This is a genomic window from Lysobacter concretionis Ko07 = DSM 16239 (assembly GCF_000768345.1).
Classification (GTDB): Bacteria; Pseudomonadota; Gammaproteobacteria; order Xanthomonadales; family Xanthomonadaceae; genus Novilysobacter; species Novilysobacter concretionis.
In genome coordinates this window covers 1-57671 of record NZ_AVPS01000005.1, presented here as the reverse complement: position 1 = coordinate 57671, position 57671 = coordinate 1, and the positions used below count along the sequence as shown (strand labels likewise).

The window sequence follows — 57671 nt, the reverse complement described above, 5'->3', positions numbered from 1 at the left end:
CCGCCGGCCTGCGCGCCAGGAAGATCGACGTGCAGGTCGTCGGTCTCGGTAACACCTTGATGGAGAAGGTTATGGGCGCGGCGGTCGGAAATTTCCTGCAGAAGCTGCACGAGGATCACGGCGTGATCTTCCACCTGGGCACCACCGCCAGCACGATCGACGAGCGCGAAGTCGTGCTGACCAACGAGGAAACCCTGCCCGCCGATCTCGTCGTCATCGGCATCGGCGTGCGTCCGGTGACCAGCCTGGCCGAACAGGCGGGGCTGGCGATGGATCACGGCATCAGCGTGGACGAATACCTGGAAACGAGCGTGCCCGGTATTTTCGCGGCCGGCGACATCGCCCGCTGGCCCGACCTGTTGACCGGCGACCGGCTGCGCATCGAGCACTGGGTCGTGGCCGAGCGGCAGGGGCAGACCGCAGCCCGCAACATGATCGGCCTGCGCGAACGTTTCGACGCCGTACCGTTTTTCTGGACCGAGCAGTACGACTTCGGCCTCGCCTATGTCGGCCATGCCGAGCGCTTCGACGAAGTGGTCATCGAGGGAGATCTCAACCAGCGCGATTGCACCATCAGCTACCGGCGCGAGGGCAGGGAGCTGGCAGCGGCGTTCATCCACCGCGACCTGGAAGGGCTGCACAAGGAAGTGGAATTCGAACGGGCCATCGCCGCCATGCCTGCGGCCGCTTCCGGGAAGCGCCCGTGAGCACGACCATTCCGGCGGACAACATCCGCTTGAAGCGGGCCTACGAAAAACCCGCCGATACCGATGGCGTCCGCATCCTGGTCGACCGGCTGTGGCCGCGGGGCGTCAGCAAAGAAGCGGCCGCGCTGGATCAGTGGATGAAGGACATCGCACCCAGCAGCGCATTGCGGAAATGGTTCGGCCACGACCCGGCGCGCTGGCCCGAGTTCCAGCAACGCTATGAAGTCGAACTCCGCGACCACTCGGAACAGCTCGCCGAGCTGCGCGCCGCCGCGAGGAAAGGCCCGATCACCCTCGTATATTCGGCGCATGACGAGCAGCACAACGACGCGGTGGTGTTGAGGCGGCTTCTGCTGGGCAGGAAACCGGCCGCGTAGTTGGCGGGCACACCATGCGAGCGGACGGCTCGCCGGCTCCCAATGAGCAGGAGGAGCTGCGGCATCGCCTTGTCGATGGGAGATACGAACAGCAAAACGCCCGCTTTTTGCGGGCGCTTGCCGGATATCAAGCTCGATATCGATAAAACGCTAATGATTCTTGCCGGGGTTCTTTCCCATCATCTTGTCGGGGTTGGAACCGGGGCTGGACGCCGATTTGGTGTGCTTTTCATCCGAACCCGATGCGTGCTTTCCGGGGGTGTCCTTGTGCGGGCTGGACGGCTTCTTGCTCTTTTCGGTAGGCATATTCGTCTCCTGGGCGAGGGACCTCTTCGAGGTCACGCCAAAGCTAGTCGCCGGGTCGTTAGTCCCGCGCGCCTGGAACGTGTGCAAACCGATAAAGCGCTGAATGGTTCAGAAGCGAGCGCCGACGGGCAATACGGCCGATAGCCGCCGGGGAGGGCACTCGACAATTTCCAGATCCGGATATCTCAGGCCGCGAACACCATCCGCCCACATCCGTCGCCGATGATCGCGTGCGGCAGGAACCGTGAGGTGTCGCGGGTGATCGGCGTGTCGTCCTCGCGCACCCCCATGCCGCAGGCACGGTCACCGACCACCCAACTGCCGATCAACGGATAGCGGCCCTCGAAATCGGGCAGCGGGTGCAATGCCTGCCGGATCGCCGGACCGTCGTATGGCCCGTCCGCACGCAGCAGGCGCCCGTCGGCATAGCGCATCTCGATGTTGGCGCCCTCGCGGGAGAACAGCGGCTTGCGGACCCAGCCGCGCGGCAACTCATCACCGTCGTCGAACGCCGCCGGCAGGAGGTTGGGGTGGCCCTGGTGACGTTCCCACAGCAGCGGCAGCACGCCCTTGTTGCTCAGGATGAGCTTCCACGCCGGCTCGACCAGTTGCACGCCGGCGCGCGGCAACGCCGCACCGAAACTGTCGGCGAACAGGTCTTCGAGCGGGTAGAGCTTGAACAGGCTCCCGATCACGACATCGTCCAGGTCCGTGAGGCGCCCGTCTTCCGACAGGCCGATGTCTTCCAGGGCGATCAGGCCGGCCGGCAATCCACCCTGGGCCGCGCAATCGTGCAGGTATTCGACGGTGCCCTGGTCCTCGACGCTGTCGCGCACGGCAGCGAAATGGAAAGGCGGCCTCAGCTGCGCGGCCAGCTCGCTGAAACGGTCCACCAGTGCTTCGTGGATCGCGTTGAACTGGTCGGCATCGGTTGGCAGAACGCCACGCTCGCGCTGGTTCTCCAGCCATTCCCACTGGAAGAACGCGGCCTCGTACAACGAGGTCGGGGTGTCGTAGTTGAACTCGTAAAGCTTGGCCGGGCCGTGACCGTCATAGGCCAGGTCGATACGGCCGTACAGATGCGGATCGCGCTGGCGCCAGCTTTCGGCCACGTAATCGCGGAACGCATCCGGGATTGCCAGGCGCTCCATCAGCGTTTCACTGCCCACGACCTCGTCGACCAGATCCAGCGCCATCCGGTGGATTTCGGCGGTCGGGTTCTCGATGTCCTGCTCGATCTGGCGCAGGGTGAACGCGTAATACGCGGACTCGTCCCAGTACTGGGCACCGTCGATCGTGTGGAACTGGAAGCCACAGGCCTCCGCGCGCCGACGCCAGTCCCGGCGCGGCTCGATCGCGACCCGACGCATCAGCCGCCCGTGCTGCCGCCGGTCCGGCGCGCGCTGGTGGCACCGAAGCCGCCACGACGCACCGTCATCGCGCGGTCGGGCTGGGCACTCACCTTGGCAAGACCGGACGACCCGGGAACCCCGGTCGAAGACGGCCCCGGCTTGAGCCAGCCTTGCTGATTGGAGCGAAACGCCGGCTCGGCCCTGGTCGCACCGGCCGCGGTCTGATTGCCCATCTGATTGGGCAGCGCAGCGCCACGGCCGTTGAGCATCTGCGACAGGAAGAAACCGGTCATCAATGGCCCGATGAACGAATGCCCGGTCGACGTCTTCTGGGTAGCGCATTGACCCGCGCCGAACTCGGCCTCGCAATCTTCCCGGGACGCGTATTTGGGCGAGGCCTCGGCAACCTGGGCCTGCGCCTGCTCGAAGGCTTCCCGGCACATGATCGGATTCGCCGTCTTCTCGGCGCAGGCCTCGACCGACGTGAACAGACCTTCCCGGGTCTGTACCTCGGGTTGGGTGGAGCAGGCAACCAGCAGCAGCGGAGCGGTGCCCATCAGCACCAGGGCAGTCTTGCGGGAACGTTTCATGCGGTCATGCGGAAATCGAGGATGGCCAAGGATAGAGGAATGTGTGGCCTGGTGGCCGAGGGTGCTTGGTTCTGGACAAGTCCTCCCACCGTATAATTACATAATATGCATTATGCGAAGTGGTGGATGGCGGTTCATGCGGTCACCTCAACGGTTTGAGTATCGTTTGGAGCCGGGATCACTGTTTACGTAACATCCCGATCAGTAAACGTGAAACATTCGCTGATTTTCCGAGGAAGCAGAGAAAGTTACAGAAACAGTGCCGGCCAAATTACAGTTCGTTTTCGCCATTGCCGTAACTTACAGGAATCGAAACCTTCCACCATACGTCCGCTAACTGGTGGACTTCACAGGCTTTTTTGGTTCAGCAGACGTCATGGATTTGGGTGGGCGCTTACCGGGTCTCGTTGGCTTGGCCTTCGTCAACGCGGACTCCAATCTTGCCATATGGTTTCGGAGATGGGCGAGCTGAGCCTCAAGCGTCTCCGAACGGACTCGCTGGCTGGAAGCGTCGCTTTGCGCATCGATGACAAGCCAGCGCAGGGCATCCAGCTCCGCGCTGTGGGAGGTTTCGGCGGCACGAAGGGCTCGAGCTATCGACTCCGCCCGCCGGTTCAGATCCCGCGCCTCCTGCCGCGCCCGGTCGACTTCAGCGTGGGCACGATCCTCAGCGGCACGGAGATGTTGCGCCATGTGCTCAGCGCACTCAAGTGGGTCAGGACTCTGCACATCTCGGGTACAGAACGACCACTCAAGTGGGTACAACGACGGCGCTCTGCACTCCGGTGGGTACACCTGTACGCCTCTGACGAGCTCTTTCCCCGGAAAATTCGACTTGCCACGCGTAGAAACTGTGCTCTTAGGAGGTAGGCAGGCCTGGCCAAGACGAGCGGGTGAGTTTGTCGGCTGGAATCACGCGCGTGGGTACCGTCTGATTAGGAAACCCTAGGTTACCCGGATGGCTTGCGCTTGGTAGCGCGCTTGCCGGTGGCCCCGGCCGCCTTCCCGGCGCCCGGCGTCCGTGATCCAGGCTGGGGCTTTCGTTGGCTGCGGATCCAGGACGCTTCCAGCGCAGCCGGCAAATCCTGCAGCTTGCCCAGTTGCTGTTCCAGAGCGTCGGCCCGTGCGCGTTGGACGCCGGCGTCTTGCAGGGCCTGTGCGGCCTCCGCCTGGGCCCGGTCGCGCGCGGCGCGAAGCTGGCCCTCGCTGGATGCGCGTTCCCGGGCCGCCGCGACGACCTGTGCCTGAGCTTCCTTGGCCTCCTGCCGCGCCCGGTCGACTTCGGCGTGGGTGCGGTCCTCGACCGCGCGGACGTGCTGAGCCAAGTTATCGCGCTCAGCGCGAGCGTTCTCCTCCCACAGGCGGAGCCGGGTCTCCAGCTCCTGGCGCGTCGACTCCAGTTCCGTCACCCGCGCCAGCGCGGTATCGCGCTGGGCGCCAAGGTCCTGGCCTTGGGTCTGGAGCTGGTTCACCAGCCGCTGCAGCTCAGTGGTCTGGGCTACGGCGACGCGCTCCGCTTGAGAGGCGGTTTCAGCGGCGTGGCGCAACGTTGCGGCCTCGGTTTGTAGCGCTTCGCGATCCTGATTGAGCTCTTCGCGCAGCGCCCCGATGGTGGCCCGATCGACCGACAGGGACTCATGGAGACTCCTTCGTGCGGCATCGATGGCGAGCTCCCACCATTGCCCTGCCAGCGCGGCGACCGCTTCCGGCGCTTCAGGCACGGCCAGGCGCGCTTGATGCCCCTGCAGCCGAGCACCCAACGCCTGCCACCAGGTTTCCAACCACCGGGTCACGGTGTTGGGCGAGCCGGTGCCGAGATGCGCTCGGATCCGTTCGATCGTCGGCCGTTCGCCAGCGGCGACCAGTGCGTCGGCCGCTGCGTGGACGTCAGATTCGGTGATGCCACGTGCCATCGAGGTGCCTCCTACGCGGGCGCCCTACTCGGTTGATTCCGTACTGGTGATAAGTGATGATTATCGTAAGTACGAACCCTACTTCATAGCGTACATTACATACTATGAAAAGAAATAACACACTCCCCGCCACCGCCACCGCCGCGACCGCCACCCACCTTGTGCTGCCCGATCAGCTCGCCCAGCAAGCCGCCGACGCGGTCCGCGAACTGCTGGCCGAAGCGGCCGCCGCCAACACCACGCGCAGCTATGCGACCGCCCTGCGCTACTGGGCCGGCTGGCATCAGGGCCGCTACGGCGTCGAGTTGACTTTGCCCGTCAACGAAGCGGTGGTGATCCAGTTCCTGGTCGACCACATCCAGCGCAAGAACAAGACCGATCTGGTCAGCGAGCTGCCGCCAGCACTGGATGAGGCCCTAGTGGCGGCTGGCCTCAAAGCCAAGGCGGGGCCGTGGAAGCTTTCGACTGTCGTCCAGCGCGTGGCCGTGCTGTCGACGGCGCACAAGCTCAAGCGCCAGGCCAACCCCTGCGAGCTGCCCAGTGTCCGCACGCTGCTGAGCCGGGCCCGGCGTGCCGCGGTCAAGCGCGGCGAGCGCCCGACCAAGAAGACGGCCATCACCCGCCCCGAGCTGGAGGCCATGCTGGCCACCTGCGACAACAGCCTGGAAGGCCTGCGTGACCGTGCCCTGCTCTGCTTCGGGTTCGCCAGCGGGGGACGCCGCCGCAGTGAGATCGCTGCGGCCGACATGCGGGACCTGCGTAAGGTGCGCGAGGACGGCTACATCTACCGGCTGGAGTACTCCAAGACCCAGCAGGCGGGGGTGAAAGCGGATTCGACGCCGGACAAGCCGATCCTGGGACGCAGCGCCGAGGCGCTCACGGCTTGGCTTGAAGCCGCGGGCATCGACGAGGGGGCGATCTTTCGGCGTATCTGGAAAGATCGGGTCGGCCCTGCCCTGCTCCCGGGCTCAGTGGCCGCGGTCGTGAAGCGCCGGGCCCGGTTGGCCGGGTTGGTGGGAGATTTTGGGGCACACAGTCTTCGGTCGGGGTTCGTCACTGAGGCCGGTAAGCAAGGCATTCCGCTGCCGGCCGTCATGGCGATGACTGAGCATCGCTCGGTAGCTAGTGTGATTGGGTATTTTCAAGCGGGCGCGGCGGAGGACAACCCGGCCGCTCGCTTGTTGAAGTAGTTTGGTTGCCTGATCAATGACGAATGTTACGGGAACAGGAATTCCTTCTCTGGCGGCTTCTCTCCGAAGAGCTTTTTCTTCCGCTTCGAGCAGCCGCACTGGTAGCGGTTCTTCAGCTGGCTCTCAACGCTAGGCCAGAACAGACGATAGGAAACGGAAGCCGCCCCGTCGTCCCTGCCAAAGACATCAAACCGTCCATCGACAACCTTGATGAACAAGACCGAGAAGCGCCAGAATTCCTCAGGAGTCGGCGCTTCGAGCATTTTTGCGTGCCAGTGCATCGCCCATGCATGGCGCTCGTACGCGTATGCAGCCGTGGACTGCGCGACTCCAATAAAGCCCGGCGTTCCTTTGTACCGTGCCAACACGACCTCGTTGGCCTGTCCCTGGCCCGACAGTCCCGTCACCATCAGTGCCCGAGCCATTCTGGACGGCTCTCCGCTCTCCAGATTCTCCCCGACGTACCGCTCCAAGATCGCCTGTTTCCCGCTCCAAAGCGCGGTCAGCACTTCCAGGGCGAGTTCGTCGTCGTTGAGGGCGCCGTCCAAGCGACGGGAACGGATGGCGTCAAGCAGAGCGTGATCCTCGGCCGACCACAGGGCCAGTCCAGCTAGTGGCAGTCCAATACGACCGAAACTGTTTTTGACATATGGTTCGCTTCCGTGCAGCGTTTCGAACAGGCGAGCCGCCAGATCGGGATTCCAACCGGCGATCGCATGCGCCAGCAGCAGCCCTAGGTTGTGGACGCCGCCATGACGAGCCTTCGGCAACTCCAGAAACAGGTCCGCCCAGTCCTCCGCGAGCCCTCTATCCGCTTCGGCAACCTTCTTGAACTCGCTAAAGCGCAACCTGTCCAGGACGATCGCCGCGTCCGCCGCTGTGAGCTTCGCCTTGAAGACGTCGAAAGCCGCATGGGAAAGCCGTTGCTGCTCCTCGAATCTGTCGTTCTCGCCCTCGTCATCGCGCATCAGTTCCGTCAGGTCGTTGCGTTCTTCTGGCCGCGCCGAGACGTGGTAGCGCGCAGGCTCGAGATTGTCTTCGCACCGCTGGTTTATCTCGATGACGGGCACGGCAACATCCAGTTCGAAGCCGGCCGCTTTCCTGATCGAGGCATCGATACATCGCGCAACCGTGGCGCCCGCATCGCCGCCGAGCCTCTCCACAGCCTGGCCATAGAGCTCGGGAGCTATGCGGTCAACCGCATCGCCACAGGTCAGCATTCCAAGACTGGCCGCCTCCAGGACCACATGGGACCCGTACCACGCTTCGTAACCGCCCCTCCCGTCGAGGTTCTTGGCGGACCACCCGCTCTTCACCACCGACTCGATCGCGCGTTGGTCGCCAGCGTTCAAGGCCATGTACAACGTGAGCGCACGGACCGTCTCCACCTCGCTCCCCATGAGCTCGGGGAAGCGATCGAGAACGCGATCGGACAGGAGAGTGTCGGAATGGGCGCCGAACGCGAGGACGACTACCAATGCGCGCTCGTCTCCGCTATGAATTGCATCCAGCAGCAACGCTTCATATGTTGACTGCTCAAGCGACTTGGCGAGGTATAGAACGGAAAGCAACGGGTTGCCTTCCGTGTGCGGCGACAACAGGGCCTTGACCTGCTCATCGGCGCTTAGCAGCGGAAACGCGGCCAGCAGGAAATACTGCGCGATGAAATGGGGCTCGTTTCCCTTGAGCGCTGCCGCAGCGCTGGCGATAGCTCCAACCTCTACGCTAGAAGCTATTTTCTTGGCCTGTGCCGCAGTCAGAAGCGCATTGTGGTGACCCATCTCAAAAGTTCCCTGGCGCAACGCCAGCCCTTTGCGAGAGATGACATGGCGGATGAACTCCCGGTGCTTTGCGATTGCCACCGACGGTTCGAATCGCGCCAACCCTGTCCTTGCATCCGCAAAATGCAAATCGTCGCTGGATGGCCCCATGAACAAGCGGATCTTCGCGACATCGATGTCGGCGTAGCCCTTCGCCGTTTCCGTGATGTTGTCCGGCCTCTGGCTCTCCGGGTCGCAAGGATCGCTCGCACAGTACCTCTCGACGCGACGCCACCCCTCGAATGCTGGCCGATCGGCAGTCAGTTCGAGCAGCAGAGCCTGCTCCTGGAGTGCCGCGGCAGGATCTCCTGTCGCTCGCAGGAGATTCACGTGCGCCCACTTGCCCGTTCGCGACACACCGGCATCGGCGAACATACTGCCCGCCGCCACTATGGCATCGCGCGCTTCCGGCCAGTCGACGCGATTAAACCGGATCAGATGGATGAACTGGTCGTAGGGACAGGAGAACCCCATGTTCAGCGCACCGGCGAAGCTCCAGTGGAGCAGCGCCCTCGAGAACGGCGCGACCGGCTTTCCCGCGATCAGCGCCAGGGCGAGGTGCGCGAGGGCATCGACATCGCCGTCGTTCCTCGTGAGCTCGTCCAGCAGCGAATTCTCGGTCGGTGAAAGCGCAACGATCTTGGCCTCAATCTCCGCCTGCCGCTTGCGCCGTTCCTCCTCCACCTTGCCCGCATCGCCACCGGAGCGGATGGAATACATCCTTGCCTCGGGAGCCAGGGAATAGTGTCCCAACCATGATTGTAGGATCGGAATCATCGCCGTCCATGCAGAATCCCTCTGCTTCGCGGCATGCAGCGCAAACCGCACCCAGTCGAAGTTGGATGGATTGTCGGGGGCCAGACACAGTTGGCGGGCCGCCTGCATGAAAACGTCCGGCCGGCCTTCGGCCAGCAGGCAGAACGCCTGAAATTCGTCGGCATTAGGGTTCTGCAATCCGGCGAAGGCGCACGTGATGGCCGTACCGATCTCCACCGGGCACTCGCCGTCAAGGCAGGAAATGGTAAGCGCGGCGAGCACCGCGTCGAACGTCCGATCGAGGGAGGCGATTGGTTCGATCATCGCCTCGATTGCGGCCGTCAGGTCGCGCCCATTGCGCCTGGCCGTGCGCAGTTCATCGACGATCGCGAAGCCCAATGCGAGCGTGAGACCGCTTTCATCCAGCCGGTATCGCGTCGGATCATCTTCGAGCTGGATGAAGAACCGTCCGTCCGATACCGCTTCCAGACCGCCGTCGAAGACTTTGAGGTCGTCAATCTGCTGCCTGTCGATCCTCTTCAGAATCGCATATGCATGCTCCCTGAGTGCGCGTGCGAAATCGTGTGCCGGACGCGGAACCGGGTTGTCGCGTTCACCGTAGATGCGCATGTGCTCGAAAAGCAGCCGGCTGATGTTGAGTTGTTCGAGCTGCCTGATGTGCGATCCCTGCAGCAGTTCCAATGCGATCGCAAGTAGTCGGGGATTGCGCAGCGACGTGGCCACCGTCTCGGGCAGTTCGTCTGCGCGTATGCCGTGCCCGTCGAGAATCAAGTCGCGCTCGGTCTCTGTCCACTCCGGCACGGTAATCACTACGGTGGATGCAATCAGGCGTCTCTTCACGTGCGCCGAGTAGTGCGCGGTGCGCGTGGTGAGCACCAGCTGTCCGCCCATCCTGCCCAACTCGTGGCTCATGTCGTTGGCGATTCGGGCCCAGTCGAGTTGCGGCCGCTGGTTCATCCCGTCGATCACGACCACCAGGCGAGGCGAGGCGGGCGTTTCTGTCTTGCGCCACCTGTTGAAGGTCCGGAGCCATCGTGTAACAGCAGACTCCGATTTCCTGCCGCCAGTCTGCGCCACAAGCTTGTCGATCAGCAGGCCGACGACATCGCCGACCGCTGCAGCATCGCTGAACTCATCAGCCGTGAACACCACCATCAACGGCCGGTCCGTCTGCGACAACCAGCTTTGTGCGAACAACCACGACTTGCCGTTTCCTTCGTCCCCGACGATGACGGCAATTTTTCCGGCTGGCCGGGATGCAAGGAACGAATCCATTTCGGAGACCAGCGACTCCCTCGGCAACGGGTTGCCCAATGCCACATCGCCGGGGGCCAAGGGTTGCCGGAGATGGCGTTTGGCGCGTTGCTGGCTGCCGAAAACGTCCTCGAGCCAGTGGCGATTGTTGCGCACGGCCAGCGAGGTGCCGATTGTCGGCTCCCGAAGCAACCCACGGATGCGCGCGGCATGTCTCGCAAACCGCTCGTCGTCTTCCACTGCCTTGAGTGATGCCAATGCGTTGGCATGCGCTCCGCACTCGTCTCCCGCGTTGCGGCGGATGAACTCCGCAGTCGCCTCTGTGGCCATTGCCAAGGCGACCGCGAGTGCCGGCAAATCCGCCCTGCTCCAGTCCAACACAAGTGTGCTGATCCCGTTTCTTTCGCCAATTTCCAGAACGTTGTCCGCAAGTTGGGTACTGACGGACGTCGTCGCGCCAAGTACCCACAGATCGATATCGCTACCGCCCTCGACCGTTAGTTCAGCAATCTTGGCAATGACTTCGTTTCTCGGGATTTTGCGATCGTAGCGTTTCGCCTCGAAGCAGATGGCGTCGTCCTCGTAAACCGACTTGCCATCCATGCCGAACTGCGATCCGCTGCCGGACAGGCGGAACGGCACTCCCGAAATTTCGGCAAGAACAGCTGCCAGCAGCCCCTCAAACCCACCTACCCCGGTGGCGGGAAGCTTGAGCAGCATGGCTCGTAGATCCGCGATTGCCTTCTTGTCCACTTCAAAGTCCTGAACTGCGTTGTATGTGATTAGCTCAATGTCGCCGTCGTTGCCATGAGTTGTGGGTCGGAGGAGGCCGCCATTCGGCCTGGGAACGAGCGAGCCATGCGCTGCTACTGCCTCAGGCGATTGGCGGCCCATTGGATAACCGCTGGTGCGTCGAGTGGGGCTCGGCGTCCCATGACGTGTTGCTCCAGAAGCAGCTTTCGCGCTCCAGGATTGTCGTTGTCGGCAACAATGTCGCATACCACCTGGCTAATCGGGACCTGCTGCGTTTTCGCTAGCGCCACGATGGACTCAAACTCGAAGGCACTTGGAAAGAGCATGCGTGCCGGCGTAAGAACATTCGAATCCCAACGGGGATGAGCCCATTCCGTTGTACCAACTGTTAGCTCCCTCAGTGCAAGTCCGTCGGTGACCACGACTTGCTTGAAAGTCACGCACAGGAAGTAGATCGCGTTTCTTCGAAGATCGGCCGGAAGTCGAGCCACGGTGGCAATGGCTTGGTCAACCGCACGCAACAAGGACGTTCTGAGTCTAGCCGCCAGTTCCTCGGGCAGATTGTGGTAAAGCTCGTCGTAGTGCCCTTCGATGCCCTTCGCATCAATCAGGACCAATGCATCATCAGAGGCTACTGCGAAATCGACCACTTGCCCGACGCCGATAAGGCGCCGGCTGAGTTCGTCCTCCCGAATCACCTGTACGTTCAGGTCTTCCAGAACTTCTGCTAGGTAGTTCTCGAATGCCGGCCCGAACTCGTTCATGAAGGGGCGAGAATCGATTCCACGAGCTAGGTCGAACAACACCGTCTCCAGCAACCGGAACAGCAAGATCGGATGGATGCACACAGGACCTAGATTGCGACTTGCAATGAAGGGGGTACGAACCAAGGGGGACTGCTCGCATACCTCAACTTCGGCAGGTGTGTTCCTGGCTTCCATGTCGGAGAATTCCCGCTGAAGCTGTGGCACCGTCCGGTCGAGGATCTCTCTCACGGCCACCCAATGCTCACGGGTCCGAGGCGTGCCCGGCCGTAGTTCCGACAACGCGGGCCGATCCAACAGATCTCCCGCGTCGGCCACCATGTGCATCATGACCACGGAAAACTCTGCAGGTGTGAGGCCGTATCGCTGCCGAAAGCGCTCTGTGGCCGCCGAGCCGACCATGAGCTCCCCGAGGATTCGGAACTGCCGTGGGATAGCGCTGGTATCAAATTTACGTTGCAACCAGATCTGCTGAAGCGCCATTCGACGCATGAAGATCGTCGGCTGCCCTTCGACGCGAAGCAGATGCCCCATCGCATCCCAGGTTGTTTGCACTATGGAGTTGATGTCTTCGTCCGAGGGATCAGGGCGATCATCTTCTGGGCGCCATCCTGCCAAAGCCCACTTAACGATCAGCAACCAAACATAGGGGAGCCGCTCGAGCCACGGCATCCCATCACTGGGCTCTCGATTCAATTCCCTGTGCGCCACATCGATAAAAGCCAGTGTGTGACGTGCGCCGATGCGATCCTTGACCTGCCGCAATAGTGCCCGTCCCTGTTCGATCGTCATCAAGTAGCTCTTTTGGGTTCCAGCATCAACTATCGAGCAAGCTCGGACTGCGCCATCACGTGGCGGCAGAAGGTTTGAGTGAGGCAAAGGTAGCAGGAACAATTTGGAGTTCAGGGCGGAGCTTGGACTGTGCGATTAGGGCCACAAGCCTGAATATCCGACTCGGGTCGAAATCAGCCCCCCCCTACCCTCGATAAATTTTCCTTATCCCGTTCCGGCGACGCCCGATTCGTTTTTCGGCCTATTCCGCTGCAAAGCTCAGTTCTGGAGCCGGAGCGCCGCTTTACCGCGCAGCCGGAACTAGGATTGTTAGATCCGGGATGAAGCAAATGCGGCCGCGTAAGCGCCACAATGTCTTAGATGGACACAGCAATTTCCGCTTCAGGTCCTTTTGGCATCAACCACGCCGCCATCCTTCGCAGATTCTGCGCAGTTGCCGTCACTAGAAGCTTGTCGCGGGCGCCTTTCAGACGACACAAGTCATCACGGGGACGACGTGGCATCACTCGCCATCGTCTCTGTGCATTTGCAAACCGGTTGCTACTTCAACATAGTGACCCCCACCCAAGTCCACCTCGTAGGTCTCTTGGTTGCCAGTAAAGTAGTTCTCTCTCCCTAGAGTGCGGGGTTCCGGCCTGGGAAGCTGGCGGGGTGATTGGCCGTGATTCTCAAAGTATCGAATAATGTCGCTATCACATTGGTAGCGGCTCATGCCTCCGTGGAGCGTGGTCTCATAGGTCACACAGGAGCTGAAGTATCTTCCAATGAAATCCTCAACCAAGTCAGCCATATGACATGGGCTTACTTCAAAGCACTCACTGGTGCCGCTTGTACTAAAGTGCGGTAGCGGCTGGAATCCAAGGCCCCACTTAAGGTGATTGAGTAGACTGGCTTCGATCTCATGGACGCTGCCGCGAACGATCTGGAAGGCGGCGTAGATGAAAAACCCCGGATTCTGCGGGGACCTATGGCGATCGATCAAATTTCGAGTTGTTTTTCCAACTTTCGACTGACAAATGATGTTGATATCGCCGCCGACGTATATCCAGTTCTCATCGCCATATCCGCTCTCCATGTCGATGTCAAAACTCATGCGATGTGTCCTTATCTTGGTTCGGATAGCAGCTAAGTAGGCAGTCTGCAGCAAGGCGTCAGTCTGAACACAATTTGACACCACTTTACCTCGTACAGTCCCCGACTTTAATCCGGCGATGTACGGTGATCGATGTCAACTTTGGGTATGGAGCTGCCCTTCCCCACCCCGATAAACATCCCTAATCCACCACCCAGCGGGCATCCACCGGACCACCAATCGCGCGGTACGTGAATCAGTCTCGGCTCTTCTCCATGAATGAGCGCCTAGTCGAAATGCTTTGGTGACGCATCTGTCCTGCCGAGCATCGGACGTGCATCTAGCTCCATGAGTGCCGCGATCCAACACACAGTCAGGCCGACGCCCTCTCTTACACGGGGTTCTACCCCGTTTCCACGGACGGTTTGATTAAGGCCTGGAACTCCCGATCACGCCGGGCATCTCTACGACGCATTCGCGGGTTGTGGAACCGCTCCAGATAGTCGAACAGATCCGCCCGCGCCTCGTCCCGGGTCCGGTAATGAGTGCGGTGCACGCGCTCCCGTTTGAGCACCCCAAAGAATCCTTCGCACGCCGCGTTGTCGCCGCAATGGCCGACCGCGCTCATGCTGCAGACCAGGGCGTTGCCGCCCAGAAACGTCTGGTACGTGCCGCTGATGAACTGCCCGCCGCGATCCGAGTGCAGGATCACGTCGTTCTCGCCTTCCCGCTGCCACACCGCCATCTGGACGGCCAGCACGACCATGTGCCGGTCCTGGCGATGGTGCATCGACCAGCCCATCACCCGCTTGCAGTACAGATCCAGCACGACGCACAAGAACAGCTTGCCCTCGATCGTCAGGATCTCGGTGATGTCCGTCACCCACTTGGTCTCGGGCTCGACGGCGTCGAAATCGCGTTCCAGCAGATTCTCGACCCCAACCGGTCGACTGCCCGGCTTCTGGCCAAAGCGACGCTTCTTGCGCTGCGGCCAGCCCTGAAGCCCATTCGCCGCCATCAGTCGCGCCACCCGGTTGAGGCTGGCGCTTTCGCCCTCGTCGCCCAGATCTTCGTGCATGCGCGGCGCGCCGAGCACGCCTTTGCTGTCCTCATGCATCTCCCGGATACGCACCAGCAAACGCGCATTGTCCTGCGCCCGCGGTCCGGGCTTGCGCCCGGACCAGGCGTAGAAGCCGCTGGTCGACACTTCAAGGCAACGGCACATCATCCCGACGGGATAGTCGCTGCGGCAGTACTCAATCACCGCGTACCGTTCGGTGACTGCTTCGCGAAGTACGCCGCCGCGTCTTTTAAAAAATCACGCTCCTTGGTCACCCGCGTCAGCTCGCGCTTGAGGCGGGCGAGTTCCTCGTCGCGCGGGGTTCCACCGCCAGGAAAGGCTTTGGTTCCGCCGGCATCGGCCTCCCGCACCCAGCGGGTCAGCAGCGCCGGCCCGACCCCGACCTCCAGGGCGATCTTGCGGCAGCTCGAATTTGACCGCCGGACCAGCTCGACGAGCTCGTGCTTGTACTCAGGGCTGTAACGCTTGCGCTTGGACATGGACACTCCTCTGATCCAGTATGGATCTTAGTGAAAGTGTCCGCAGAATCGGGGTAGAACCCGATCGTCGACCGCGTATCCAATCCGTGAGAAGGGACACCTAGCGGCCAGGAGCGGACGCTTTGTGTGTCTACGAATGACCGATCGATCCACACTCCCATGCCCGCCCTGACGGTGATGGCCGACCATAGATCGGTGGCGAGTATTGGCGGCAACTCGAAGCCGGTGGTGCAGTCGATATCCGGCTGCAGTTGCTAGGGCCGCGGTACCAGGGGCCCCGCGGATACTACTATCTACGGAAACTCTTTGACCGGTTGACCCATGGCGACGACAGCTCCAGATCTGGAACGCACCTTTTTCGATCTACCAACCGATGAAAATACCCACATGGAGACAGCCGAGTTCTTGGCTGATCTCGCCATTGGGGGAAGGACGGACTGGTCCATCCTGCTGGAATCCGAGCGCGTCCTGATCGTCTCAGAAGCCGGCATGGGAAAAACCTACGAATGTCAACGCCAGCAGAAAAAGCTGTGGGAGGAAGGGCGATCGGCGTTCTTTGTGGAGCTGGCTGTGCTGGCGACGGATCCGCTGGAAAGACAGTTCTCCACCGAGGAGAAGCAGCGCTTTGACAATTGGAAAGCGGCGCAAACCGAACGCGCATTCTTCTTTCTGGACTCGGTCGACGAGTTGAAGCTCACCCAGCGCTCTTTCGAAACAACGCTCAAGCAGTTCGCCGTAGCCCTAGGCGACAATCTTGGTCGAGCATGCATCGTGCTGACGACACGCCCGACCGCACTCGACTTGAACGTCGTTCGAAACCAGCTTCCGACCTCACCATTACCGGATGTGTTTGTGCCGGAGGATTACTTCGCCAACGTGGCGATGAGCGTGGACAAAAAGAAATCGGCCGAGCGATCAACTCCGGAATGGCGATTTGTTGCCCTCTCGGCGCTAGACGAGAAGCAGATGCGTGCGCTCGCAGCCACCCAAGGCGTGAATAATCCGGATGTACTGCTAGCCGCGGTCAATGCCCACCATGCCCACGACTTCGCGAAGCGTCCGTTGGATTTTCTGGAGCTTTGTGGCGACTGGAAGGTGCACGGGCGCATTCGCGCCCATCACGAGCAGGTGAACAGCAGCATAGATATCAAGCTGCGGGCTCGTGGCGATCGGCCGGAACGAACGCAGTTGCCGCCACAGCGTGCACGCGACGGGGCAGCCCGTTTGGCCCTAGCCGCCATGCTCTCCCGAAAATTGACGCTCTGGCACAGCAGCGACAATGACCGTGGTCGTGGGGACGCGCCCCTGGATCCGGCCAAGATCTTGGGTGACTGGTCAGACGATGAAGTGAAAACGCTGCTCGAACGTCCCTTGTTCGGCTTCGCGACCTACGGACGCGTTCGATTCCACAACCGATCCATCATTGAGTTCTTGGCGGCAGAGCGGCTCAGGTTGCTCGTGGATCGTGGATTCCCCATCCGGGCGTTGATACGCCTGCTGTTCGCCACAACACCGGAAGGCCAGCGGATCGTCAAGCCTTCCCTGCAGCCCGTTGCAGCCTGGCTTGCGCCCCACATCTCGCCCGTTTGCTCCGAATTGCTCGAGCATGAGCCGAGTGTCCTTCTGCGATATGGCGATCCCTGTTCATTGAACCTGACACTGCGGACTCAGGCGCTGGAGCGATACGTTCACATGTACGGTGCCGGCGGCTGGAGAGGTCAAGGGATTCCGAATCTGCAGGTGCACCGCCTGGCGACGAACGATCTCGGCGAGGTCATCGCGCGCCTTTGGGCGGGTGGCGTCAACAACCCTGAGGTTCGGGAGACGCTGCTTGAACTGATCGGCGCTGGGCAGATAATTGGCTGTGCGGACATCGCCAATGGCGTTGCAACCGCTCCGGGCAAGGATGCGCACGATCGTTTGAATGGACTGCTGGCGCTCGCGCAACTTGAGGATTCGCGTCTGCCTGCGTTGCTGGATCTGATCGCCTCGTCGTCGCCGGATTGGCCTGAGGACCTGGCGCGGTCAGTCATCTTCCACCTGTTCCCTCAGCAATTATCGGTTCCACAACTCGTCAAGACGCTTGCACGTCTGACTCCGAAATCACGTGAGATCGGAGGTATTTCAACCATGTTGCCGTTGGCAATCGCCAAGGCGAATTTGGAGCCAAGTGCATTGGCGGAGTTGCAGTACGGACTGGCAGAACTGGTGTCCAACAGTTGCCGCTGGCACGACCAGCACTATCGAGTCACATCCGGCCGCAAGGATTTGGTCCCGGCGCTGCTGGTTGCCAGTCGGCGCCGACTGGAGATGGGGGAGACCGACTCCGATCTATTCGACTCCATCGCCTTGGCCGGATTACTGGCGAGGCCTGATCATGATGCGACCGCAGACATCAAGACCCTGAGAGCTGCCCTCACTGACGCGCCAAGCGAAGTACGGGCTGCCGTGTTCTGGGCCAATGACCGCCTGGTCAGAGCGCACTATCCGAAAGGTGACTGCGAGCCATTCTTTTGCCTTCACCAGTTCCAGTCGCATGGCGCATACCAAATCGAACTGCAAAAGGATGCCGATTGGGTGCTGGGCACGCTGTCTGATGCATCCAGGTCACTTGCTGATCGCGGAGTCACTCTGGAGATCGCCCTTCGCTACTCAGGTGACCATGCAGATCGCTTGGCATGGTTGAAGCAGCTCGTTGCGATATCCAGCGACAGTGAAGTGTTGGAGAGCCGGGTCAAGGGGTTCCTGAATGCGGTAGAGCATCCCGGCCCTCCCCCGGCATGGCAAATAGAGGACGAAAAGCGAAGGGAGAAGTCGCACCGGAAGCACGCCAAGGATCTGGCCAGCTGGAAGCTATTCTGGCGAGAACTGGACAATAATCCGGAGGCCGCCTTTTCGGAGAGTCGCATCGGTAACACCAGTTGGAACCTTTGGCGTGCGATGGAGAAGGACTCTCGAGATCATTCGTTCTCCGGATGGAACCGTGGATTCATCGAGCGTGTCTTCGGCAAAGACATGGCGGATCGCTTCAAAGCCGCCCTCGCGGTGGCGTGGCGCAAGGATCAGCCCACCCTGAAGTCGGAGCGGCCGGCCGATCAGCGAAACAGCTATCAGATGGGATGGAGCATGGGGCTTGCTGGTCTCTATGCGGAGTCAGAAGACGCCACATGGGCATCCAGGCTCACGGCGGAAGAAGCAAGCCTTGCATGCCGTTACGCGTTGCTGGACCTGAATCGATTGCCTCCCTGGCTCGAAGCTGTTGCTCAGGTGCATCCAGCCGTTGTGGATGCAACGATCGGGAACGAGCTCTGGGATGAGCTGGAGAATGCGGACGCGAAGCACTCGATGCTCCTGCAGGAAGTCTCCCATGCATCCCCTTCAGTCATCTCCCTGTTTCTCGGCCGCATTAGGTCTTGGCTGAAGGATTCCCTTGCCAAAGGAGACGCTTCAACGTTGGAGGCCGACAAGGTCGGGCGCGCGGCGACCCTTCTGCTCGACCATGGAAGTGATGAAGACGCCGTCTACATGCGGGCAACAGGGGTATCGAAGTTGCAAGGAACCCCGGAGCCATCGGAAATCTTGTTCTGGCTTCCGATCCTCACGCGCTTGGATCCTACGGTATGCGTCAATGAGATGGGGCGGCTGGCCGAGACAATTCTGCCTTCGCAGCAGTCGCCGGTGGTTGACTGGCTCTCATCACTCTTCGGGCACAGATCCGATCTGGATCTATCGAAATTCGAGGCACAGCCTGAATTGCTATTGCGGCTTGTCAGGCTGGCCAATCGGCACGTCAGGCTCGAAGACGATCTGAATCATGACGGCGTCTATTCACCTGGCCCTCGAGACCATGCGCAACACGCCCGGAGTGTCCTGGGCAGCGCGCTATTGAGCATCAAAGGGCCCGGTGCATGGGACATCAAGATGCAATTTGCCGATGACCCAGAAGTCGCGCATTACCGCGACCGCATCCGGGCGATTGCCCTGGAGAGGTTGGCGGAGGACTGGGATGGCGTCGTATTGAACGAGGCCGACGTCGTGCGGTTGGAGCGGGAGCATGATTACTCGCCAACCAGCCGCATTGAGATGGCGGCATTGCTCGACACAAGACTCGCCGACATGGAAGATCTTCTGCTCCAAGATACGTCACCACGTGAGCTCTGGGCAACGATTAAGGTCGAACGATTGCTGCGTCGTGCGCTGGCGGCGGAACTGCAGAAGATGGCCCGGAGCGCCTACCTAGTGAATCAGGAAGCCGTGACGGGCGACGAGAAAGAGTCCGATATTCGCCTGGCCTCTACCGCGGCACCTCTCGAAGCAGTGATTGAACTCAAGATCGGCGAAAACGGCTACTCTTTTTCCGATCTGCGGGAAGCGCTCCATACACAGTTGGTTGGAAAGTACATGGCACCGGAACACCGACGGGTGGGTTGCCTGTTGATCTCGATCGCGACCGATAAATTCTGGAAGGATCCGGATACCAGAGACCGAATCGAATTCGAAGAGGTAATAGCGCGCTTGGACGCCGAAGCGAAGACATTGGCGGCCAACTTGGGATACGGAGCGTTTCTGGCCGTCAGGGGCCTCGACCTGCGCCCAAGGAAGACGACATAATCCTGCTTTAACACCCGTGCCAAATGTCCGCCTCGGGTCGGGAGCTGCCACTTAAACGAACGTCGGCTCCCGGCCAGAAGCGAACATTCAAGTGGTGGGTCAAGGATTTGCGTGTCGAGTACCTGGCGACGGCGCCAATGATGTTTGACGAGACATCGCCTTCGTGCGATGACATCATTGCGAATGATTGCGATGCTTTAAGAGACAATCGACAGCTTCTCAAGGCTGCATGCAAGGGGGGATTCATCAATTCGGTTCGATCCATTGACCTACGCTTAATTGACGACCTCGTCGACTTCGTCCGAGGCCCGGGCTTCGTGTTGGATTTTTCCGACAGAAGCTTCTCGGACTTCTTCGCCTCCGAACTCAAGGTCAACATCGACGATCCGGAACACGCGGTCAATGGGGGATCGAAGGGCAAGCGACTCCGCCATTTCCTTCGGACCTGCGATGACGGGACCGCCGTTCGCACCCTCGAAGCACTCTGGGAGCATCGCAGCGAGTATCTGACCCGTTCCGGCAGCGCCGACCCCGTCGCTAATGCCCAGACCCGCTATCAAGGCCTGATCAGCCGCCTAACGGGCGGCTCCAAACCGTCGCGGTCGTCAGTAAGCCCCCAGTCTGTTCCCGTTGACCGCGCGGCCATTGCCAAGATCAAAGCGGACCTATTGCAGGTAGCGGCGTTGGCGCCGCATGCGCGCGGCTATGCGTTTGAGGGCTTCCTCAAAGGTCTGTTCGACGCCTTCGGTCTGGCCGCCCAAGAGCCGTTCCGGCTGCGCGGCGAACAGATCGACGGCAGCTTTCAGCTCGCGAGCGAGACCTATCTGCTCGAGACCAAATGGCACGGGCCGCGGATCGGCGTCGCCGAGCTGCATACCTTCCATGGCAAGATCGAGCAAAAGGCGGCTTGGACCCGCGGCCTCTTCGTCAGCAACAGCGGCTTCACCGAAGACGGCCTCGCCGCTTTTGGACGCGGCAAGCGGGTCATCTGCATGGACGGTTTCGACCTCTACGAGATGCTCAACCGTGAAATCCCACTCACTGAGGTCCTCGAGCGCAAAGTCCGCCGCGCCGCAGAAACCGGCGCGCCCTTCATGCGCGTACGCGACCTTTTTCCTTACTAACAGGAAGGAACGAGGATGGCGCAGTTCGATGATTGGTGCATTTCGGTCGACGCGCCGATGGGGAACCACTTTCGGCGTGTGATGACCGGACAGGCCGCTAACCTGGGGGTCGGCATCCAGGCGACGGCAGCTATCGTGCCTTCGCATTACGCCTCGGAGGAGCAGGTGGCGCGCGCACTCGCGCGGCTCGGCAAGCCCGCCGCTGCCGCCCTGATCGAGAGCAAGCTGCCGACCACTAAGCAGATCCGGTCCGGCGACCTCGGCGAGATCTACGCGACGGAATGGATAGATGCTCACAGCGGCGGCTACCGCGCACCGATCAAGCGCCTGCGTTGGAAAGACCACCGCAACATGGCAATGCGTGGTGAGGACGTGATCGGCATCCTGCAAGACCCCCAATCTCAACGTCTTCAGTTCCTGAAGACGGAGGCGAAGAGCCGTGCCACATTGTCCGCACAGGTCCTGACGGAAGCCCGCGCCGGGCTGGACAAGGATGGAGGATTGCCCTCGGCACACGCACTGCACTTTATTTCCGCGCGTCTCCTCGAGCTCGGCAATCTGCCGCTGGCTGATGCAATCGATGACGCGCTGCTCAAGCATGGCGTCCCGCCGCAGAGTGTCCGGCATCTGCTTTTCACATTCTCAGGCAATGCCCCCGACGCACTGCTAGCCGCCTCCCTACAAGCGTATCCCGGTCTTATCAATCAATGGGGTATCGGACTTCGCGTGGAAGGCCATGGCGCCTTTGTCGGCGCGGTCTACGATCGAGTGATGGCCGATGCCTGCAACCCCTGAGGCCATCACCGCAGATATCGCCGAGGCGACGGCCGCCGGCTTTCGGGGCCGACTGATCGCTCGCGGGCAGGCCCGCGCGATCATTTGGCGTGACGGCACCCTTCCGCCCGACGCGCCGGACTTCGCGCCGCAGCTTAGCTACGACCTGCACAGCTATGCCTATGCCCTGCTCGGCCTCGGCCTGCGCCTTCGGGAGGTCGGCGGCGACCCGGCTGAGGCTCGCACGGCATTCGAACAGGCTGCAACGGCTCTTGAAGCGGTGATGGCAAAGGGCAACAGCCAAGAGGCCGATCGCGATTTCCACTTTGTCATGGCCGCGGCCGCCTATCATCTCGCCCACCTGTCCGCACGAGCCTATTCGCTCCTCGCAATCGTCGAGGCGGATGAAAATTTCTCACCGATCGAGCGGGCGCTGGCTCAGTTGATGCGGCGGAATTTCGATGCCTTGCGCAGCAGCGTTCTCGACTACCGGACCTCCGGTCAAGGCAGCGATGAGCGGATCGCCACCGACATGCAGTCCCACCTCGAGCAAGCAGAGGGCGCTGCCGTACCTCCGGATGCCGATGGTGACGACTTCCTATTCGACGGTCTGAATACCGCGGTCACCGACACCTTCATGGCCGCCATGTCTCTTTATCTGCTCGCGCTCGAACGCGGCGAGCGAGAGCTTGTCGATCACGCGCTCGAGCGGCTGCGTGTGAGTCTGGCGATCTGCGGCGAAATGAACATGCTGCCGCAATGGTGGGCGCATCGTGTCGCCATCCATCTTCTGTCGGACCTTTGGTCGAGCACGTTCCATAAAAGAGTGCCGCTGCAGTCCGCGGGAGGACTGGCGGCGGACTGGCCGCGTTTGCGCGAACTGTTCATCGCGCTGTTGCAGCGCCGCGCTAGGGCAGAGGTCGACCTTTGGCCATCGCAGATCGAAGCGGCCGCCCGTGCCGTCGATCAGTCCGACGACTTAGTGGTGTCGCTGCCGACGAGCGCCGGCAAGACGCGCATTGCAGAACTGTGCATCCTGCGCTGCCTCGCCGGCGGCAAGAGGGTCGTGTTCGTTACGCCGCTGCGCGCGCTCTCGGCGCAGACCGAAGCTACACTCCAGCGGACCTTCAGCCCGCTCGGTAAGACCATCTCCGCCCTCTACGGCAGCATCGGCGTCACCGGCTTTGATGAGGACGCTATTCGCGAGCGCGACATCGTGGTGGCGACGCCGGAGAAGCTCGACTTCGCGCTCCGCAACGATCCCTCTCTGCTCGACGACGTTGATCTTCTGGTCTTCGACGAAGGGCACATGATCGGCCTCAATGAACGTGAGGTCCGCTACGAGGTGCAGATTCAGCGGCTTCTGCGCCGTGCCGACGCTCTGGAGCGCCGGATCGTCTGCTTATCGGCCATCCTGCCCAATGGGGACCAACTCGATGACTTCGCCGCGTGGCTGCGCCGTGATCATCCGGGCGGGCTGATCAAGAATGATTGGCGCCCAACCCGCCTGCGCTTCGGTGAGGTGGTGTGGACGTCGCCAACCGCCCGGCTCAACCTCAGAGTCGGCGACGAGCGGCCTTGGGTTCAACGGTTTCTCACCGGCGTCGCACCTCCCAACTGGATTCCACCGAAGCGCCGTCGCACCCAGCTGTTTCCCAAAAACCAGCGCGAACTCTGCCTCGCTACCGCGTGGCGGCTTGTCGATGACGGTCAGACCGTCCTCGTCTTCTGCCCAGAGCGGCGCAGCGTCGAACCGTTTGCTGCCGTCATCGTTGATTTGCATGAGCGCGGCGCGCTGCGCTCGCTGCTCGAGGCCGATCCGAATGCACTGAACACCGCGATCGCGCTGGGCGAGGAATGGCTGGGCGCCGACAATGCGATTCTTAAATGCCTGCGCCTCGGCGTCGCCCTTCACCATGGCGCCCTGCCTACGTCTTACCGCAAGGAGGTCGAGCGTCTGCTTCGCGAGAATGTCCTCAAAGTGACAATCTCCTCTCCGACCTTGGCGCAGGGCCTCAATCTGTCGGCTACCGCCGTCGTGATGCACTCCCTGCACCGCGCCGGCGAGCGGATCGAGATCAGCGAATTCAAGAACGTCATCGGACGTGCCGGACGCGCCTTCGTCGACGTCGAGGGCGTCGTCCTCTTTCCAATGTTCGAGGATATCCCCAGGAAGAGGCGCAATTGGGAAACGCTCATCACCGATCTTGGCGCGCGCAATATGGAAAGCGGTCTTGTGCTTCTGGTCGTGGAGCTACTAAAGCGGATGCAAGCGCGTATCGGCGGAGACATCAACCAGCTCGTTGACTATGTCATCAACAACGCCGCAGCCTGGACTTTTCCCGAGATCGGCAATGAAGAGCCGGAAGACCGTAATCGCGCCCTGGCCGATTGGGAACGGCACGTTGCGACGCTCGATACAGCCATCCTCAGCCTCATCGGGGAGAACGAAATTCCCGATGAGGGGATCGAGGCTGCTTTGGACGATATCCTCCAATCTTCTCTGTGGCAGCGACGTCTGGAGCGTCTGGACGCTCAATTCCAGCATTTGTTAAAAGCAGGTCTTTCCTCCCGCAGCCGACTGATCTGGAATCAGTCGACCGCCGCTCAACGCCGCGGCTATTTTCTGGCAGGCGTCGGTCTGACGACGGGTCATGCCCTCGACGCCATAGCCTCCGAAGTCAACCTACTTCTCATCCAAGCCAATGGCGCGATCCTTGAGGGTGACGCCGAAGCCGCAATCACCTCTATCACCGGTCTCGCTGAGCGCGTATTCGCATTTTATCCCTTCATACCCGATCCGCTGCCTGCGAACTGGCGCGACATCCTGCGGGTTTGGCTGCAGGGCCAGCCTTTGGCCGCGCTGGGCGGGGATCAGCCATCGGAAGTACTGCAGTTTGTTGAAGGAGGCCTTATCTACCGGCTGCCTTGGGCAATGGAGGCGATCAGGGTCCGCGCCAGCGCAAATGGCGATGAGGTGGATGATGGCCTAGGCCTAGAAGACCATGAACTTGGCCTTGCGGTGCCGGCAGTCGTGACCGGCACGCTCAACCGCTCTGCATCGATCCTGATCCAGGCCGGCTTCAATTCGCGGCTGGCTGCAATCAAAGCAGTCACCGACACCGGCGCGACCTTCACCTCGGGCAAGGAGCTGCGGCAATGGCTGAATGCAGATGTGGTCGCCGCTTGGAGCGCTCAGGCCGACTGGCCAACTAGGGAAACGAGACCAATTTGGATGGAGTTCGTCCAAAGCTTCACACCGAACGAGGAGCACACATGGGCCGATCGGCACTATTGGTCGCGTATCACGTGGTTGGCTGCGCCCCCGCCGCCCGGCACAGTCGTCCAGATACACCAGTGGTCAGGTCGGCCGTGGGTACTTTCGCCAGACGGTACTCCGCTAGGCACAGTTCAGGCAGCACTCAATTCCCATCGAAGCGGCCTGCTTCGCGCACAGGTGGCGCAGGATGTCAGCAAGATCGACGTCGTATATCTTGGTCCCGACGATCTGGCGGGCACATAGCCGTCAAGTCCACGTCGGCGCTGGCCACTGTGAAATACATTGTCCGATGTCCGCTTTGGGCGGCGGTTTCATATGATCGATGCAACACACAGCTAGCTGCTTTTGCAGCAGGAGTGTTGCGTATGAAGCGAAGGACCCGGATCCGGTACACCGACAGCCAGAAGGCCCTGATGTGGGATCGGTGGCAGAAGGGCGAGTCGTTGCACCAAATCGCACGGCTGTTTGATCGGCATCATTCGTCGGTTCGTGGGATCCTCGCCGAGACGGGCGGCATTCGCCCGCCGGCTCGTCGTCGATCGCTACGGGCATTGAGCCTGGCAGAGCGGGAAGACGTCTCGCGGGCGCTGGTCGCCGGACACTCGATCCGCTTGATCGCGGCAACGCTGGGCCGGTCGCCATCGACGATCAGCCGCGAGATCCGGCGTAACGGTGGCGCCGCACTGTATCGCGCAAGCCATGCGGATCAGGCGGCTTGGGACCGGGCGCATCGCCCCAAGGCTTGTAAGCTGGCGCTGCATCCCACGCTGGCGGCACGGGTGGCGGACAAGCTGCAACAACAGTGGTCGCCACAGCAGATCGCCGGCTGGCTGATGCGTACCTACCCAGACGATGCGACCTGCCAGGTGTCCCACGAGACGATCTACCGCACCCTCTTCATCCAGTCGCGGGGCGCGCTGAAGAAGGAGTTGCTGGAGCACCTTCGGCGCACGCGGGGGATGCGTCGATCGCGCCACCACACGCAGAAGACGGCCGACCACGGCCGGATCAGTGACACCGTGTCGATCCGGGAGCGCCCGGCCGACATCGAGGATCGGGCCGTTCCGGGGCACTGGGAAGGTGACCTGCTGTGCGGCAGCGGCAACAGCCAGATCGCGACACTCGTCGAGCGCAGCACACGCTACGTCATGCTGGTGAAGGTCGATCGCAAGGACACGAAGACGGTCGTGGACGCACTGATCCGCACGGCGCATCAGCTGCCGAACGAGCTCTACGATTCGGCAGGACGTGGTCGGGTGAGTCGAAAGAGACCACCGCTCCGCCAATCACGCCCACCCGGACATGAGCTGTTTCAGTGGGGGTGTTTCTTAAGTAGCGACCGACAAGCACCATTTTAACTGTCCACTTTCGGCCGGACCCCTGCGGTGAGAGTACCCGCGCGTGGCGGCGGAGATTACCAGCTTGGGATGTCGGCAAGAAGTCTTGGTCCGATGGTTCTGCGGGACGGTGCTGGAGATGACGAGCACGTAGGGCGCGGGCATTAAAGGCAAAGACACGGCGCCTTTTCTGCCCACCCAAGTATGCAAAAACGGCGGAATTTTCATAATTATGGAAATCCCGCTCGGAAGGCATAATCGTTGGGTGAGCTGCCCGAAGGGGCCCCTCCTACTTCCTCACGCCCGTTTTGACGCTGCTGTGCTAGCCCCGATAGCCTGCCCTAACCGTCACGGCGGCCGACTTCCCAACTCTCTGACGCCACCGCGGTAATAGCGTCAGCGCGACCAGAACCAGTAAGACTAGCAACGCATTTACGACCACCATGGTTCCTATGCCGATTCCCAACGTTTGCATAAGCAAGCCAAGTTTTCCTCGGGCCATCTCAGGACGCGGTACTTCCAGTTCCGCATTGCTCACTCGTCGCCCTGCAAGAAAATCGGCGATGTGTACAGCTATCTTCGGGTTGCCCAACCACAGTTCGTCGTCATGGCTGGCGCCGCGCACGCGCAAGTGAACGGCGTCGCTGAAGCCGGGCAACAGCGCCTCCGCATTTGCCGGCGGTGTGCGGCCATCGAGCGTACCGCTGACGAACAGCGCCGGAACGTCGCTCTGCAGAGGCGCACGGAACGCCTCACCGAGATCCATCAGCCCCAGGCCATCGCCGACCATCGGGAAAGGAAAGTTCAGCGCATCGCCGAACAGGCTGTCGTTTGCCTGCGTCTCGGCCATGGCGCGCCGATCTGGACTGTGCCCGGACGCCAGCTCCATCGCTAACGGCATGGCCCGGAACTCGCCGAGCTGCTCGCGCACCGCGAGCACCAGGGTTGCCAGCAGGTCGTAGTCCCCCTCTTCGGCGTCGCGTAACGCCAATGGCAACATCTGCTGGGTGGATCGCCGGCCCAGCGAGGCGGCGATCGCCAGCTGCGCATCGTAAGCGCCCAAGGTCACTTGCCTGCCCCGGTGCATGAGGCTGCGGCCTTGGGCGGGCTCCTGCCGTAGCTTGGCCAGCACGCGGCGGGTCATGCCGGTCAGGTCCTCGAAGCCCTGCTCCCGGGCGATATCGGCCAGGTCCGCGAGCAGCGCGTCTGCCGCCAGCGGAAGCTTCAGGGTGTCGTCCGGCCCTTCGACGCCGATCAACACCACGCGCTCGACGCCCGCCCCGTGCAGGCGGAGGGTCGCCAGGGCCAGGTGGGTACCATAGCTCATGCCCCACAGGCTGAGCCGCGGCACGCCAAGCGCACGCCGCAGGTCCTCGAGGTCGGCGGCACTCTCGGCAGTGGTATAGGCCGCCAGGTCGACGCCCTCCTCCCGCCAGTGGGCGATGCATCGGGCGGCTGTGTGGCGCAGCGCCGCCAGCGCGACTTCACGGTCCAGCGGCCTGGCATCGTCGAAGCGCTGGATGTACGGGCACGTCGGCGGGGGCTCGAACAGGCCGGTGCCCCGCTGGTCGAACAGCAGGACGTCGGTTTCGCGCCGAACCTGTTCGAACATCGGCCAGCGCGGCCCGCGTGCCGTACCGACGCCGGAACCGCCAGGGCCACCGGCCAGGTAGACCACCGGTGCGGCGTTACCGTCGCCACCGGTGGCCGGCAGGCGCACTACGCGCAGCCGCATGCGCGGGCCGTCCGGTTCGTCGCGGCGACGCGGCACGTCCAGAAACGCAACCTCGGCGTCGATCGTGCCGTGCCGTTCGGTCTCGAACGCATAAGGCGCGAACTCCAGCGGTGTATCGGCGCCGGTCGCGTGCATCGGCAGCATCCCCACGAACAGCACGCAGGCCACCATCCAACAATGGGGCAGCGTCAACGGCCGGGGGCTCGGTATGGAAGTTTCGCGCAGGGAATGGGGCATGACGGATTCCGGTGGGCGGGATGCAAGGGCGTTCCACCAGCATCCACGCTGGCCCGGAGGTAGGGGCGCGCCAGTCCGCCCAACGGCTCCAGCCGGGGGCCGAATGTCTCCGCGCGGCCAGTACGATATGGCGCATGACGATGACAAAGATCCTGGTCGCCCCTGCCGTGCTGGTGATGGTGGTCGCCGCCTGGCTGTTGGCGGCGTCGCACGGTCCCGTGGCCGTGCAGGTGCTGTCGGCCGAGATGGCGCTCGCCCCGGTACCGATGTCGGGCCGCATGCCGGAACGGCCTCCGGACGATCTGGACTGGCAGCCGCTCGATCCCGGCGTGCTGGCCCGGTGGCAGGATCCCCACTGGCTGCGCTGGCGCCTGGCCGCCCCGGCGGACGATGCCGGGCGCCTCCTGCACCTTTCACTGCGTGCCGCCAGTCAGCCTTACTGGAACGGGCGTCCGCTGGTCGCCAACGGCATCGTCGGACGCAGCAAGGATGAGGAACAGCCGGGACTGATCGATATCATCCGCGTGCTGCCGCCATCCGGACGCACCGGAGCCGATGAGCTGATCGTTCTCGCCTCGAGCCACCATCAGTGGCTACGCATGGACACAACTGATGCCGGCGTCCAGATCGTAGCGGCTGCGGGGCCTCCCCTCCATCGTCCAGGGCCATGGCTGATCGTGGCCTTTGCCGCGGGTGCGCTCGGAGCCGCCTGCCTGTACTTCCTCGCGGCGCAACGCGGGCAGCCACGTAGGCAAGGCGCTCCGTTACTGCTCGCCCTGGGCGCCGTCGGCCTGGCGCTGCCGGTGGTCGAAGCCTGGCGCCCGCTGTTCGGATATCCCTACCCATGGCATGGCCTGCGCATGTTCGCGCTGCTGGCGCTGCACGCGGCGGCAGCGGTGCTGTTGCCGGCCTACCTTGCGCGGCGCTTCGACGTCGGCGTGCCGGTGCCTGCCCGCATTGTCTATCTGGCAACGCTGGCAGGCGTCGTGGCCTTCCTGCCGAGTTTCGATGGGCGCGGAGCGGCTGTTCTGCTGCTGAGCCTGTTGGCCTCCGCATGGCTGCTGCTGCGTGCACAGGGCGAACACGAGGAACGCCGGCCGATCCTGGTCCTGATGTTGGTCGGTGCGCTGACGATGCCGGTCGCCGGCGGCGCATTCCTCGACGGGCCATATTTCCTGCTGCTGGCGGTCCTGATGGGATTCCTGCTGCTGCGCCACGCGGAGCGGCTGCGCACGCTGGACCAGCACAATGCGCGCCTACGCGAGGAGCGCGCCCAGCTGTCGCTGCAGCTGTTGCAGCGCGGCATCCAGCCGCACTGGCTCATGAACACGCTGACCTGCCTGCAGGAATTGATCGAGCAGGCACCTCCGCGTGCCAGCCGCCTCGTCGAGTCGCTGGCTGAACAGTTCGATCGCCTGCGCGAGAGCAGTCGCCACTCGCTGGTTCCGCTGGAGGACGAACTGGCCTTGTGCCGCAATCACTTGGACATTGTCGGCCTGGCGTTGGGCCAACCGATCGGCTTCGAGGTCGACGCCGACGACACAGATCTTCTGTTGCCACCCGGGGTGCTCCACGCCCAGGTCGAGAACGCGCTCACCCACGCCGGTGCCAGCGCCTGCACGCAGCAGCCCTTCCGGCTGCGTGTGCACTGCGAAAACGGGCGCCGGGTGCTCGAGCTGCGCAGCGCCCGTGGAACCGCGGCGCATCGCGGCCAAGGCACCGGGACGCGCTACATCGAGGCCAGCCTGGCCGCGGCTTTCCCCGGCGGCTGGCGCTTCTCCCAGGGCCCCAACGACGCGGGCTGGTGCGGTCGGATCGAGCTGGCATGCGTATCCTGATCGTCGAGGACGAACCGCTCATCCGCGAGCGATTGCTACGCATGTGCGGCGAACTGGCGGGCGGACGGGCACGCTTCGACGCCGTCGCGGACCTCGACCTAGCCGGCGACCGGCTGCAGCGCAGCCTTTACGACGGTCTGCTGCTGGACCTGAACCTCGGCGGCGAGGACGGCTTCGATCTGTTGCGACAGGCGGTGGCCGGACGCTACCACTGCGTGGTGGTATCGGCCCATCGCGAGCGCGCCCTGCAAGCGTTCGAACACGGGGTGCTGGATTTCGTCCCCAAGCCGTTCACGCGCGAACGCCTCGGCCAGGCCCTCAATCGCCTGCTCGACGCCGCCCGCTATCGCCCGGGACTCGCACGCTATCTCGGCATCTGGCGGGCACATGGCACGGCACTGGTCGAGTTGGCCGACGTGCTCTGGATCCGTGCAGACGGTGACTACAGCGAGGTGCGCCTGCTCGATGGCCGCAGCGAACTGCACGACAAGTCCCTGGCCGCGCTGACTGCCGTATTGCCGCCCGATTTCGTGCGCTGCCACCGCTCCTGCCTGGTCAATCTGCGTCATATCCGCTCGCTGCATTCCGGCTCCGGCAGCCGCTACTGGTTGGTTATGGCGAATGGGAAAGAACTGCAGGTGGGCCGTACCTACATTTCCGGACTACGCAGGGAGCTTGGCATTGAATAAATGGCTTGCAATCCGCCCTCGACCGACTGGTGATCCTGGATCACCGATGGTCTCCGATAGCTGAGGAACACCTGTGGTGAGGTTTCGGGCGCTTTCGGACGCTAGCTTCGCCATGACTACCGAGCTGGGACGATCCCGCCACATCTGCCGATCTCAATCATTGCGACGACACGACACCACACTTCATCAAGTTCACACCCACAGGAGCATCCCATGAGCACCCCCGACGAGCGAACCCTTTGCGTCCTTCAGACGAGGCGGTTTCTACGGTCGCTCAGGAGCGACCACACCCTGCCGGAGCCGGTGCGCCAAGAGTCGCATGGGTTCTCCCCCGATTCTGCGGACACTTTCACTAAGATCCATACTGGATCAGAGGAGTGTCCGTGTCCAAGCGCAAGCGTTACAGCCCTGAGTACAAGCGTGAGATCGTCGAGCTGGTCTGGCGGTCGAAGTTGAGCTGCCGTCAGATCGCGTTGGAGGTCGGCCTCAATCCGAACATGCTGACCCGCTGGGTCCGGGAGGCCGACGCCGGCGGAACCAAGGCTTTCCCCGGCGGCGGAACGCCTCGTGATGAAGAGCTCGCCCGCCTCAAGCGCGAGCTGTCGCGCGTGACCAAAGAACGGGATTTTTTAAAAGACGCGGCAGCGTACTTCGCGAAGCAATCACCGAACGGTACACGGTGATTGCGCGCTGCCGCAGCGACTACCCCGTAGGGATGATGTGCCGCTGCCTTGAAGTATCAACGAGCGGCTTCTACGCCTGGGCGAGCCGCACGCCGGGGCCTCGTGCGCGGGCGAATGCACGCTTGCTGTCGCGCATGCGGGAGATCCATGAGGACAGCAAAGGCGTCATTGGCGCACCCCGGATGCGGGAAGACCTGGTCGATGAAGGCGAACAGACCAGCCGCAACCGGGTGGCCCGCCTGATGGCCGGTGCTGGACTGCAAGGCTGGCCGCGGCGAACCAGGCGCCGCTACGGCGCTAAACCCGGCACCCGACCGGTGGGTGTGGAGAATCTGCTGCAGCGCAACTTCGCCGCTCACGAGCCGGAGACCAAGTGGGTCACCGACATCACCGAGATCGTGACAACAGAAGGAAAGTTGTACCTCTGCGTCGTCATCGATCTGTACAGCAAGCTGGTGCTGGGCTGGTCGATGCACCACCGTCAGGATCGCCACATGGTCGTTCGTGTCGTTACATCTTCGCCGATGAGGCAGGGCGTGAAAGTGTTAAGCCGTTGAAATCATTCGATTAGCTGAAGCTTGCTAAAATTAGCTGCCGGAGCGTTTTCTTGCTAAAAGCATCGGCCGAGTGTAGACCGCGCGGCGTATTTGGTACGGCTTGACCTGGGTCGAAAGACAATTGGCGGCCATTTCATGAGAGGCTCGCACACTCATGCTGCCCATCCTCGTCTGCGGCCGGACACTAGTCTCAGACGCCGCCACCGTAAATTACAGGAATGACGATCAAGGGCTGTAAACGTTTGTCATCGGTGTTGGCGGGCCGCGGCAACATGCCTCATGTGCCGATAGCTAGCGTCCGTGGAATTTTTTTGAATACACGTTCCGGTCTGCCCACTTGGATCGCTCGCGGCCACTCCCGGCCAAGAGCGGACGTAAGGCTGGGAAACCACCTTTGCCAGAGGGAAATCGAGCAGCACCTCAATCAGCGTGAGGACAGCGCGCGCTGGAGGTAAGGCGCTGTGGCCCCGACGCCCGCGCTCGCTACGTCCTGCGGCACGCCCTCGGCGACGATACGACCACCCTTCTCCCCGGCGCCCGGGCCTACGTCGATCATCCAGTCGCTGTCGGCGACGACCCGCATGTCATGTTCGACGACGACCACGGTGTTGCCTGCGTCGACCAGTCCATGCAATTGCACCATCAGCTTGTCCACGTCGAAAGGGTGCAGTCCAGTGGTCGGCTCGTCGAGCACGTACAGCGAGTCGCCACGCTGACTGCGCTGCAGCTCGGTGGCCAGCTTGATGCGCTGGGCCTCGCCGCCGGACAGTTCCGTCGCAGGCTGCCCGAGCCGCAGGTAACCCAGGCCAATGCCGTGGAGCAATGCCAGTGCACGGTGCACGGGCGCTTCGTCGGCGAAGAACGACAGCGCCTCGTCCACCGTCATCCCCAGCACTTGGGCGATGTTGCGCCCGTTCCACTCGATTTCGAGGGTCTTTTCGTTGTAACGCTTGCCGTGGCAGGTAGGGCATGGCGCGTAGACGCTCGGCATGAAGAGCAGTTCGATGCTGACGAAGCCTTCGCCCTCGCAAGTGGGGCAACGCCCCTGCGCCACGTTGAAGGAGAAGCGACCCACGCCATAGCGGCGCGCCTTCGCAGCGCGCGTGGCCGCGAACAGCTTGCGCACATGGTCGAACAGGCCAGTGTAGGTCGCCAGGTTGGACCGCGGCGTGCGGCCGATGGGCTTCTGGTCGACGTTGACCAGGCGGCGGATGGCGCCCACGCCCGCTCCCAGGCGGCCCGCAGTGCGCGTTATTGCGTCGGGCAGCGGCATGTCGTCGCTGCTTTCCTCCACCGCCGGCTCGTGGCCGAGGTGCTCGCCCACGAGTTCCACCAGCGCCTGGCTGACCAGGCTGGACTTGCCCGAACCGGACACGCCAGTGACCGAAGTGAAGGCCCCCAGTGGGATCCGCACATCGAGGCCATGCAGGTTGTTGCGTTGGATGCCGAGGAGCTCGAGCCAGCCTGACGGGTGCCGAGGCGTGCGCCGACGCGTCGGAACGGCGTCGAACAGATAGCGCCGCGTGTGCGACGCCTCGATGTCGCGCAACCCCAGGGGCGGCCCGCTGTAGAGCACGCGGCCACCATGCTGGCCTGCATCCGGCCCCACGTCGACAAGCCAGTCGGCGCGGCGCAGCGTATCCAGGTCGTGCTCGACGACGAACAGGGTGTTGCCGGCCGCCTTGAGCTGGCCCATCACCGCGTGCAGGGCTTCCGCATCGGCGGGATGCAGTCCTGCCGACGGCTCGTCGAGCACGTAGACCACGCCGAACAAATTGGAGCGCACCTGCGTGGCCAGGCGCAGCCGTTGCAGCTCGCCCGAGGAGAGCGTGGGCGTAGAACGGTCCAGCGCGAGGTAACCGAGGCCCAGCCCCTGCAACGACTCAATCCGCCCGATCAGGTCGCGAGTGATGCGTTGTGCTGCGATCCGCTTCTCCTCGGACAGGTTCGCGGTGCGCCGCACGTCCGTGCCGCCGGTATGCGGCAATCCGCCGGCGGCCACGCGACGGGCGATGTCCTTGCGTCCAGCGGCGCGGCTGCGCGTGGCGGTGGCAACTGGTGTGTCGAACCGGCCCTTCGCCGCCGGCGCGAGGAGTTCGGCGATATCAGCGAGCGGCAAACGCGACAAGGTGCCGATATCCAGCCCGGCGAATGTGACCGACAGCGCTTCGCGCTTGAGGCGGCGACCGTCGCACGTCGCGCACGTGGTACCGGACATGAAGCGCGCGACACGCTTCTTCATCAGCGCGCTCTGCGTGTTGGCGAAGGTGTCCAGCACGTAGCGGCGCGCGCCAGTAAAGGTGCCCATGTAGCTGGGCTCGGTTTTGCGGCGCAGCGCCGCGCGCGTTTCAGCAGGAGTGAAACCCGCGTACACCGGAACCACTGGCTGCTCGTCGGTGTGCAGGATCCAGTCGCGGTCCTTCTTCGGGAGCTCGCGCCAGGGTTTGTCGACGTCATACCCCAACGTCACCAGGATGTCGCGCAGGTTCTGCCCATGCCAGGCCGGCGGCCAAGCTGCGATCGCCCGGTCGCGGATGGACAGCGACGGGTCGGGGACCATAGCCTCGTCCTTGACGGTGTAAACGTAGCCCAGCCCGTGGCAGGTAGGGCAAGCACCCTGCGGCGTGTTGGGCGAGAAATCTTCCGCATACAGCATGGGTTGCCGGGGCGGATAGGTGCCGGCGCGCGAATACAGCATGCGCAGCAGGCTCGACAGCGTGGTGATGCTGCCCACGGTGGAGCGGACATTCGGCGTACCGCGCTGCTGCTGCAGCGCGACTGCCGGCGGCATCCCGTCGATGGCGTCGATGTCCGGTACGCCCACCTGGTCGATCAGGCGCCGCGCATAGGGCGACAGCGATTCCAGGTAGCGCCGCTGCGCCTCGGCATAGAGCGTGCCAAAAGCCAGCGAAGATTTGCCCGATCCCGAGATGCCGGAGAACACGACGATTGCATCCCTCGGGAGGTCGACATCGACATCCTTGAGGTTGTGTTCGCGCGCGCCTCGCACGTGCACGAAGGCGTCGAACCCGACCGGCGACGGGGGCTGGTGTGGCATGGGTTCGCACTCCCGCAGATTGGTGACTATCGTAACCTTGCGTCCGCCGTCCCCGTGAAGGGGGGGGTTGGGTCATCCTTACGACGTCCTAACACATCGCTCCACGGATGCGACTAGGTTGTCAGGCAGTAGCGGCCAACGGGCCAGGCGCGCCGCTCCATTGATTTTTTGGCTCAATCAATTTCCAGGCTCCCAGGTAAGTGAGGGGGCGTCGTTACTCCGTCGCAGCAACAGGAGACAGCTCATGGTCAAGGTCGCGCTATTCGTTCGCCTCGAAGCGAAAATCGGCAAGGAGAAAGAAGTCGAAAGCTTTCTCCTGAGTGGTCTGCCACTCGTCATGGACGAGCCCGGCACGACCGTCTGGTTCGGGATTCGCCTCGGGCCAACAACCTTCGGCATTTTCGATGCCTTTTCCGACGATGCGGGCCGGGAGGCCCATCTCGCCGGTAAGGTTGCGGCGGCGTTGATGGCCAAGGCCGGGGAACTGTTCTCCGAGCCACCGACCATCGAGAAAGTCGACGTGCTCGCGGCAAAGCTACCCAGCTAGGCATGTCGGGCAAGACGCCACTCGGAGCCGCCTTCGGGCGGCTTCGTTGTTTGCCCAACCAAGTCATTGCCACGCCCTCCCTTGCCCCAACGTCCGACATCCATCGCACGGCTCGGCGGCAAGCAAGCCGTGCCTCGGAGATCACTGATCTCTTTGGCGGTCGCCCCGCACGCGGGCTCGTTGATCGACTTCTGCGCGACCTGCGTTGGATGTCCACGTTGCCTGCTGCAATTCCCTGGCCTCTCAGTCGTTGGCTCCGTCGAGGGCCAAGGCCGAAGCCAGAGGCCTCGACGATTCCAGCCCGCTGTGGAGCGGGACTTCGCCCAACGCGTTTCCACACGGCATGGCGCTGCGACTGTGACCCGCGTGCTCGCAGGGATTGCCTGAGTTGTCGCTGTCCGCTTCGGGTCGCATCACGCCTTGTTTCTGAGTCCAAGAGAAGCCTGACCCCCCCCTCAACAGGAGTTGGTCATGGCAATTCTTCACACATCTCAGCACCACGAGCCCTGGAACAAGGGCAAGCTGATCGGGCAGAAGGCCCCCCTCAAGCTGAAAGACATCTGGGCTATTCGCATTCGCCTTCAGCTCGGCCACAAGGTCCGTGACCTCGCCCTCTTCAACCTGGCGATCGATTCCAAGCTACGCGCCTGCGACTTGGTGAAGCTTCGGGTATCGGATGTCTCCCATGGTGGTCAGATGGCATCCCGCGCCATGGTGATGCAGCAGAAGACCGGACGACCCGTCCAGTTCGAGATCACCCAGTCGACTCACAAGGCTGTGCAGGCCTGGATTATCCATGCAGATCTGAAGGCCTCGGACTTCCTTTTCACCAGCCGAGTGTCGGACTCACCTCACCTTTCGACGAGGCAGTACGCCAGAATTGTCCATCGTTGGGTGGAAGAAGCTGGCCTAGAGTCGGGCTGCTACGGCACCCACACTATGCGCAGGACCAAAGCATCCTTGATCTACCGACGCACAAGGAACTTGCGTGCGGTACAGCTGCTTCTCGGCCATACGAAGCTGGAAAGCACGGTGCGCTATCTCGGAATCGAGGTCGATGACGCCTTGGAGATCGCCGAGCAGACGGATGTCTGAGTCTCCAAGCCGTCCTTTGGCCTAACAAGTCGAGGAGCGGCCATGAGCCGACGTCCGCTTTGGGTCGGTAGCTGCCCTTCCCCACCCTCGATAACGCTCCCTAATCCCCTCACCGACCTGCAGCGGCAAAGACACGGCGCCTTCTCTGTCAACCCAATTATGCAAAAACCGCCGAATTTCCATAATTATGGAAATCCCGCTCGGCATGCATAATCGTTGGTGAGATGCTCGAAGAGGTGCCTCCTACTTCCCCACAGCCCGTTTTGACGCTGCTGTTCTAGCCCCGATAGCCATCCCTAACCGCCAGCGTTCAGACGCGTATCCGCTCCGGGTTCGATTGGTGACAGGCCTGTCACCGTCGTTTCGACGAACTCTCATACTGGTGGCCCCTGCCTGTATAGGAAAGAGAGTCCAGTCAAGGGCTGGTACTTGGGATAGTGCCGTTGGGATCAGCTAAATCAGGCTGGGCAAGATCACACCCACACGTTCTTGTTCAAGAGTCAGTGCGGGCAGTCGATCGAAGGTTGACCAGCCTGCCCTGATTGCTGCAGCCCTCATGGCATCCCGCGTCGAATCCTTCACTTCGTTCCCCCGACCATCCAGCGTGATATCCATCAGCCAGGGCTGAAGCGACACGCTTGCCGGCATCGCGATCTCCTGCAGCCGTGCCGCAATCCGGAACCCACCGACATCGATGTCACCCCAGTGATGAAACACCATGCTCCGCGGCAGTTCACAGGTTAGTGCACGGAATCCTGCCACCCATGCCGGCGACGGCATGCCTCCGGTGAACACCACTAGCCCATCGTCTCTGCCCCGAAGCGCTTCAGCCGCTTGGTGGAACAATTACCGCCTCGCCCGAGTGAAGCTGGCCGCAGCCACTGCCGCGAATGCCGGCAGCGTACCCGGGTCATTGGCGGCGTTGCCGGTGACCGGGTGGGAGCTGAAGCGGGCGATGACCAACCACTCGAAGCGGGGTCGCGCCCATGACGGCATACGACCCCACTGTTGACTCGGTTCGCCGATTGCATCGGCACTGCCCAAAAGGGAGTCACCGACACAACGGCCACACGTGAGAACTCCCCCGCCCGCTAGATCTTGAAATCATCGTAGGCAACCTGTTCCTCGGCGATACCGAGACGAGCCAGCAGACTACGGGTGGCGGCAAGCATCGCCGGGGGGCCGCAAAGGTAGAACTCGCAGGACTTCAGATCGGGATGATTCTGCAACAGCCCTTCATCGGTGGCTTCGTGCACCAACCCCCTGATCAAACCCGCGCCATGCTCTGCGGCTTCGGACAGCACCAGGTGCCATGTGAAGTTCGCATGCTTCCTGGCCAGCGCTTCCATCTCCTCGACATACGGAGCCTCCCGCATGTTGCGAGCGCCGTACCAGAAGTGGATGCGTTCCTCCGCGCCGGATTCAAGAAGCGAATGCACCATCGCCCGCAGGGGCGCCATACCGGCGCCGCCGCCAATGAACACCTTTTCCTTCGCTCCGGGCTTTATCGCGAAGTCACCGAATGGACCGCTGAAGCAGACACGATCGCCCGGCTTCAATGAATAGAGATAGGTCGACCCCTTGCCGGCAGGCTGTTGCTTCTTGCCCTGCCGTCCGGGACTGAATCGGGCGAGCAGGGTCACATTCCCGCCCGCCTTTTCCACCGGAAGAGACAGCGAATAGGAACGGCGAACCGGCTCCTTGCAGACCAGATTTTCGGGCAGACTCAGACTGGACCAGTCTTGCCGGTGGAGCTCCGGGTGATCCAGGTCGTTCCGTTGCAGGCGGTAACCGGGAACATGGACCTGCAGATATGCGCCAGGCTGGAACTCCGGCCCCAGCGGCACCTCCGGCGCAAGCACAAACTCGCGCAGGAACGGCGTCACCGCCGTGGCGCTGACCACCGTCGCGACACGTTCCGTCCACAACGCGGCACCTCCGGCCACCTCGATCTGGCCGTCCGATGTCACCGGCAGGTTGCAGGCCAATCGATAGCCCGACCTGAGCCGGGTCGCGTCAATATGCATCCGATCGGCGCTGCTTGGCGGCGGCGCATGACCGCGCACGCGCACCACGCACAATCCGCAACTCTGGCCTCCCCCGCAGTTGGACGGCAACTGCAGTCCGTTGCGTCCCAGCGCGAGGTACACCGTGTCACCGGAGTGGGACTCCACCGAGCGCAACTTGCCCCCGTCGGCGCCGTACACCGTCAACTCGCGACGTGGCCGCCAGCGGGCCGGAATGAACTCGCCAAGGCGGAAGCTGGCGAAGAACAACCAGATGCCCGACAACGCGAGCCACAACCCGCCCGCACCGGCCATCACGATCAGCGGGTTGTTGAAATCCTGCTGTCTGGTGTAATCCATGAAGTGCAGCATCATGACGAAATCAAACAGTCGCCACGTATCGTTGCGACGCTCCAGAATGGTTCCGTCCTGCCCTGACACATACAACGTGGTCGCATCGTCATCGGAGAACGCAACGCGCCATATGGGCCCGGTGTGGCCACGCACCTCCCATGTGTTCTCCTGCATGAGTTCCGGCGACGCGGGGCGTCCATCACCCACGTAATCCCGCGCCGCAATGGCGGCGACATCCGCCGCCGTCACAGGCACCGAGCTTCCATCCCGGATATCCGCAAGCCAGCTACTCACACCATCGCTCAGGCGATAGACCGGCTCCGCGGCCAGCCAGTGGGTCTCGACCATCTGGACGGGACGACTCTCCCTGGCAACGATGACTGCCGGGGAGATCTCCGCTTCCGGCCACGGCAGGGCCTGAGCTGCAGGCGCGAGGTGGTGCTGATTGTTCACGGTCGCGGTATCCAGCAGACTCATAACCAGTCCGCTTGCCGCCCAGATCACGAATTGCAGGCCGATGATCAGGCCGACCCATTTATGCAGTTTCTGAATCCAGGGAGTCATGCCGCCGACCTCCTGCGAAAGCTGTAGAACAGCAACCACACCCCGCTGAGCATGAACAGAAGGGCCACGGAGGCGGCAACGCGCAACAACGTGTTGTTGACGTCCGAGCGCTGCTCATAATCCATGATGTGGAGCATCCAGAGGAAGTCGAACACCCGCCAATACGTGTGCCGGGTGGCCAGCAGGTTTCCCGTTTGTGGCGAGAAGTACAGAGCGGTATTGCCGCTGTCGCCGAATCGCGCCTGCCACATCGGCACCGGTCGGGTGCCCACCTCCTGTGGTGCCTTGTCGAGCAACTGCAACGATTCCAGCGGCGCATCGCCCTGATAGGCCGACAACGCCAGTTGCCGCGCCTTTTCCTCGTCGATCGGCCCGCTCAACCGGCCAGTGACCGCATCAACCAGGTCCACGCCACCGGCATGGTGGACTTCATAGATCGGCTCACCCAGCAGCCGCTTGAGGCGGAAGCCGTTCATTGCCGGATACCTTGCAGCGATGACGGCAGGATCGACCAGGTCGCCCTGTTTCGGGAGCGGCTCCGCCGCTACGTGATTGAGGTGGTCGCCATGGATGAAGTCGATCGACATGGCGGTCATGTACAGCCCGCCTATTGACCACAGCAGCGCCTGCACGCCGATGACCAAGGCGATCCACTTGTGAGCCCGACGGGCCCAGAATGCGGGTTTCATAGTTGATTCCTGACGGATGCCGCGAAGAAGGGAACGTCACCCCTCCGGCTTGGTCGCCGGAGAGGGTTGAGCCGGTCACCAGCGGTAGGTGAGCTTCGCGTTCCAGCGACGACCGAGCAGGTCGTAGGTCATCGTGTCGGTGTTCGCATCGGTGTAGCTCTGGATGAATGGAGCCTTCTTGTCCCAGAGATTGTCGATACCAAAAACGATGTCGGCGGACTTGTTGAACGAGTACTTTGCCTGGGCGTTGTGGTAGCTCAAGCTCGACACGTGGTCTCCGATGTCGCCCCTCGACGCGTTGATGTCGTCCGCCGAACCGATGTACTGGATGCTGTAGGAACCCGACCACGGCCCCTGCTCCAGAGTCAACGATCCGAACGAGCGCCACTGGGTATAGCTACCGCTGCCCCCGGTAATCTTGCCGGCGTACTGGATCTCTTCTGCGGACGGGAACGGACGGACATCGTAGTTTTTCAGGTATGACGTATCGATGCTGAGGCTCGCCCTCATCCCAGCCAAGTCGAATTGGTACAGGGCGCCGATATCGATGCCTGACACGCGCTCACTGGCCGCATTCACGGGCTGGGCAGACAGGTAATCGATCTCGCCGGTGAGCGAATTGCGGGTGAAGTTGGACGCGCTGCAAAACTGATGGGCCAGCCCGGGTGTGTTGTAACAAACTGCCAATTTGGTGGACCCGGGAATTCCCTGAATCGCGTTGTCAATCTTGATGTTGAAATAGTCCAGCGTAAGAGTGAGGTCGTCCACGAATGTGGGCATCCAGACCGCACCAACCGTCAGCGTTTCCGCATCCTCCGGTTCCAGATTGGGATTGCCGCCAACCGTGGTCTGGATCGCCTTGCCCAACTGCGTAAAGCCCACTGGCACGCCCGATGCCTGGCAATTTTGATAGACCACCGAGGAGGAAGGCAGGTTAGCCCAACCGCTGCAGGGATCGGTGGTAGTCAGGCCCCCTTCCGAAACGCCGCCAAACAGCTCCGGCACATTGGGGATACGGAACGCCGTTGAATAGTTCGCGCGCATTTTCAGCGATGGCACGAGCTCCCAGTCCAGACCGACCTTGTAGTTGGTGTCTGCCCCGAAGATGTCGTAATCGGAGTAGCGAAACGCCGTGTTCAACGTCACAGACTGCGCCAGGAACTTGTCGCGGAGGAGCGGGATCGCGATCTCCACGAATGCCTCTTTCGCGGTGTATTCGCCAGCAATGGGATCCTGCCGGTTGGTGTTGGCCATGCCAAGCACGGTCAGCGGATCCGGGTTGCGCCACCCGCTTTCACGGCGGACTTCCACACCAGTCGCCATGCCCACCCAACCGGCAGGCAGCTCGAACAGCTGACCACTCACGTTCGCGGTGAAGCTCTTCTGCTCGTTTCCACCTACGTCGCGCGAGGTGTACAGAATGTAATCGAGCACCTCTTGGGAGACATCGCCGTATCCTAGGTAATCACCGCACGGGACGGCTGCACCCGGTGCATTGCTGCACAAGGACGTGTCCATGGTGTCGTCGAAGCGATCCAGGTTGGCGACTTTGGTGGAACCGTCGTCGCCCGTGTTGCGGCCCCAATTGATCGCCATCGACCAGTCCCAGTAGGTCCCGATGCCACCCTCCACCCCGAGTACCGTGCGAAACGTGTTCACGTCCTGATAGAACTCGCGGTTGCCGCCTTCTTTCAGGCTGCGCCGCTGCAACACGATGTCCTGTCCGGTGGGGTTGGTTGGATGATCTGCGGCGATATCGATTGCGCGATAGATCCCGAGCGTGCCAGGCGTCGCCAACTGATCCGACTGGCGGTTGGTGTACATCAGCTCGGCGAAGCCCCGGACATTGTCCGTAAGTGCGTAGTCGCCGAATGCGCTGAAGCTCAATCGCTTGATCGGGTTGACGGCATTGAGCGCCGGATATGCATTCTGGTTGTGCTTCTCCGGTGAATAGGCCTCGTAGAAGTCACCGTCCCCGTTGGGGTCCTGGTTAAAGTTGATGCGCGTGCCATCGGGCAACAGCGCACGACCACCGATGGTGCTGGAACTTCCCACGCATTCGAGTTTCCCGTCGACTTCGCCCAAGCCGCAGGCAGCCCGATCCGCCATGTTGACCGTGCCACTTTCGGAGTAGTTGATGGCGGCCATCAACGAGCCTCGATCCGAGTTCACACCCCACGCCACATCCACGGCACCTTCTTCGCCGTCCTGCTGGAACGTCTGGCCATAGCGGATGGATGCCTCGACCCCTTCGAAGTTCTGCTTGGTGATGATATTCACCACGCCGGCGACGGCGTCAGCACCGTAAATGGCGGACGCACCGTCTTTCAGTACTTCGATACGCTCGATCAGCGCCACCGGAATGATGTTGAGGTCCACCGAGCTGTTGGCTCCGGTACCACCATTCACGATCCGGCGACCATTCAACAGAACCAGCGTGCGGTTGATGCCCAGCCCGCGCAGGTTGACCTGCGTCGTCCCGTAGCCGTTGCCCGCCCAGTACGCGTTGGTCTGGCTGCCTGCAAACCCCGCCGATGCAGGCAACCGCTGCAACAGGGTTTCGACGGAAATGGCACCCGAGCGCTCAATGGTTTCGGCATCGATGACGGTTACCGGGCCAACGCCCGAGATCGCCGCACGCTTGATGTGGCTGCCGGTAACCGTCACCGCATCCAGCGTGGTCGCTTTTGACGGCGTGCTTTCGTCCGCGGACTGGGCGGATGCGTTGGCAATGATGCCGGCGGACAGCAACGCGCCGATCGCCAGCGCGAGATGGTTGCGCTTACAGAACATGATGAACTCCCCAAACAGTGATTTTCTGAACTTGTCGGCACGATCCGGGGCGGCTTTGACAACCGGAACCCGCAGCGAAGGAGGCCGCCACATGGGCAGCCGGACAAGGTCAACCGATGGGAGGTCGAAAGAGTGAGGACGCTACGCCTTTGCGAGCGGCGGTCAGGTCACCGGAGACTGGCACGAAGCCGATCCAGAGCGTATCGACATGCGGAATGCCTCTGGCCAGCGCAAAGGTACCGAAGCCGCAAGCGCAGTCGCACCCGGTTTCACTGCAGTCGCAGTCCTCGTGCATGGCGTCCGTGGGGACCGGCGCAGTCGTATCTGCGTGATCCTGATCCAGTACCGCAACCGTATCCATATCCGGTCCATGGCCTGCGGCTTCGTGCCCGCCAGTGGCGGCATGGCCGTGATGAACTGCGCCAGCCGCCATCGCGCTCTTTTGCCACGCCATTGCGGTGCCGTCGAGGCAGAACGCCAGGACGATCAGGCAACGCAGCAGTAGCGGGAGATGACGCATCGGAATACGGCGATCCTTCGGTTGTCTATACCACCAAGTACCACGTCCAAAGATCGAGTGTCAACTGGATTTCTCTATGGAATCTCCAGACCCCTGCGAATGGTTTCGGCGTGTCTTCCACAAGATGTATAGACATGCCATGCTGAGTTCATGGAAAAGCCACAGCCCGAATACGCAAAGCTGAAGCAGTACATCCTCGGCCAGATCACCAGTGGCGTCTGGCCGCCGCACAGTCGGATCCCAAGCGAGAACGATCTGGTGCTCCAGTTCGGCGTTTCACGCATGACCGTGAACCGTGCGATCCGCGAACTCAGCGACTCCGACGTGGTCCTCCGGGTGCAGGGCGTGGGGACCTTTGTCGCCGTGCCGAAAGTCGAGTCGCCGATGTTCGAGGTCCGCTCGATCCGCGACGAGATCCGCGCACGCGGGCAGCTCCACGTGGTCAGCGTTCTGGTGCGCGAATCGATCGAGGCGCGTGCGCCCTTGGCACGGGAGTTTTCCCTGCCGGCGGGCAGCGAGCTGTTTCATTCGCGGTTGCTTCATCTGGCCGATGGCAAGCCTCTCCAACTCGAAGACCGCTTCGTCAATCCCGCCAGCGCGCCGGAGTACCTCCAGGTCGATTTCACCATCGAGACCCCGCACGAGTACCTGACCCGCACGGCACCGCTTGAGCGAACCGAACACACGATCGAAGCCGAACTGGCCAACAAGGGCACCGCCAAGTTGCTGCAGATCGTCGCTGGCGATCCGCTGCTGACCCTGAGCCGGCGGACCTGGTCGCGCGGGCGGGTGGCCAGTTTCGTACGTCTTGCACACCCCGCTGCCAACTACCGCTTCGTTGGCACTTTCCACGTGGGCAACGCGCCCCATTCCTAATGGAGTTATCGATGGACACTGGCCTCAGTCCGGCGGTTCCGGGCCCGCGCACCGTGCGCAGTCCGCGGGGCACCGCGTTGTCGTGCAAGTCATGGTTGACCGAAGCGGCCTACCGGATGCTGCAGAACAACCTAGACCCCGAAGTCGCCGAACGTCCCGACGAGTTGGTGGTCTACGGCGGCATCGGCAAGGCGGCACGCGACTGGCCCAGCTTCGACCGCATCCTGTCATCCCTGCGGGCACTAGAAGCCGACGAGACCCTGCTGGTCCAGTCGGGCAAACCGGTGGGCGTGTTCCGGACCCATTCCGATGCGCCACGGGTCCTGCTGGCCAACTCCAACCTGGTCCCGCATTGGGCGACCTGGGAGCACTTCAATGAGCTCGATCGCAAGGGGCTGATGATGTATGGCCAGATGACGGCCGGCTCATGGATCTACATCGGCTCCCAGGGCATCGTGCAGGGCACCTACGAGACCTTTGTCGAACTGGGCCGCCAGCACTACCAAGGGGACTGGTCGGGCAAGTGGATCCTCACCGCGGGCTTAGGGGGGATGGGCGGTGCCCAACCACTGGCGGCGAGCCTAGCCGGCGCGAGCTGCATCGTGATCGAGTGCGAGGAGTCGCGGATCGATTTTCGATTGCGCACCCGTTACCTGGATCGAAAGGCCCACTCCATCGACGAGGCGCTGGACATCGTCGAAAACGCCACGTCGCCGGTGTCGGTGGGCCTGCTCGGCAACGCGGCGGAGTTGCTGCCCCGTTTTGTCGAACTAGCCCGGCAAGGGCGAGCCACACCGGCGGCGGTCACGGATCAGACCTCGGCGCACGATCTGATCAACGGATACCTTCCCTCCGGCTGGTCGACGGCGCAGTGGCAGGCCGCGCGCATTGATGCTTCCGCGCACAAAGCGCTGCAATCGGCCGCCGCCGCTTCGTGCGCCGAACATGTGCGCGCGATGCTCGATTTCCACCGCATGGGCGTGCCGACGATCGACTACGGCAACAACATCCGCCAGGTCGCTCTGGAACAAGGCGTCTCGGACGCGTTCGACTTCCCCGGCTTCGTCCCAGCCTGCATCCGGCCGCTGTTTTGCCAAGGCAAAGGGCCCTTCCGCTGGGTGGCGTTGTCGGGGGATCCCGAAGACATCTATCGCACGGATGCCAAGGTCAAGGAGTTGTTCCCCGACGATGCCCACCTGCATCACTGGCTCGACCAGGCGCGCGAGCGCATCGCGTTCCAGGGCCTGCCGGCACGCATCTGCTGGCTCGGCCTGGGACAGCGCCACCTCGCCGCCCTGGCGTTCAACGAGATGGTGCGCACCGGGGAGTTGAAAGCGCCCGTAGTGATCGGCCGGGACCATCTGGACTGCGGCTCGGTGGCCAGTCCAAACCGGGAAACCGAAGCGATGCGCGATGGCTCCGACGCGGTGTCCGATTGGCCGCTGCTCAACGCGATGCTGGCGGTTTCGGGAGGCGCGACATGGGTGAGCCTGCACCACGGCGGCGGCGTCGGCATGGGCTTTTCCCAGCACTCCGGTGTGGTGATCGTCTGCGACGGGACCGAGGAGGCCGACAAGCGGTTGGCCCGTGTGTTGTGGAACGACCCCGCCACCGGCGTCATGCGCCATGCCGATGCCGGCTACGACGAGGCACTGACGTGCGCCCGTGACAACCAGCTCAACCTGCCCTCGATCATTGGATGACCAGCCCATGCCCATGCTGACCCCCGGACAGATTCCGCTGTCCCAGTTGCGCTCCATTGCCAGGCAGTTCGATCCGGTTTCCCTGCCGCCCACGGCAAAGACCCGGGTCGACGAGGCTGCCTGCACGGTCGCGGCCATCGTCGCCGCCGGCGCTCCGGCCTATGGGATCAATACCGGATTTGGCCTGCTTGCCAGTATCCACATTCCCTCCGACCAGTTGGAACAGCTCCAGACCAACCTCGTACGCTCCCATGCCGTCGGCGTGGGGTCCTTGCTGGACGATGACACCGTCCGCTTGATCCTCGCGCTGAAAATCGCCTCGCTGGCGCGCGGGCATTCCGGCGTGCGCTGGGAACTGCTGGAAAGCATGGTCGGGCTGTACAACGCGCAGGTCTGGCCCTGCATTCCGGCCCAGGGTTCGGTCGGCGCGTCCGGCGATCTGGCCCCGCTGGCGCACCTGACCCTGGCCCTGATGGGCGAGGGATCGGTCCGCATCGACGGCGAAGTCCTGCCCGCCGATGAAGGCTTGCGTCGTGCCGGCCTGACGCCGATCCAGCTGGGCGCCAAAGAAGGCCTGGCGCTGCTCAACGGCACCCAGGTGTCCACCGCCATCGCCTTGGTCGCCCTGTTCCGGGCCGAGCAGGCATTCGCCGCCGCGGTACTGGCCGGCGCCTTGACGGTCGATGCCGCCCGCGGCTCGGACACGCCCTTCGATGCGCGCATCCACGCGTTGCGCGGACAGCGCGGCCAGATCCACGTCGCCCGCCTGTACCGCGACCTGCTCGACGGCAGCGCCATCCGTGAGTCCCACCGGACCGGGGATCCACGCGTGCAGGATCCATACAGCCTGCGCTGCCAGCCGCAGGTGATGGGCGCGTGCTGGGACCTGCTGGGGCAATCGGCCAACACCCTGTGGATCGAGGCCAATGCGGTTTCCGACAACCCGCTGCTATTTCCCGACACCGGCGAAGTCCTGTCCGGCGGAAATTTCCACGCCGAGCCGGTCGCTTTCGCGGCCGACCAGATCGCCATCGCGACCTCGGAGATCGGCGCGCTCTCCGAGCGCCGCATCGCGCTGCTCGTTGATGCCCACCTGTCGGGCTTGCCGGCATTCCTGGTCGCAAACCCGGGCATCAACTCCGGTTTCATGATTGCCCACGTGACGGCGGCAGCACTGGCCAGCGAGAACAAGACCCTGGCGCATCCGGCCAGCATCGATTCGATGCCGACATCGGCTAATCAGGAAGATCACGTCAGCATGGCCACGTTCGCAGCTCGCAAGGCAGGCGATGTGGCGATCAACGTGCGACGCATCGTCGCCATCGAACTGCTGGCGGCCTGCCAGGGCATCGACTTCCTGCGTCCGCTGCGCTCCTCCGCCCGTCTCGAACAGGCCTTCGACCTGGTGCGATCCGTCGTCCCCCGGTATGACGAGGACCGCTACTTCGCTCCCGAAATTGCAGCGGCCGATACCCTGATTGCCAGCGGCCGGCTCGCCGAGTTGGTGCGCACGGAATTTCCGGACCAGAAAGACCGACTGAAGGACTTATGAGCCGATGAAAAACTGGCACGGTCGAATCGATGACGAAGCGGACCCGGAAACCTTCCGCTGGCATCAGGTCGTGCGCCCCGTGGAGCGCCACGCCGAGCCGGGCATCGCTCTGCTGGGATTTGCCAGCGATGAAGGCGTGCGCCGTAACCAGGGTCGGACCGGCGCGGCACAAGGCCCGACGGCGCTGCGACAGGCACTGGCCAATCTGCCGGTCGCCCACTCGCGCCCGTTGTATGACGCTGGCGACATCGCCTGCACCGACGGCGACCTCGAAAGTGCGCAACAGCGCTACGCCGACCGCATGACGGAGCTGCTCGCGGATGGCCACTTCCCGGTCGGCATGGGTGGCGGGCATGAAATCGCGTTTGCCAGTTATCTGGGACTGGCAAACAGCCGCGATGCCGGACGCATCGCCATCGTCAACCTGGATGCGCACTTCGACCTGCGCGACAGCCCGGTCGCCACCTCCGGAACCCCGTTCCGTCAGGCCATCCAGCACGCCGAAAAGCATGGCATCGCGCTGGACTACGTCTGCCTCGGGGTCAGCAACGCGTCCAACACGCGCCGCCTGTTCCACACCACGCGCGAGACCGGCACGCGGTTCCTGATGGATCAGGACATGACGTTGGCAAACTCAGACGCGCAGGTCGAACGGCTCCTGCAGTGGCTGCAACCAGCCGACTCGATCTACCTGACCATCTGCCTGGATGTCCTTCCCCATGCGGTGGCACCGGGCGTCAGCGCTGCCAATCCCCGGGGCGTGGCCATGGAGGTGCTGGAGCCGTTCATCGCCGCCACGCTGGGCACGGGCCGCGTGAAGATCTGCGATATCGCGGAACTGTGCCCGCCACTGGATCGGGACAATGCCACGGCCCGGGTCGCAGCCCGCCTGATACACGGCTTGGTGCAGTGAACACCCATTCACCGGCGGCTTCGCTGAGTATTCCGCGGCACTCCCGGGCCGCAGTCGAACGGCGGTTCATGGAATATCTGACAACGTCGGCGTGTTCTGGTTAAAGTAACCGACATGTCGCCCCAGCACCTGCTACTGCGTGTCCTGCTCTGCATCGCCCTGATCCTCAATGGATCGGGACTCGCGGTGGCGGCCACGCAGATGCATGTGCAGCATGCCGCCATGGCCGGTTTGACACCGGATTTACCGTCCGATCCAACCGACGGTGCGACCTGCATGGAGCATTCGACGTCGGCAGCTTCCGCGGCCCAAGCGCCGTTGTCTGGCGACCATTCCGCCGCTGCGGATTGCTGCACAGGCGCGGCATGCGATGTCGCCTGCCCGGCAGGGCTGCTGGCGACGTTTACGGCACCGGCCCAGGGGTGGCGCATCGCTCCGCAGATCTTGGCCGTGCGTCCGGCCTTGGCCGACCATCCGGCCCCCGCGCTTCACAACCGGTACCGACCTCCGATCGGTTGAGTCGGGACGCCGTTATCCGGCGTCCGCTTTTGCCTGCCTGACAACGCGCCACCACCGGCGCGGAGGCAGCAGAAGGCGAAAGGTTCCGCCCTCTGGGTGGAGTCCCGACTTTTCCGAATTCACGGAGTGTTTCCATGTCCACCGATTCTTCCGGCCTCCCCCCGGCGGCACCCTCTCGACGTCGTTTTGTCACCGGCCTGGCCGTCGGCGGCCTCGCTGCCGGCATGGGGCTTTGGCGCTTGCCGGCGCTGGCCGCCAGCGGCGCTGCCCAGCCGTTGCAGACCCTGAGCGGCACCGACTTCGACCTGACCATCGGCGAGACGCCGATGAACTTCACCGGTGCCACGCGCCCTGCGATCACAGTCAACGGATCGATCCCGGCGCCCCTACTGCGCTGGCGCGAGGGCACCACGGTCAACCTGCGGGTCCGCAATGCCCTGCCCCCCGGCTCGATCCATGGCGACCAGGCGTCGATCCACTGGCACGGCATCCTGCTGCCGGCCGACATGGACGGGGTGCCCGGGCTGAGCTTCAACGGCATCAACCGCGGCGAGACCTACCAGTACCGCTTCAACGTCGTGCAGGGCGGCACCTACTGGTACCACAGCCATTCCGGCTTCCAGGAGCAGGCCGGTCTCTACGGGCCGCTGGTGATCGAGCCGCTGGAGCCCGAGCCCTTCGCCTATGACCGCGATTACGTGGTCATGCTCAGCGACTGGACCGACCTCGATCCGAAGCGCCTGTTTGCCCGGCTCAAGAAGCGGTCGGATTTCGACAACTTCTCCAAGCAGACGGTTGGCGACTTCGTCGACGACGTGAAGCAGCACGGCCTGGCCGCCACGGTCGAAGACCGCAAGATGTGGGGCCAGATGCGGATGACGCCGACCGACCTGTCGGACGTCAACGGCAACACCTATACCTTCCTCATGAACGGCACGACCTCGCTGGGCAACTGGACCGGGCTGTTCCGGTCGGGCGAGAAGGTCCGCCTCCGCTTCATCAACGGGTCCGCGATGACGTACTTCGACGTGCGCATTCCGGGCCTGAAGATGACCGTGGTCGCAGCCGATGGCCAGTACGTGCATCCGGTCACGGTCGACGAGTTCCGCATCGCCACCGCCGAGACGTTCGACGTCATCGTCGAACCCACCGGGCAGGATGCGTTCACCATTTTCGCGCAGGACACCGGCCGCACCGGCTACATCAGCGGCACGCTCGCCGTCAGAGAAGGCTTACGGGCGCCGGTGCCCAACGTCGATCCCAAGCCGCTCCTCACCATGGACGACATGGGCCACGGCGGAATGGGCGGCGGCGGTCACGACATGTCGTCGATGTCCGGGGGTGCGATGGCCGGCGGGGCCATGGCCGGAATGGACCACAGCGGTCACGACATGTCGTCGATGGCCGGAGGCGCGACAGCCGGCGGGAGCATGGCCGGCATGGATCACGGCGCCGGCGGGATGCAGGAACACCCTGCCAGTGAAACCGGCAACCCGCTCGTCGACATGCAGACGATGGCGCCGGCGCCCAAACTGGATGATCCGGGCATCGGCCTGCGTGACAACGGCCGCCGAGTGCTGACCTACGCCGACCTGCGCAGCACGTTCCGCGACCCGGACGGGCGCGAGCCCGGGCGCACGGTCGAGTTGCACCTGACCGGCCATATGGAGCGCTTCGCGTGGTCGTTTGACGGAGTGAAGTTTGCTGATGCAGAACCGCTGCGCCTGAACTACGGCGAGCGCCTGCGGATCGTGCTGGTCAACGACACGATGATGTCGCACCCCATCCACCTCCACGGCATGTGGAGCGATCTCGAAGACGAGTCCGGCAACTTCATGGTGCGCAAGCACACCATCGACATGCCGCCGGGCACCAGGCGCAGCTACCGGGTGCGCGCCGATGCGCTCGGCCGCTGGGCCTACCACTGCCACCTGCTCTACCACATGGAAGCCGGCATGTTCCGCGAAGTGCGGGTGGAGGAATGAACGCCATGATCCTTTCCAGTCGTCACCCCCTGGCCATCGGCCTGGTCACCGCACTGTCTCTTACCGCTGGGCTCGCGCCGGCGTGGGGCCAGGAGACGGATCACGCCTCGCACCATCCGGAAGCGAAGCCGGCTCCAGCTGCGACACCATCGTCACCCAAGCCTGTTGACCCACACGCCGGCCACCAGCCGACTCCGACAGACACGAGTTCCGATGATCACGGGGCCATGGACCACGGAAACATGGACCACGGCACCATGAAACACGGGGCTGCGGACGCCGCCGATGGCGAGCATTCCACGATGGACCACTCCACGATGGACCACTCCACGATGGATCACTCGGGCATGGATCCCTCCGCCATGGACCACACGTCCATGGGCCATCAGCCTGGTGCCAGCCAGGACCTCCCGGCGACGGCGGAGCCGCACGAGCCCATTCCTGCCATCACCCCGGCCGATCGGGCCGCGGCGTTCCAGGACCTCGACGCGCACGTGCTGCACGGCGAATCGATCAACTCCTACTGGTCGCTTGACCGGCTTGAGGCGTGGAACGCGGATGAGGACGGCACCGGCATGGCCTGGGAAGCGAAGGGCTGGGTCGGCTCCGACTTGAACCGGCTCTGGCTCCGCAGCGAGGGCGAGCGTGCGGGCGGATCCACCGAGTCGGCGGATGTGGAAGTCCTGTACGGCCGGGCCATCGCCCGATGGTGGGATGCAGTCGCCGGTGTCCGCCATGACTTCGGCTTTGGCGGCGGCCCGTCGCGCACTTATGCCGCGCTCGGCGTCATCGGTCTTGCCCCGTACAAGTTTGAAGTCGAAGCGACCGCCTACCTCGGCGAGTCCGGCCAGGTCGGGCTTGGGGCGGAAGCCGAATACGAAATGCTATTCACCAACCGGCTGATCGGCCAGTGGCTGGTCGAGGGCGAGGCCTGGAGCAAGGACGATCCGGCGGTTGGAATCGGCAGCGGACTGAGCAAGATCGAAGCCGGTTTCCGGCTGCGCTACGAGTTCCATCGGCAGTTCGCTCCCTATATCGGCGTGGTCTGGGAGCGCGCCTACGGCGGAACGGCGGACCTCCGTCGCGCGCAGTCCGGGGACATCGACGACACCCGGATCGTGGCCGGCGTTCGAATCTGGTTCTGACGGGAGAACGCACATGCAATCGAAAACACGTCAGCGTGTTTGGCTGATCGCGGTTCCCCTGATCGTCGCGGTGGGCGCGGTGGGCTTCGTCTGGGGGGGCGTGTACAACGTGGCCGCGGATGACATGCACACCAGACCCGTGCATTTCCTGCTCGAAACCGCACGCGAGCGCTCCATTCTGACCCGTGCGGGGAGGGTGGAGGTGCCTTCAGGCCTGGACGAACCGGCGCGGATCGTGCAGGGCGCGGGCAATTATGCGGCGATGTGCGCAGGCTGCCACCTGGCTCCGTCGATGGCCGAAACCGAGATGAGCCAAGGCCTGAATCCCGCCCCGCCCGACCTCAGCAAGTACGAGGTCGATGCAGCCAAAGCGTTCTGGGTGATCAAGCACGGGATCAAGGCCAGCGGCATGCCGGCTTGGGGCAAGAACATGGACGACGAGTACATCTGGAACATGGCCGCGTTCCTTCAGTTGCTGCCCACGCTCGACGCAGCTGCGTACAAGGAACTGGTCGACAGCAGCCAGGGCCATGCGCATGGCGGCGGCGAGACACAAGGCGACGGCCATGTCGACGCGGCGGCCGAGGATCACCCTGCCCCGTCCGAACCGGCCAACAACGCCATGCCGCACACACCCCCGCCCGGCGTGGACGACGATCACCACGGCTCCATACCCGGCGACGCAGAAGTCGGGATGGTGGAGTCGAACCCTGCACCAGACACGCCCGAAGCCGGTGACGGCCATACGCGCACCCATTGATTTCCCGGAGTACACGCGATGAACGCAACAGCAACTTCCTTCACCCTCGCCCTTGCGCTGGCCGTCGTATCGCCCGCAATGGCGCAGGCGACACAGACGCATGCACAACATCACCCCGCCGCCGCGGCATCCGCGGACGTGGACGTCCCGGCTGCCGCAGAGGCTGCCGTCGCCGTGGCGGAACGGTTCAACACCGCCCTGTCCAGCGGCGACCTGTCCACGGTCGAAGCCCTACTCGCACCCGACGTCCTCATCCTGGAATCCGGAGGCGCGGAGCGCAGCCGCGAGGAATACATGGGGCACCACGCAGTCAGCGATGCGGCGTTCCTCAAGGGCGCCCATCGCCAGCTACTCCGTCAGCGCGCACGAGCCGCTGGCGAGTTCGCGTGGGTCGGAACCGAAAGCGAGCTGCACACCCAGAAGGACGGCCAGCCACTGACCGTCCAGAGCACCGAGACGATGGTGCTGAAGCAGACCACGGACGGCTGGCGGATCGTCCACATCCACTGGTCCTCGCGGACCAAGCGCTGAGTGGAGAAGCCGAAATGAATGCTTACAGTTTTACTCGACTGGCGTGGGTGGCCTTTGCGGTCGCCGGCCTGGGTGCCTGCACCCAGGCCGCTACACCCACGCAATCCAACAGCGCGCCCACTGCACAGGTCGCCCCGGGAACACCCGACACGACTCCAGCAGCCCCGCCACGCATGACCGTCCACAAGACCCCGACCTGCGGGTGCTGCGGTGCCTGGATCGACCACGTGCAGAAGGCGGGCTTCACCGTGGATGTGCACGACATGGATGACCTGGGGCCGGTCAAGGAGCGGCTGGGTGTCCCCTATGCAAAGGGCTCCTGCCACACGGCCGAGATCGGCGGATACGTCATCGAAGGCCACGTCCCGGCCGCGGACATCAAACGTCTCCTCGAAGAAAAGCCGGACGCACGCGGCCTGGTCCTCCCAGGGATGCCGCTTGGTTCTCCCGGCATGGAGGTTCCGGAGGGGCGCCAGCAGCCGTACACGGTCGAACTGGTCCATCACGACGGAACCACCGCACCGTTCGCACAGCACTGATCCGTCGCAGCAACAGGGGCGGTGTTGCGGGCGCGCCGATTCTCGTCCGCGAGGAAGCAGGAGAACCACATGACTCACCATTCCGCAGCACACCGGTCCCAGGCCATGAACGAGTGCATCGACATCTGCACGCAGTGTCATGAGATCTGCCTGGAGACCATCAACTATTGCCTGACCAAAGGAGGTGCCCACGCGGCCCCAGAGCACATTGCACTACTTGCGACGTGTGCCGATATCTGCGCAACCAGTGCCGACACGATGCTTCGCGGTGCCAGCGCTCACGACGTGGTTTGCGGTGCCTGTGCGGAGATCTGCCGCCAGTGCGCCGATGCATGCGACGCCATGAACGACCCTGAGATGACGCGTTGCGCCGAAGTTTGTCGCCGTTGCGCGGAAAGCTGCAGCGCCATGGCGGCTTGATGCGTCGAGGATCCCGCCTGAGCAGGCGGGATCCTCATCTCGCGAAACCGGTGGTATCAAAAGCCGACCAACCGCGGTTTGGGTGACAGCCCGACATCTAACGCTTGTCGGATCCAACACAGCACGGCCCCGAACGGGGCTTTGCATCACATTCGCAATGAGGATTTATCCCTATGAAGTCGTCAAACCTCCTTCGCTCCCTTGCGCTCGTCCTCGCGATTGCGGCTGGGCAGTTCTCGCTGCAGATCGCGCACGCCCACGCCGCGCTGCAGCAGTCCACACCGGCGGCAAATGCGGTGGTGGCCTCGCCAGCCCAGATCGATCTCGTCTTCAACGAAACCTTGCTGCCGCGGGCGTCGCGTCTCGAGTTGCTCATGAAGCACGGCAGTTCCACCATGCCGATCGAGAATTTCACGACCGAGATCGTCAACAACGGCAAGACCCTGCGTGCCAAGTTGCCTCGGCCGCTGGCTCCGGGCGTCTATACCGTCGAATACCGCGCCGTTGGAGGCGACAACCACCCCATGACGGGCAATTTCAGCTTCACGGTGCGCTGAGGAGCCACAAATGTTCGACCTGTCGGCTTATGCACTGAGATTCCTGGAATACCTTGTTCTCATGGTGCTTTTCGGGGTTCCACTGTTCGGTTGGTACGGTTCGCGTCGATCGGCACTCGCCGACGCCTTGGCCGGGTGGCCACTCATGGGCGTTCTGTTGGTGAGTGCCACCGTCGGTCTCGTGCTCACCGGGGCCGATGTCGTCTTCAAGACCGCGGGCATCATGGGAATGCCGGTCGCCGACGTTGATCGCGGATCGCTTGGCTGGTATCTGCTCGAGACGTCCGCGGGCCGGGCAGCGATTGCGAGAGGCGCGCTGCTGCTCGCCCTGATGTTTGTGCTCGGATGGCATCGTCGCCGCGGGAAGGTGGAGCTCGCCTTCCCGCTGGCGGCGACGCTGGCGGGCGGCGCACTCGCTTCGCTGGCATGGAACGGCCACGCGGCCGCTGGCGAGGGCGTGGCAGGCGCGGTCCGGCTTGCTGCGGGCCTCGTCCATCTTCTCGCGGCTGGCGGCTGGATCGCAGCGGTCCTGATGTTCCTGGGGATGCTCCTGCGCGGCAAGGAGGCCTCCGGCAGCGGGCGTCTGCGATCAACGCATGACTTTCTGCATGGATTTTCGACGCTGGGAACGATTTTCGTTGCTGCGCTCGTCGTGTCCGGCATCGCGCACTACGGGGATCTCACCGCGTGGTCATTTTCTTCGCTGCTGCAGAGCACCTACGGAAACCTGCTGCTGTTCAAGCTTGCTCTGTTCGGTGGAATGCTGGGCCTGGGCGCGCTGCACCGATGGACGCTGGTGCCGCGCCTGGGACGGGCGCTGACCAGCGGGGATCCTGCGCAGGAGGTGCGCGCCTTGCGACAGAGTGTGGCGGCAGAGGCCGCACTGGCCACCTTGATCCTGATTGTTGTTTCAGTACTCGGGACACTCAGCCCTGTGTAGCAATTGCAATTGATGCGAACAGTTGAATCCTCCAGGCGCACAGGAACCACTCGACGTATCGGTTCCGCCTTTTTATCAACCATTGGGGCGAGCTTATCCATGGGAAGTTTCAGTATTTGGCATTGGCTGGTCGTACTTGCGATCGTGGTGCTCGTGTTCGGCACCAAGCGGCTGAAGAACGTTGGTCAGGACATGGGCCAGGCGATCAAGGGCTTCAGGCAGGGTGTCAGCGATGACGTCGCGCTACCGGGCCGGTTGCGCGACGACACCCGAGAGAGGGGCAGCCACGACGACGAACGGACTCCGCGCTGAGCGCGGCCCCGGCTTGGACTGCTTCGCCGGCAAGTCCAGTCCCGACAACCATGCAGGTCATGATCACCAGCACTGAGTGAAGCACGGGGCCTTCCACAAGGCCCCGATCGTTCCCCGGCAGCCGTCGCGCCAAGCCACTCACCGAGTACTACCCATGAAACGCAATCAACTCGTCTTCGTCATCCTCGCGCTGGCCTCTGCACATGCAGTTACGGCATGCGCCGGCGCACCTGATAGCGGTATCGCCAGCAAGTCGTCTTCGACACCTGCACTCGCAACCCACCCCGCCCCGGACGCTCCCGTACAAAGTCCAGTACCCGCCCAGTCAGCCCTGCCTTTGATGGTCGTCAGCAAGAGCCCCAATTGCGGCTGTTGCCAGTTGTGGGTGGAGCACATGGAACACGCCGGCTTCACGGTCCAGGTTGTGAATACCAACAACGTGAATGCAATCAAGGAGCGGGTGGGCATTCCGTATGGCAAGGGCTCCTGCCATACCGCGGAAGTGGACGGCTATTTCGTCGAAGGCCATATCCCGGCGGATGACATCAAACGCCTGCTGACCGAGCGGCCCGAGGGCAAGGGGCTGGTCGTGCCGGGCATGCCGGCCGGCTCACCGGGGATGGAGCTGCCCGATGGCCGCGTCCAGCCCTATGTCGTCGAGCTCGTCGCTTACGACGGCACCACATCCGCGTTCGCTCACCACGCGGATTGACAGATCAATCAATCTCAAGCCATTGCCATCGTCACGGAGGATGCATGAACACCCATCATCACCACACGGACTCCAACAACCTCGGGGATCACATTCACGCCGCTGAGGGAACCACCGTTACCGATCCGGTTTGTGGCATGCAGGTCGATCCGGCCCGAACCGCCCATCACGCCGAGCATGAAGGGGTAACGCACCATTTCTGCTCGGCACGTTGTCTGGAACGCTTCGTGGCGGATCCGGCCAGATATCTGACCCGGCAATCCGATGACTCCCCGGTGCCGGCACCGGCAGGGACGATGTACATCTGCCCGATGCATCCGCAGGTGCGCCAGGAAGGCCCCGGCATCTGCCCGATCTGCGGCATGGCACTGGAACCGGAAATGCCGGGGCTGGACGACGAGGACAATCCGGAGCTGCTCGATTTCAGCCGCCGTTTCTGGTGGACTTTGCCAGCCACAGTAGTGGTAACGGTGCTGGCGATGTTTGGTC

Annotated in this window: 43 protein-coding genes and 2 pseudogenes (1 of these 45 running past the window's edge); 30 read left to right on the top strand and 15 right to left on the bottom strand. The window is 63.0% G+C overall.

The window, feature by feature from the left end; all coding sequences use genetic code 11:
• Together N792_RS06710 and N792_RS06705 are read left to right on the top strand one after the other, a co-directional pair.
• On the top strand, nucleotides 1–707 hold the end of the coding sequence (locus tag N792_RS06710; protein WP_036193693.1) for an FAD-dependent oxidoreductase. Its footprint begins 871 nt before the window's first position; only the last 707 of its 1578 coding nucleotides appear in the window; the start codon falls outside the window, past its left edge; its stop codon occupies nucleotides 705–707.
• The gene (locus N792_RS06705) at nucleotides 704–1084 is read left to right on the top strand and encodes a DUF488 domain-containing protein (RefSeq protein ID WP_036193692.1); all 381 of its coding nucleotides are present in this window, start codon (nucleotides 704–706) and stop codon (nucleotides 1082–1084) included. Before N792_RS06710 ends, N792_RS06705 begins: the two co-directional genes overlap by 4 nt.
• Before the next feature lie 150 nt (nucleotides 1085–1234).
• Here N792_RS06705 and N792_RS13980 read toward each other — a convergent pair whose 3' ends face one another.
• From N792_RS13980 to N792_RS06680, 4 genes are all read right to left on the bottom strand, one after another.
• Entirely contained in the window at nucleotides 1235–1390 is a 156-nt protein-coding gene (locus tag N792_RS13980; RefSeq protein WP_156969330.1) for a hypothetical protein, read from the bottom strand.
• 185 nt (nucleotides 1391–1575) lie between these two features.
• On the bottom strand, nucleotides 1576–2760 hold the full coding sequence (locus tag N792_RS06695; protein ID WP_036193689.1) for a glutathionylspermidine synthase family protein: 1185 nt from the start codon (nucleotides 2758–2760) through the stop codon (nucleotides 1576–1578).
• A complete protein-coding gene (locus tag N792_RS06690) occupies nucleotides 2760–3332 on the bottom strand; it encodes a DUF1190 domain-containing protein (RefSeq protein WP_036193688.1) in 573 nt (190 codons plus the stop codon). Before N792_RS06690 ends, N792_RS06695 begins: the two co-directional genes overlap by 1 nt.
• Before the next feature lie 950 nt (nucleotides 3333–4282).
• Nucleotides 4283–5245: a DNA-binding protein gene (locus tag N792_RS06680; protein WP_084105494.1), complete on the bottom strand. Its 963-nt coding sequence runs from the start codon at nucleotides 5243–5245 to the stop codon at nucleotides 4283–4285.
• Nucleotides 5246–5349: 104 nt separating this feature from the next.
• Here N792_RS06680 and N792_RS06675 point away from each other — a divergent pair, with 104 nt between their 5' ends.
• Nucleotides 5350–6435: a site-specific integrase gene (locus N792_RS06675; protein WP_036193686.1), complete on the top strand. Its 1086-nt coding sequence runs from the start codon at nucleotides 5350–5352 to the stop codon at nucleotides 6433–6435.
• A gap of 26 nt (nucleotides 6436–6461) precedes the next feature.
• Here the strand turns inward: N792_RS06675 and N792_RS06670 are convergent, their stop codons facing one another.
• The 4 genes from N792_RS06670 to N792_RS06655 form a co-directional block, all read right to left on the bottom strand.
• A complete protein-coding gene (locus N792_RS06670; RefSeq protein WP_156969329.1) occupies nucleotides 6462–11039 on the bottom strand; it encodes a hypothetical protein in 4578 nt (1525 codons plus the stop codon).
• 113 nt (nucleotides 11040–11152) lie between these two features.
• Nucleotides 11153–12595 carry a GapS1 family protein gene (gapS1, locus tag N792_RS06665; protein ID WP_156969328.1) on the bottom strand — a complete coding sequence of 481 codons (1443 nt, stop codon included), beginning with the start codon at nucleotides 12593–12595 and terminating at the stop codon, nucleotides 11153–11155.
• Nucleotides 12596–13097: 502 nt separating this feature from the next.
• Entirely contained in the window at nucleotides 13098–13688 is a 591-nt protein-coding gene (locus tag N792_RS06660; RefSeq protein ID WP_052103589.1) for a hypothetical protein, read from the bottom strand.
• 382 nt (nucleotides 13689–14070) lie between these two features.
• Nucleotides 14071–15227 (bottom strand): IS3 family transposase gene (locus N792_RS06655; protein WP_156969327.1). Its coding sequence is split into 2 segments (ribosomal slippage): nucleotides 14071–14978 and nucleotides 14978–15227, totalling 1158 coding nucleotides; the frame shifts between segments, so codons are not numbered across the junction.
• Between the two features lie 321 nt (nucleotides 15228–15548).
• On the opposite strand from N792_RS06655, the gene N792_RS06645 reads away from it, so the two are divergent.
• The 5 genes and pseudogenes from N792_RS06645 to N792_RS06625 form a co-directional block, all read left to right on the top strand.
• Nucleotides 15549–19838 carry an ATP-binding protein gene (locus N792_RS06645; RefSeq protein ID WP_036193680.1) on the top strand — a complete coding sequence of 1430 codons (4290 nt, stop codon included), beginning with the start codon at nucleotides 15549–15551 and terminating at the stop codon, nucleotides 19836–19838.
• Nucleotides 19839–19978: 140 nt separating this feature from the next.
• Nucleotides 19979–20962, top strand: a complete 984-nt coding sequence (locus N792_RS06640) for a restriction endonuclease (RefSeq protein WP_232219996.1) — start codon at nucleotides 19979–19981, stop codon at nucleotides 20960–20962.
• 15 nt (nucleotides 20963–20977) lie between these two features.
• A complete protein-coding gene (locus N792_RS06635) occupies nucleotides 20978–21757 on the top strand; it encodes a Hachiman antiphage defense system protein HamA (protein WP_036193678.1) in 780 nt (259 codons plus the stop codon).
• Nucleotides 21741–25259, top strand: coding sequence for a DEAD/DEAH box helicase (locus N792_RS06630; protein ID WP_036193677.1), 3519 nt, complete (start codon nucleotides 21741–21743; stop codon nucleotides 25257–25259). The genes N792_RS06635 and N792_RS06630 overlap by 17 nt, the downstream gene beginning before the upstream one ends.
• Nucleotides 25260–25381: 122 nt before the next feature.
• Nucleotides 25382–26257 (top strand): annotated as a pseudogene (locus tag N792_RS06625) (IS30 family transposase); the annotation flags it as partial.
• Nucleotides 26258–26675: 418 nt separating this feature from the next.
• Here N792_RS06625 and N792_RS13770 read toward each other — a convergent pair.
• Entirely contained in the window at nucleotides 26676–28325 is a 1650-nt protein-coding gene (locus N792_RS13770) for an alpha/beta hydrolase (RefSeq protein ID WP_224743834.1), read from the bottom strand.
• Nucleotides 28326–28501: 176 nt separating this feature from the next.
• Between N792_RS13770 and N792_RS06615 the strand changes: the two genes are divergently transcribed.
• From N792_RS06615 to N792_RS14175, 4 genes and pseudogenes are all read left to right on the top strand, one after another.
• Entirely contained in the window at nucleotides 28502–30163 is a 1662-nt protein-coding gene (locus N792_RS06615; RefSeq protein ID WP_224743948.1) for a histidine kinase, read from the top strand.
• Nucleotides 30151–30852: a LytR/AlgR family response regulator transcription factor gene (locus N792_RS06610; protein ID WP_036193675.1), complete on the top strand. Its 702-nt coding sequence runs from the start codon at nucleotides 30151–30153 to the stop codon at nucleotides 30850–30852. The genes N792_RS06615 and N792_RS06610 overlap by 13 nt, the downstream gene beginning before the upstream one ends.
• 213 nt (nucleotides 30853–31065) lie before the next feature.
• Entirely contained in the window at nucleotides 31066–31308 is a 243-nt protein-coding gene (locus N792_RS14350) for a BPSL0761 family protein (protein WP_425478854.1), read from the top strand.
• Nucleotides 31236–32071: pseudogene (locus N792_RS14175) on the top strand (IS3 family transposase); the annotation flags it as partial. The gene N792_RS14350 and the pseudogene N792_RS14175, both read left to right, overlap by 73 nt.
• A gap of 445 nt (nucleotides 32072–32516) precedes the next feature.
• Here the strand turns inward: N792_RS14175 and N792_RS06595 are convergent.
• A complete protein-coding gene (locus N792_RS06595) occupies nucleotides 32517–35150 on the bottom strand; it encodes an excinuclease ABC subunit UvrA (protein ID WP_036193674.1) in 2634 nt (877 codons plus the stop codon).
• 244 nt (nucleotides 35151–35394) lie between these two features.
• Between N792_RS06595 and N792_RS06590 the strand changes: the two genes are divergently transcribed.
• Together N792_RS06590 and N792_RS06585 are read left to right on the top strand one after the other, a co-directional pair.
• Nucleotides 35395–35697, top strand: coding sequence for a putative quinol monooxygenase (locus N792_RS06590; protein WP_036193673.1), 303 nt, complete (start codon nucleotides 35395–35397; stop codon nucleotides 35695–35697).
• A gap of 471 nt (nucleotides 35698–36168) precedes the next feature.
• Entirely contained in the window at nucleotides 36169–36792 is a 624-nt protein-coding gene (locus N792_RS06585) for a tyrosine-type recombinase/integrase (RefSeq protein WP_036193672.1), read from the top strand.
• Nucleotides 36793–37245: 453 nt separating this feature from the next.
• Here N792_RS06585 and N792_RS06580 read toward each other — a convergent pair whose 3' ends face one another.
• The 5 genes from N792_RS06580 to N792_RS06560 all read right to left on the bottom strand — a co-directional run bounded on the left by N792_RS06580 (nucleotide 37246) and on the right by N792_RS06560 (nucleotide 43718).
• Nucleotides 37246–37638, bottom strand: a complete 393-nt coding sequence (locus N792_RS06580) for a Wadjet anti-phage system protein JetD domain-containing protein (RefSeq protein WP_224743835.1) — start codon at nucleotides 37636–37638, stop codon at nucleotides 37246–37248.
• A 245-nt stretch (nucleotides 37639–37883) separates the two neighbouring features.
• Entirely contained in the window at nucleotides 37884–39716 is a 1833-nt protein-coding gene (locus N792_RS06575; RefSeq protein WP_036193670.1) for a 2Fe-2S iron-sulfur cluster-binding protein, read from the bottom strand.
• Nucleotides 39713–40405, bottom strand: a complete 693-nt coding sequence (locus N792_RS06570) for a PepSY domain-containing protein (protein ID WP_036193669.1) — start codon at nucleotides 40403–40405, stop codon at nucleotides 39713–39715. The genes N792_RS06575 and N792_RS06570 overlap by 4 nt, the downstream gene beginning before the upstream one ends.
• Nucleotides 40406–40480: 75 nt before the next feature.
• Entirely contained in the window at nucleotides 40481–43198 is a 2718-nt protein-coding gene (locus N792_RS06565) for a TonB-dependent receptor (protein ID WP_036193945.1), read from the bottom strand.
• 109 nt (nucleotides 43199–43307) lie between these two features.
• The gene (locus tag N792_RS06560; RefSeq protein ID WP_036193667.1) at nucleotides 43308–43718 is read right to left on the bottom strand and encodes a CopL family metal-binding regulatory protein; all 411 of its coding nucleotides are present in this window, start codon (nucleotides 43716–43718) and stop codon (nucleotides 43308–43310) included.
• Between the two features lie 150 nt (nucleotides 43719–43868).
• Here N792_RS06560 and hutC point away from each other — a divergent pair, with 150 nt between their 5' ends.
• From hutC to N792_RS13765, 16 genes are all read left to right on the top strand, one after another.
• Complete coding sequence (gene hutC, locus N792_RS06555; protein WP_036193665.1) at nucleotides 43869–44594, top strand: histidine utilization transcriptional repressor HutC; 726 nt, start codon at nucleotides 43869–43871, stop codon at nucleotides 44592–44594.
• Nucleotides 44595–44605: 11 nt separating this feature from the next.
• Nucleotides 44606–46297 (top strand): urocanate hydratase, encoded by a 1692-nt coding sequence (gene hutU / locus N792_RS06550; protein WP_036193944.1) that lies wholly within the window; start codon nucleotides 44606–44608, stop codon nucleotides 46295–46297.
• Nucleotides 46298–46304: 7 nt separating this feature from the next.
• Entirely contained in the window at nucleotides 46305–47849 is a 1545-nt protein-coding gene (gene hutH, locus N792_RS06545) for a histidine ammonia-lyase (RefSeq protein ID WP_052103585.1), read from the top strand.
• A gap of 4 nt (nucleotides 47850–47853) precedes the next feature.
• The gene (gene hutG, locus N792_RS06540) at nucleotides 47854–48762 is read left to right on the top strand and encodes a formimidoylglutamase (RefSeq protein ID WP_036193664.1); all 909 of its coding nucleotides are present in this window, start codon (nucleotides 47854–47856) and stop codon (nucleotides 48760–48762) included.
• 114 nt (nucleotides 48763–48876) lie between these two features.
• Nucleotides 48877–49281 carry a CopL family metal-binding regulatory protein gene (locus N792_RS13975; protein ID WP_156969323.1) on the top strand — a complete coding sequence of 135 codons (405 nt, stop codon included), beginning with the start codon at nucleotides 48877–48879 and terminating at the stop codon, nucleotides 49279–49281.
• Between the two features lie 134 nt (nucleotides 49282–49415).
• Nucleotides 49416–51266: a copper resistance system multicopper oxidase gene (locus tag N792_RS06535; RefSeq protein ID WP_036193662.1), complete on the top strand. Its 1851-nt coding sequence runs from the start codon at nucleotides 49416–49418 to the stop codon at nucleotides 51264–51266.
• A 5-nt stretch (nucleotides 51267–51271) separates the two neighbouring features.
• Nucleotides 51272–52411, top strand: coding sequence for a copper resistance protein B (locus N792_RS06530; RefSeq protein WP_036193942.1), 1140 nt, complete (start codon nucleotides 51272–51274; stop codon nucleotides 52409–52411).
• Nucleotides 52412–52424: 13 nt separating this feature from the next.
• Nucleotides 52425–53171, top strand: a complete 747-nt coding sequence (locus tag N792_RS06525; RefSeq protein ID WP_036193660.1) for a c-type cytochrome — start codon at nucleotides 52425–52427, stop codon at nucleotides 53169–53171.
• 18 nt (nucleotides 53172–53189) lie between these two features.
• The gene (locus N792_RS06520) at nucleotides 53190–53702 is read left to right on the top strand and encodes a nuclear transport factor 2 family protein (RefSeq protein ID WP_036193658.1); all 513 of its coding nucleotides are present in this window, start codon (nucleotides 53190–53192) and stop codon (nucleotides 53700–53702) included.
• A 14-nt stretch (nucleotides 53703–53716) separates the two neighbouring features.
• On the top strand, nucleotides 53717–54241 hold the full coding sequence (locus tag N792_RS06515) for a DUF411 domain-containing protein (RefSeq protein ID WP_224743837.1): 525 nt from the start codon (nucleotides 53717–53719) through the stop codon (nucleotides 54239–54241).
• 69 nt (nucleotides 54242–54310) lie between these two features.
• Complete coding sequence (locus N792_RS06510; protein ID WP_036193941.1) at nucleotides 54311–54661, top strand: four-helix bundle copper-binding protein; 351 nt, start codon at nucleotides 54311–54313, stop codon at nucleotides 54659–54661.
• Nucleotides 54662–54834: 173 nt separating this feature from the next.
• Complete coding sequence (gene copC, locus N792_RS06505; protein ID WP_036193654.1) at nucleotides 54835–55218, top strand: copper homeostasis periplasmic binding protein CopC; 384 nt, start codon at nucleotides 54835–54837, stop codon at nucleotides 55216–55218.
• Nucleotides 55219–55228: 10 nt separating this feature from the next.
• On the top strand, nucleotides 55229–56158 hold the full coding sequence (copD, locus tag N792_RS06500) for a copper homeostasis membrane protein CopD (protein WP_036193652.1): 930 nt from the start codon (nucleotides 55229–55231) through the stop codon (nucleotides 56156–56158).
• 99 nt (nucleotides 56159–56257) lie between these two features.
• On the top strand, nucleotides 56258–56470 hold the full coding sequence (gene tatA / locus N792_RS06495) for a Sec-independent protein translocase subunit TatA (protein ID WP_036193648.1): 213 nt from the start codon (nucleotides 56258–56260) through the stop codon (nucleotides 56468–56470).
• A gap of 154 nt (nucleotides 56471–56624) precedes the next feature.
• A complete protein-coding gene (locus N792_RS06490) occupies nucleotides 56625–57182 on the top strand; it encodes a DUF411 domain-containing protein (RefSeq protein WP_191150458.1) in 558 nt (185 codons plus the stop codon).
• Nucleotides 57183–57226: 44 nt separating this feature from the next.
• The coding region (locus N792_RS13765; RefSeq protein WP_156969322.1) for a YHS domain-containing protein at nucleotides 57227–57671 on the top strand (445 nt) is incomplete at its 3' end.

Excerpts from the sequence above, each read along its gene's own strand:
- N792_RS13980 (WP_156969330.1), bottom strand. The coding sequence starts at position 1,390 with ATGCCTACCGAAAAGAGCAAGAAGCCGTCCAGCCCGCACAAGGACACC.
- N792_RS06695 (WP_036193689.1), bottom strand. The coding sequence starts at position 2,760 with ATGCGTCGGGTCGCGATCGAGCCGCGCCGGGACTGGCGTCGGCGCGCG.
- N792_RS06690 (WP_036193688.1), bottom strand. The coding sequence starts at position 3,332 with ATGAAACGTTCCCGCAAGACTGCCCTGGTGCTGATGGGCACCGCTCCG.
- N792_RS06680 (WP_084105494.1), bottom strand. The coding sequence starts at position 5,245 with ATGGCACGTGGCATCACCGAATCTGACGTCCACGCAGCGGCCGACGCA.
- N792_RS06675 (WP_036193686.1), top strand. The coding sequence starts at position 5,350 with ATGAAAAGAAATAACACACTCCCCGCCACCGCCACCGCCGCGACCGCC.
- gapS1 (WP_156969328.1), bottom strand. The coding sequence starts at position 12,595 with ATGACGATCGAACAGGGACGGGCACTATTGCGGCAGGTCAAGGATCGC.
- N792_RS06660 (WP_052103589.1), bottom strand. The coding sequence starts at position 13,688 with ATGAGTTTTGACATCGACATGGAGAGCGGATATGGCGATGAGAACTGG.
- N792_RS06645 (WP_036193680.1), top strand. The coding sequence starts at position 15,549 with ATGGCGACGACAGCTCCAGATCTGGAACGCACCTTTTTCGATCTACCA.
- N792_RS06640 (WP_232219996.1), top strand. The coding sequence starts at position 19,979 with ATGTTTGACGAGACATCGCCTTCGTGCGATGACATCATTGCGAATGAT.
- N792_RS06635 (WP_036193678.1), top strand. The coding sequence starts at position 20,978 with ATGGCGCAGTTCGATGATTGGTGCATTTCGGTCGACGCGCCGATGGGG.
- N792_RS06630 (WP_036193677.1), top strand. The coding sequence starts at position 21,741 with ATGCCTGCAACCCCTGAGGCCATCACCGCAGATATCGCCGAGGCGACG.
- N792_RS13770 (WP_224743834.1), bottom strand. The coding sequence starts at position 28,325 with ATGCCCCATTCCCTGCGCGAAACTTCCATACCGAGCCCCCGGCCGTTG.
- N792_RS06615 (WP_224743948.1), top strand. The coding sequence starts at position 28,502 with ATGGTGGTCGCCGCCTGGCTGTTGGCGGCGTCGCACGGTCCCGTGGCC.
- N792_RS06610 (WP_036193675.1), top strand. The coding sequence starts at position 30,151 with ATGCGTATCCTGATCGTCGAGGACGAACCGCTCATCCGCGAGCGATTG.
- N792_RS14350 (WP_425478854.1), top strand. The coding sequence starts at position 31,066 with ATGAGCACCCCCGACGAGCGAACCCTTTGCGTCCTTCAGACGAGGCGG.
- N792_RS06595 (WP_036193674.1), bottom strand. The coding sequence starts at position 35,150 with ATGCCACACCAGCCCCCGTCGCCGGTCGGGTTCGACGCCTTCGTGCAC.
- N792_RS06590 (WP_036193673.1), top strand. The coding sequence starts at position 35,395 with ATGGTCAAGGTCGCGCTATTCGTTCGCCTCGAAGCGAAAATCGGCAAG.
- N792_RS06585 (WP_036193672.1), top strand. The coding sequence starts at position 36,169 with ATGGCAATTCTTCACACATCTCAGCACCACGAGCCCTGGAACAAGGGC.
- N792_RS06575 (WP_036193670.1), bottom strand. The coding sequence starts at position 39,716 with ATGACTCCCTGGATTCAGAAACTGCATAAATGGGTCGGCCTGATCATC.
- N792_RS06570 (WP_036193669.1), bottom strand. The coding sequence starts at position 40,405 with ATGAAACCCGCATTCTGGGCCCGTCGGGCTCACAAGTGGATCGCCTTG.
- N792_RS06565 (WP_036193945.1), bottom strand. The coding sequence starts at position 43,198 with ATGTTCTGTAAGCGCAACCATCTCGCGCTGGCGATCGGCGCGTTGCTG.
- N792_RS06560 (WP_036193667.1), bottom strand. The coding sequence starts at position 43,718 with ATGCGTCATCTCCCGCTACTGCTGCGTTGCCTGATCGTCCTGGCGTTC.
- hutC (WP_036193665.1), top strand. The coding sequence starts at position 43,869 with ATGGAAAAGCCACAGCCCGAATACGCAAAGCTGAAGCAGTACATCCTC.
- hutU (WP_036193944.1), top strand. The coding sequence starts at position 44,606 with ATGGACACTGGCCTCAGTCCGGCGGTTCCGGGCCCGCGCACCGTGCGC.
- hutH (WP_052103585.1), top strand. The coding sequence starts at position 46,305 with ATGCCCATGCTGACCCCCGGACAGATTCCGCTGTCCCAGTTGCGCTCC.
- hutG (WP_036193664.1), top strand. The coding sequence starts at position 47,854 with ATGAAAAACTGGCACGGTCGAATCGATGACGAAGCGGACCCGGAAACC.
- N792_RS13975 (WP_156969323.1), top strand. The coding sequence starts at position 48,877 with ATGTCGCCCCAGCACCTGCTACTGCGTGTCCTGCTCTGCATCGCCCTG.
- N792_RS06535 (WP_036193662.1), top strand. The coding sequence starts at position 49,416 with ATGTCCACCGATTCTTCCGGCCTCCCCCCGGCGGCACCCTCTCGACGT.
- N792_RS06530 (WP_036193942.1), top strand. The coding sequence starts at position 51,272 with ATGATCCTTTCCAGTCGTCACCCCCTGGCCATCGGCCTGGTCACCGCA.
- N792_RS06525 (WP_036193660.1), top strand. The coding sequence starts at position 52,425 with ATGCAATCGAAAACACGTCAGCGTGTTTGGCTGATCGCGGTTCCCCTG.
- N792_RS06520 (WP_036193658.1), top strand. The coding sequence starts at position 53,190 with ATGAACGCAACAGCAACTTCCTTCACCCTCGCCCTTGCGCTGGCCGTC.
- N792_RS06515 (WP_224743837.1), top strand. The coding sequence starts at position 53,717 with ATGAATGCTTACAGTTTTACTCGACTGGCGTGGGTGGCCTTTGCGGTC.
- N792_RS06510 (WP_036193941.1), top strand. The coding sequence starts at position 54,311 with ATGACTCACCATTCCGCAGCACACCGGTCCCAGGCCATGAACGAGTGC.
- copC (WP_036193654.1), top strand. The coding sequence starts at position 54,835 with ATGAAGTCGTCAAACCTCCTTCGCTCCCTTGCGCTCGTCCTCGCGATT.
- copD (WP_036193652.1), top strand. The coding sequence starts at position 55,229 with ATGTTCGACCTGTCGGCTTATGCACTGAGATTCCTGGAATACCTTGTT.
- tatA (WP_036193648.1), top strand. The coding sequence starts at position 56,258 with ATGGGAAGTTTCAGTATTTGGCATTGGCTGGTCGTACTTGCGATCGTG.
- N792_RS06490 (WP_191150458.1), top strand. The coding sequence starts at position 56,625 with ATGAAACGCAATCAACTCGTCTTCGTCATCCTCGCGCTGGCCTCTGCA.